Here is a 57,671-nt window from a genome sequence, read left to right on the forward strand (position 1 = left end):
GGAAAAGTGTGCCCCGGTCACGCCGAAAACGAGTCCTCAGGCGGCTCGATACGCCCCCGTGGAGACTCGCCAACCGCTGAGAACGCTCGATCAGCGCGACGCCGTCTCAAACGCCACGTCGCACCGATCCATCGGATTCACTCTGGCTCAAGTCCGACAGCCTCCTAGGCCTGCTTTTCAGCGTGAGACCTCAATTCAGGTTTGTGCAAACTTTCCACATTCTGCGGGATACCTTTGAGTCCCGCTTGTCGGTCTGCATCCTCCGTCCCGCGCCCTATGCATTTCGTACGAGTACGCCGCGGAGGAGCAGGAGCGAAGAATGAACACTGAATCATCTGAGCGCGCCGGAACTGCGGAGTCCTGCAATGTCCTTTTCAGAGAGACCGAGCGACCGGAGGATGACTTCCGCGTGCTCTCCTGGCCGTGTGATGGAGCCTGCAACAGCCGGTGTCAGACTTAGCCTTGGAGCCGGAGCAGGCACGACGGACTCTCCCGATTTCATGAAGGTACCGCGCGCAGCATAGTGAGGGTGGAGCGGCGCCTCATCGAAATCGAGCACTGGGGCGAAGCAAACATCTGTTCCTTCAAGCAGCTGAGTCCATTCGGCTCTCGTTAGTGAGGCAAAGAGCGCGGAAAGTTTCTCGTTTAAAGAGGGCCAAGCAGTGAGGTCCAATTGCGAATCGAATTCTGGGTCCTTGATTCCGCATAACTCCAACAACTGGCGGTAGAACTGTGGCTCGATTGCACCGATCGAGATGAACTTATCGTCTGCACATCGGTAACAGCGGTAGAAATGTGCTCCACCATCAAGGAGATTTGATTCCCGCGTGTTTGACCAACGCCCCATCTGCCGCATGCCGTAATACAGCGTACTAAGCAGTGCTGTTCCATCGCAAATTGCTGCGTCAATTACCTGACCGCGGCCAGATTGCCTCGCATGAAATAGAGCGCACATCATGCCGAACGCTAGCATCATGGCGCCTCCACCGAGGTCTCCGACGAGATGCAGAGGCGGACTCGGCGGTTGGCTCGCCTGGCCCATCGCGTGTAGGGCCCCAGACAAGGCAATGTAATTGAGGTCGTGGCCTGCCGCTTTGGCAAGCGGACCCGTCTGCCCCCAACCAGTCATTCTACCGAAAACGAGGCGCGGATTTCTCGCAAGGCAGACTTCGGGACCTAATCCGAGCCGCTCCATCACCCCCGGTCGAAAGCCTTCAATTAGCCCGTCCGCATCGTCCAGGATTCTCAGCACAATGTCGGTCGCTTCTGGCGACTTAAGATCTAGCGCGATGGACTTTCGTCCACGTTCAATGCACTCCTCGTTGCCACCCGTAGCGGAGGGCGTATCTAGAGGTGGCTTTTCGATGCGAACAACTTCAGCGCCCATGTCAGCGAACATCATGGCGCAAAAAGGCGCCGGACCAAGTCCAGCGAACTCGACAATCTTCAGTCCTGTCAGCGGGCCGCTCATTATTATGCGCCTGAGTAAAGGGGGGAGCACGGCGTTCGGACCCAGGAAAAAAATCGAGTCCATCACGGTGAAACGCACGCGTGGGTTGAAGCGCGGACATGCCAGCTACTCGGCTATACGGCAGGCCCGCTATCGTCGGGCTGCCGGGGGTGTGTCTGTAGCCGTCCTTGATGCTGCGAATTACGTTCCAGTCCAGACCGGCAATCGTTTTTCGGTGAATGCCAACGCGCCTTCTCTTGCATCCTTGGAGTCGAAAATAGGCGACAGAATGTGCTTTTGATTCTCGAACATCTCCTGCCGCTTCCAATCACGGGATTCGATCATCACTCGCTTGCTCGCAGCTACCGAGAGGGGACCGTTCTGTGTGATAGTTGCCGCAAGTGTCAGCGCAACTTCGAGCGCGGCACCGCGACCTGTTACGCGGTTCAGAAGCCCCAGTTCATACGCGCGAGCTGCCGTTAGCATATCGCCGGTAAGTGCATATTCCATGGCCACGTGGTGGGGAATACGGTTGGCGAGCCTAAGGAGGCCACCGGCCGATGCCGCGAGTCCGCGCTTGACTTCAGGAAGACCGAACTTTGCATCGTCAGCCGCCACGAGAAGGTCGCATGCCAAGGCAAGTTCGAACCCCCCAGCGAGTGCATAGCCTTCGATTGCGGCAATCATGACTTTCTTGGGGGGCGTTTCAGTGATACCGCCGAAGCCGCGACCTGGGATGTTGGGTCGCGGGGCACCTTGAGAAAATCCCTTCAAATCCATCCCGGTGCAGAAGGTTCCTGCCGCGCCAGTGATGACACACACACGAAGGTCATCGTCTCTTTCAAACTCATCAATGGTCTCCGACAGCGCAAGTGCAAGTTCGTAGTTCATTGCATTGCGTGCGTGAGGCCGGTTCAGCGTGAGCACGAGAACGTTGCCCCGCTGCTCTTTCAATAGTTCTGACGTCATAGTGATGGATGTAAGTAAGGTCAGCGTCCAACGGGTTAGCGAGGGGTCATCCGAATGGCGCCGTCGAGACGAATCGTTTCACCGTTAAGCATGGGATTCTCGAGAATATGAAGTGCCGTCAGTGCGAATTCGTCGGGTGTCCCGAGTCGCGCGGGATGTGGCACGGAGGCGCCCAGGGAGGCCTTCACGTTTTCCGGCAGCCGCGCAAGCAGAGGGGTGTCGAAGATACCCGGTGCAATGGTGCAGACACGAATCATTCTCTGGGCGAGGTCTCGAGCAGCGACCAAGGTCATCCCAACAACCCCGGCTTTGGCAGATGCATAAGGAATCTGACCGATCTGCCCTTCAAAGGCCGCCACTGAAGCCGTAAGAACGCATGCTCCGCGTTCGCCGTCAATTGGCTCATTCTTGGCCATCCGTGCAGCCGCCAGCCGCAACGAATTGAACGTTCCGATAAGGTTGATCCGCACGATCGACTCGAACTTCTCCAGCGATCCAGGCGTACCATCTTTCTCCACTAGGCGAACCGGTCCTCCCAAACCTGCGCAATGTACGAGGGCTCGGAATTCGCCGCAGGCTACGGCCTCATCAAACACCTTGCTCATATCATCCGGGTCGCAAACATCGGCCTTTACGAACTTGGCTCGAGGCCCGAGCGCATCTAAAGCCGCAGCACCGCGTTCCTCTGAAAGGTCGCAGATTACGACGTGCACACCGCGGTCTATGAGTTGACGTGCGGTTGCGAGTCCAAGCCCGGAGCCGCCGCCGGTCACCACTGCGCTCATGTTTGCAAGTTTCATTCTGATGTCCTCGAAGGGAAGTTAGGTCGTCGATCGGTCCACACTTTTCGTTGGACCGTTAAGTGTGGTTCAAAGTCTCTCAATGATGGTTGCGTTGGCCATACCACCGGCTTCACAGATGGCCTGCATGCCATACCGTCCACCGCCGTCCTCCAATGAGTGGAGCATTGTGGTCATGATTCGTGCGCCAGACGCTCCCAGCGGATGTCCTAGCGCGATTGCGCCGCCGCGTGGGTTGAGCAGGGACGGATCAGCATCCAGGTCGTGTTGCCAGGCTAGCGGCACGGGCGCGAACGCTTCATTGACCTCGTAGTGCGATAGATCTGAAATGCGCAAGCCGGCCTTTTCAAGGGCGCGCTTGGATGCTGGGATTGGTGCCGTAAGCATCAAAAGAGGGTCATCGCCTCTAACGTCAAATGCAGCGAAACGGGCTCGAGGCCGAAGCTGTAGACGCTCCGCGGCGCGCTCACTGACGATCAGCAAGGCCGCTGCACCGTCGGTCATTTGTGAGGAGTTGCCTGCAGTGATGCGCCAATCCAGTTCGGGAAATCGCTCGGCTAGTTCGTCGGTGCGGAAAACTCTTTTCAGCTGCCCCAGAGCTGGGGCTGTGGTCTCAGGACGAATCGTTTCGTCCGAGTCGATGACGCCATGTGGCGTGGTGATCGGTACGATCTCGCGACGAAACGCTCCAGATGCCTGGGCGGAGTGAGCTCGAGCGTGTGACTGAGCGGAATATTCGTCGAGCGTGCTTTGGGTTAGCCCCCACTTCGAGGCGACCAGCTCTGCTGCAACCCCCTGCGACACGAGACCGGGAGAGTATCGTTGCGTTACTAACGGTCCGTATGGATCTTGTCCCATGCGGGCACTTCCCATCGGGATCCGGCTCATCGACTCAACACCGCAAGCGATCACGATGTCATAGGCTCCTGCCATAATGCCCTGTGCAGCGAAATGCACAGCCTGTTGGCTCGAACCGCATTTCCGGTCAATCGTGGTCGCGGGAACATGTTCCGGGAATCCCGCCGCCAGCCAAGCAATTCGACCAGGCGTTGCTGACTGCTCGCCAACTTGACTGACGCAACCCGTAATGACGTCGTCCACCATGCCTGGATCCAAGCGGTTACGTTGGACGAGTGCTGTAAGCAGTTGAGCCAAGAGTTCAGCGGGGTGCATTTCGCAATATGCACCGCCTGGTTTGGCTTTACCCATAGGACTGCGGATGGCATCGACGATGAACGCCTGTTGCATTAGAGTCTCCGGCTGGAATTTATGCAGGAATGATACGGATGTCTCGAAATGGCGACATCACATCTCATTAAACGATAGCGTGTTTTTTATCGGAAGTAAATGAAAGAACAGACTATTGATATCGATTAATGGTCTATTGGATTAAAACGAGATGGTCGTATCTAGTAATGGTCAAATTGAATTGAGTGATCGATGTTAGCTTCACAAAATCTACCGGAAGACCATTCAAATGACGGATGATGTCCACGGTGCTTGACGAGGAGAAGTAAAGGCTATCTAATGTAATTTCTGAGACGGATGTATCAAAATAAAGGAAATGACTCATATGCAGGCAAAGGGCGAGCAGGACACCGATGGGAGACTGGTCAGTGCTCTTGCACGCGGCATCGCGATAGTTCGATGCTTCACGCCGACGCGCCAGGAGCTGAGCGTGCGTGAACTAATAGAACTGACCGGATTGCCGAAGCCAACACTGTTTCGGCTCCTCGAGACATTGTGCGACTTGGGCCTTCTTCATTATTCCGAGCGCTTGTCAAAGTATGTCGGCGGCGTCGGATTATTGAACTTTGCTGCCCCGGTGCTTGCTCGTATGACTGTGAGGCAACTGGCAAGACCGATGATGGAGGAGCTGGCCAATCACATCTGCGGTCAGATGCAGCTTGTCGTCGGCTATCGGGACACTTTGAGTTACGCAGACATCGTTCAAGGCTCCGGCAGTAAGGTATTTCGTCCTGAGGTCGGTATGTCAGTTTCCATATCGAGAACGGCTTCAGGCCGCGCTTACCTATGTTCCTTTGCGGAGAACGACCTGGCCGACTATCTAGAGAAGTTCCGTGAGCGACATCCTGGAAGAGAAGAATGGTTGCTGGAAAGGTTGGAAGACGCACGTCAAGATATCGCTGAACATGGTTTCTGCCGAGGACACCGCGACCTTCACCGGGAGATCGAAGTGATTGCCGTTCCCATGCGATGGCGTCGAGACGAAGAGTCTTGGATTTTCTCAGCATCGGTTCCAGTCTTTAGCCCTCAGAGTAAGGCACTAGTTGAGGACGTCGGCCCCCGATTGGTTTCATTGGTGCGCAACGTGGAGGCGTCGATCGGTGGGGTAAGTTGAGACGGGGGGCTGCGCTGGGCCCAGGCTTCACTTGTCAAGCGCTGTCCCAGATTCCTTGATCATGAGCAACCAGCGTTCACGCTCGCGGTCCTGGAATGCTGAAAATTCTGAGGGTGAACTACCCACAGGCGATACGCCCAATGCCGACATACGCGACTTGACGTCGCTGTCAGAAAGAGCGTGATGCAGTGCGCGATTGAGAAGGTCAATTCGTTCTTTCGCCGTTGCTGCGGGAACGGAAAGCCCAATCCAAATTGGTAGGGCATAGGTCGGAAATCCAGACTCTGCAACGGTAGGAACTTGCGGTAACAGCGCAGACCGCTTATTGCCGACGCTTGCGATAGCGCGAAGCTTGCCTTCTCGAATCAATGGGGTCGTAAAAGGCACCGTCATGATTCCAATATCGACGCGACCGGCGAGAACATCGGGCAATGCCGCAGACTCTCCTTTGTATGGCGCATGTACCAAGCTCACACCCGCCATCTTGCTTAGGTACGCCATTCCCAAATGAAGCGGCCCTTTGTTCCCCGTTGACATGTACGAGACAGAATCCTTTTCCGCCTTAGCCTTTGCGATGACATCAGAGAGTGATTTGAATGGGCTGTCCGCCTTTACGACCAGCACATAGTCGACCGTACATACTTCTCCCACAGCCGCAAAATCCCTTTGTGGATGGTAAGGAGTCTCCGGAATCGTGAGCGAATTCAGAATATTCGTCCCTACACCTCCGAAAAGCACGGTATAGCCGTCTGGGTTCGACTTCGCGACAAATGCGGCACCAATAGCCCCGGCAGCGCCGACGCGATTTTCCACTACAACTGGCCGTTTCAGCATTTCTTGCATTGGCCGTGCCAATAGCCTTGCCAGTACGTCCGTGGAGCCACCTGCTGAGAAGGGTACTACTATTACAATCGGCCTGTCGGGGTACGCCGCAAAAGCCGGAGAGCTGATTCCAGCGGTCATACTAACGAGCGTGGTGGTCAAAGCTGTCTGGAGTAATTTCCGGCGGTGACGGTTGAGCAGAGCGGAAAATTGCAGGATGCGAATCGGCGAAAACATTGTCTCTCCTTGAGTCCTTATTTTTACTGTGGCTCAGATTTTCTAAGTACGCTTCAACGGCAAATCCCGCTATCCACGGGGCGCACCTAGTGCGACTTCCACGTTGTGGACGAGCGTCGAAAGCCGCATGCCCAAGTCGCTAAGCAACGTTGGCTCGCTGCTCAATCTGTACGCGGGAATCGTGCAACCAAAAATAAAACGGCGGTCATTGATAATCGCACGTACAGGTACTGCGACTCCCACAGTGTTGTGATGAAGCTCTCCCTGATTGCGGCAATACCCTAGCTCCGCCAGATCGGTCCGCGTCTGATGCATCTTGTCGTCGAACCAGGAGCGACGTTCTGGGTGTTCAACACGCAAGCGGCTAAGGATTGCGTTGTACTGATCCTCAGGGAGGAGGCTCAAGAATGCTCGTCCCGTAGCCGCTCTGGTAAGAGACACGGTAGTGCCGATTTCCGGCCTAAAAACCGAGTTTTCACGTCCTTGCACGGTCTCTACATATATGAGATCCATGTCGTGAGTGCTTGCAGCGAGGGAAATCTGACCGTCCACAGCGTCGGCAAGCTCCTGCATCAGAGGCCGCGCGATCGATCTAATCGTCATCCCGGACAATAATGGTGCAGAGAGTTGCAGTACGCCTGGTGCCAGAGTGTATCGGTTGCGGCGCTCCGAGTAGTGCAATAGGCCAAGATCACGCAACGTTGCCATTAGGCGGAACGCTGTGGGCTTTGGAAGCATGGATCGCTGTACTATATCCTTGGCGCTTAAGTCATGTTCCTCGGCTGTGAAGCACTGAAGAATTCTTATTCCCCGAGCAAGAGCGTTGCTTGGGACTTCTTCCTTTGAGGCGGAAATGGCCGCCTTCGAGGACGAATGGGGCTGTAGAGGGATGGCGGCCATAATTTGTGATTACAGGTGGACCATGCTGACGGTAAGGCCGCCATCGATGTACAACGTTTGCCCTGTCATGAAGCCGCCGCGCGGGTCGAGCAAAAACGCCACTGCATGAGCAATCTCTTCGGGCTCCCCTACTCGTTGCAGAGGTACTGCCGCGACCAAAGCCTTTGTACGCGGGTCGTCGGGGCGACTTGCAGTCCGGAAGAGCTCAGTAGCAATCGGGCCGGGAGCAATCACATTGACAGTAATGTTGTGCTCCGCGAGTTCCAGAGCGGCAGTCCGGCTCATACCGACGACACCCGCTTTTGAGGCACTGTACGCCGTGCGATTTACTTTTCCGAGCGCCGCGCGAGATGAGAGATTTACAATGCGTCCGCGTTGCGTGGCGCGCATGCCTGGCACGACGGCCTGAGTGCAAATTAAAGTGGCGTGGAGATTTAGCTTTGCTGCCTCGATCATATCTTCGATGGTGCAATCGTCCAGAGAGGTCGTAGGGGCCATCGCGGCGTTGTTGATCAGACCGTAGAACGGCCTCTCAGCCGCAAGCTCCGACACGAGTTTGCGGGTACTCTCAGGGTCCGAAAGATCGACGCAGTGAAATTCCTCATGGGATTGCAAATCGTCAGGACGGTTACGTGCCAGCCCAACAACGCTATAGCCGTCAGCGGCCAGCCTACGCATTACCGCACGTCCGATGCCCCTACTCGCGCCTGTTACCAGCACACGTTCCCCGGCGATCGTTACATTCGTCATTATCTCTCCTCTTTTGTGTAAGCGTGGTTCGGTTCAGTTCAAGCTCATGACAGCATGCGCTTTCCGATGATGAGCTTCTGAATCTCGGAGGCACCCTCGTAGATCCGCATTGGCCTGACGTCACGATAGAGGCGTTCAATAACAGAGCCCACAGTGACCCCTGTACCACCGAAGAGCTGGACCGCGGAGTCCACAACCCTTTGGGCGGCTTCCGTGGCACCGAGCTTGGCTAGCGCTACCTCCCGCGTCACCGGCTTGTCTGTCGTGTCCTTTAGCCAAGCTGCGCGATAGACCAACATGGCGGCAGCCTCCAAGTCGAGCGTCATATCAGCAATCTTCATGCGCACGGTGTCCATGTCGGACATCTGAACGCCAAATATCTTTCTAGAACGCACGCGATCCAGAGTTTCGTTTAATGCCCGACGGGCAATGCCCACGGCGGCTGCCCCGACAGAGGTTCGAAAGATATCAAGCGTCCCCATTGCCAGCTTGAAGCCGGCACCCGGCTCGCCTAGCAATCGTTCGGCAGATACTCTGCATCCATTGAAGCGCAGCGTCGCAAGCGGATGCGGGGAGATGATGTCGATACGAGATTCGATGGAGAGCCCTGGTGTGTCGGCGTCGACGAGCAAGGCTGAAAGGCCTTTACTTCCCGGCACGTCTTCGGTTCGCGCGATAACAATGTACTGGTCCGCAATCCCCCCATTCGATATCCAGGTCTTCACGCCATCAATGACGTAGTGCTCCCCCTCTCGCCGAGCAATCGTGCTCAAAGAGGCGACGTCAGAGCTGCCATCGGGCTCTGACATCGCGAAGGCCGCAATACGGGTTCCTCGTCGGACCCCATCCAGATAGGTCGCCTGCATTGCGCTGCTGCCATGGCGCCAGATGGCGGCGGAGCCAATGCCTTGCATGGCAAAGACAAAATCTACCAAGGCGCTGTCGTAGGCCAGTGCTTCACGAATGGCACTCACCGAACGGACGTCTACGATCTCGCCTTGACCTGTGTCCGGAACGGCGTAAGCCAGAAGCCCGGAGGCACCCAGAGCGCGAGCGATGGCGCGACATTGTTCATCGAGCGTTAGGGACGCGATGTCTGCTTCCAGAGCTGGGAAGTTCTGGCGCCACACTGTCATCCTGGATTCAATCTCCTCATGCCGAGCATCAAAGAAGGGGAGATTCCACAGTTTCCATTGCAGGGCATTCTTCATGATGAGCTCTTTTCCTCCGACATTAGCCTCAGCGCCAGGTCCTTCAATACATTCTTTCGGACTTTTCCTCCGTTTGCGCTTTCCGTGATAGGGAAGGAGTCGACCTCAAATATCCGGATAGGCGTCTTGTATGTTGCTAGCCTGCCGCGGCACAGAGCGATCATCGAAGCCTCATCGTGCGCATACCCTGACTTACCTATGACAAATGCGACAGGACGGACACTTCCCGCGGTATCAACGGCAACGACTTGACAGGCGGCTATATGACCCAGCCCTAGTACAGTCTCCTCAATTTCTAGGGGGTTTACGAGATAGCCGCCGATTCGGAGGATGTCTCCAATGCGTGAGAGAAGGGTTACTCCGCCATCCGGCATCAGGTAGCCCAGGTCACCTGTGCGAAGAAACCCGTCCCGGTGAAAGGCTTTGGAAGTTGCCTCAGGATCATTGAGGTACCCAACAGTGAGATTCGGCGAGTAAATCTCGATTTCGCCTGCCTCCCCCGCGGCTACAAGCTCGCCGCTCTCGAGCGATCGGATGCGAACTTTGCCAAGAGGAGAGGTGGGCCGTCCCCCCGACATTGCGCGTCGATCCAACGGCTCGGCTGCAGGCTGGGACGCAAACAGCGCCATCGATTCGCTCAGCCCATAGCAGCCACGTAGAAAGATCCCTCTCTCCGCCGCTTTTGCCGGGAGGCTCGCCGAAAGGGCGGGAGTAAAGTTTGCGTGTCCATACAGCTTGAGGTCAGGGAATCTTGTGTCGTTCCCTGCGGCATCCAAGAGCTTGTCCAACATGTCGTCGGTACCAAACATATGGGTTACCCGATGCTGCTGCAGCAATTGTGCCGCCTCTCGTGGGTCGAACTGTTCTTGGACGATAAGAGTCGCATGGGCCGACAGCGCAGCCTGGGCGATAGTGAAACCGAATGCGCCACCAAAGGGCACAGAAAGCAGGAGGCGCGAGTCGGGCCCGATTTCGAACGCTGCGTCGACATCCCGGGCATGACGACTAACACTTTGTTGCAGGTGGCAAATGAGTTTAGGCTTACTGGTCGTTCCCGAGGACGCGAAAACAACAAAGGGATCCTGTGCTTGCCCCACCTCTGTCGTCTCGGGATTCACTGATGCTCGGCTCATCAATGTGGCCAGGGTGCGCGATTGCGCGCCAGGAGCTAGTTCTTGACTTTCACTCCCGAGCGATATCGCGACTTTCATCGACTGCAATGCGAGCGGGTCGAGCTTCAGAAGGCAGTCCTCGTGATTGATGCCGCGATACGTTGGCACATAGAACAGCGCCTCCGCATGGCTGCGGGACAGAAAGTCCTCAAGCTCTCGTGGCCCGTAACGCATGTTGAGAGGAAGGATACGAACTCCGATCTTGGCACACGCATAAGCGATCGAGAGCCACTCGGGTACATTCGGAATCCACAGAGCCGCGGTATCGCCCCGTCGGATTCCCGCGTTACGCAGCCCTTCAGCAATCGCTAGCGCCTGGGTTCTCAGTTCTCCATAAGTGACACTGGTCGCTCCAACAATGACGCAGGTGGAGTCGACGGGTGCAGTGTCCAAGGTGTGGAATAAGGTATCTTCAATCATCTCGGATTATTACTCGCTAAGTACTGAATGGCCTTCTATCTTCGGATCAAATTAAGGGCTGAATTGCTGGAGCCTCAGAATCAAGTCTCCGACAACGGGCTGCCGCATTTTCTGCGGCGAGATAACTCCGAATCGCTGTTTTGACGTCCAGAGACATGTCGGGATCCAGACCATCGTCCATGCGAACCATCTGCGTGGCGAACCAAGCCTGGATGCTGAGGCGATTTTTCATGGTCGCTCAGGACTTCTTGAGCAGCGGGCAGCTTCCTTCGCCCATCGGCCTGAACGCAGCGTCGCCGGGCACCGTGCTGACCAGCGAATAGTAGTCCCACGGATACTTCGATTCTGCCGGTGACTTGACCTTGAAGACGTACATGTCATGAACCATGCGACCATCCTCACGAATTCGCCCATTTTTAGCAAAGAAGTCATTGATAGGCAGCGCTCGCATCTGCCTCATTACCACTGTGGTCTCATCGGTACGTGCGGCTTCAATAGACTTGAGATAGTGCGTGACAGATGAGTAGACGCCGGCTTGGCTCATGTTAGGCATCTGCTTCATCCGCTCGAAGTAGCGGCGAGACCATGCACGCGTCTCCGCCGTGAGGTCCCAATAGAATCCCTCAGAAAGAATCATCCCCTGGCTTGCAGCCAAGCCGAGCGCGTTGACGTCGTTGATATACAAAAGCGTAGCCGCCAGTGTCTGACTGTTCTTGCCGGTGCCAACTCCGAAGCTCCGTGCAGCCTTGATGGCATTGATCGTGTCGCCGCCGGCATTCGCAAGACCAATCACACTGGCTTTGCTCGTCTGCGCTTGAAGAATGAAGGATGAGAAATCCGGCGCATTCAACGGGTGCCTCACCGACCCTAAGACCTTCCCGCCTCCGCGTTGAACGGCACTAGCGGCATTCTTCTCCAGGTCATAACCACCTGAGTAGTCAACCGTGAGGAAGTACCAATCCTTCTTTCCGGATGCGACAAGGGTGCGCGCGACTGTGTTGGCTAGTGCATAGGAATCGTAGGCATAGTGAACCGAGACGGTAGAACACAAATCGGTTGTAAAGCGCTCAGTTGCCGGGCCGTTGAGAACTAAGATTCGCTGTTTTTCCTTCGCAATCTGGAGTACCGCAAGTGATGAAGAGGAACCGGTGACGTCGTGGATTGCGTCGACTTTTTCATTGTCGAACCATTGCCTCGCCTTGGCCGAAGCGTTGTCGGCCTTGTTTTGGTGATCATAGACAAGGAGTTCGACTTTTTTTCCGAGCACTTGCCCGCCGAAGTCTTCGATAGCCATCTGGGCTGCCGTCGCCGAGCCGCGGCCTGAGATGTCGGCGTACACACCGCTCATGTCAAGCAGCAATCCGATGCGGACAACGTCATCCGAAATTGCAACTGGGGCGGAGGCACTGACTGTGCCTTGGGCAAACGCCGAGAAGCCGAGGACAGTCAGGGCTGTGCCAAGTAGGTTGCGTAGTGGGCGACCGATATTTGGCAAGACGCTTTGTTGTGCTCCATTGAACACTTTGTAATTGGGCCGATCCTTCTTCATGGCTGTCTCCTTGGTGGCCGCAATGAGTCGGACCTACCGTCTCATTTTCAGTGAGTAAAAGAACCGTTTATGAACTACACGCCATCCTTTTCGAATCTACCGTTTTATCCTAATACAGGTCTCACTCATGTGATAGGATCAAATCGCCAGATAATGGTTTGTACTGGTCGAAAAATGAGACAGACGACTCATAAAAAGCTTCCAGCCACAAGTGCAATATGGGTAACTTCAATGCAAAAAGTTTGAATAGGAGACAAGCATGCAGGAGCGAGTTGTAGACATCGAAACTTCAGACGGCGTCATGAACACCTACATCTATCATCCAGACCGACCGGGGCCGTTCCCCGTGGTCGTCATGTACATGGACTCGATCGGTGTGCGGGAAGAGTTGGCGGACATGTGCCGTAGGATTGCCACTGTCGGCTACTACGTCGTAATGCCGAATCTGTACTATCGACGTTATCGGTCAGTGGATATCGATCCCACCCGCATCACGGATCCAGCGTATGACGAGAAATTTCGGATGCTATGGTCATTGATTGACGGGCTGACGAACTCGATGGTGACCCGGGACACGGAGTCGCTATTTGCTTTCCTCGACCGTGATCCGATTTCCCGACCAGGTGCACTTGCGATCATCGGATACTGCATGAGCGGGCCCTTCGTCTTTCGCTTGGCTGGCGCCTATCCCAACCGCGTCGCGGCTGCTGCTTCTATGTACGGGGTGCACCTTATTACCGACAAGCCAGATTCGCCTCATCTACTCGCGGGAGATATCAAAGGGGAGATGTACTTCGCTTGTGCCGAGCACGATAAGTACATCAGTGCCACCGAAATCAATGCGGTGAAGGCGTTGCTAGCTGAAAACAAGGTACGAGGAGGCGTTGAAGTTTACTCGGAAGCAGAGCATGGATTTGCTTTTCCGGCTAGACGCGCCTATCGAAAGGCTTCCTGTGAGCGCCATTGGGAGCAGCTGTTCGATCTGTTCCAAAGGAATCTATAGAGGAGCAATCCGTGTTGATGATTCAGGGGCGGCAGACGGAGGTTCGTTACTGAAGCGCACAAGGTACCGAAGCGTATCTCATGACGTACCCAACGTCGCCGCACTGAATGGCGAGACTTGAAGCTCAGAGCGCTGCGCCGCCGCTTATCAGCTGCTGACCAGGCTGTCTAACGGCTGGAATGCTTGCTGTATGGCGGCGCGTTCGCTCATTCGCCTGAACCAGGCTTGAATGTTGAGTCGTTCTGGTGGATTGGACCAAGGCGTCACGCTGCCGACGGTCGCCATGAAGCCGTAGAGCAGGATGTCGGCCAACATCACATTGTTGCCGCAGATAAAGTCTCGCCCCGCGAGATCTCTATCGAGTTGGTCTAGTCCCTGCTCAGCGAGCTTGCGCATCGAGGCTTGAGCCTCGGGCATCAGCACCCGGTGACCACGATAGAAGGCGGCTGCATCGTCAGTGCCTCGCCACCAGGTGGTTATCGGCTCTGCAATCTCGAGGTCGACGCGCCGGGTCCACATCCGTGTTAGGGCTCGCTCTTCGGCTGTCTTCCCGAGTAGTGACCGGCCCCCCTTGGCTACCTCGTCAAGGTACTCACAGATGGCAGTGATTTCTGTTAGGACGCGGCCGTCATCGAGGCGCAATGCAGGTACCTCGCCGCGCGCGTTGATCTCATCCTTGTAAGTCTTGCCCCTGTTTTCGAGATTGGCAAGGTCGATAGTTTCTACATCCAAATTAAGGCCACCGCGCTCAAGGACGAAAAGCCTAACGGTTACGGGATTGGGGCCGGGGGCGTTTGCGTCATAAAGAATCATGGTTGTTCTCTGCTGGTTGTTGGCATCTGGGGATGCCGGATTGCACGGATGTATTTAAGGGGGCAGGGGATCAGACGAATTGCCAATCCGGATTGAGCATTTCCTTCAGCTGAGCGTGCCTACTAAGTGTTTTGAGTAAACCAATTTCACGAATGAAAGTCAGATGCCAGTCACATGAAGAACGAGCTGGCATCGCCGATGAAGTGCACCATCGAACTGAACGACGTGGAGAAACGAACCTTGGAAGAGCTTGCGCTGCGGCATCCGTATGAAGACTTCAGGGTCAGAGGACAAGGCTTGTTGCTGCTCGGTGCAGGTCAACGAGTGCACGAGATCGCGACGCAGTTGGATGTGAGCAAGAAGACTGTGTACAACTGGACGAACGCCTGGCGCGAGAAAGGGCTGTGCGGCTTGCTCAATGGTCATAAGGGAGGCCGCCCCCATTCGCTCTGCGAAGACATGGTTGCCACGGCTGTGGCCGCGGCGCGAGCGCAGTCCATGACGCTCAAACAGATTGCGCAGTGCATCGAGGCCGCCAATGGCATGCCGTTGCCCTGCCGCCTTGAAACGTTGGCCGGGGAACTGAAACGGGCAGGCTTTTCGTACAAGCGCGGCCGATACTCGCTCAAAAAAAACGCGACGAACAGGAGTTTGCCGTGAAGGCTGCCACGCTCGAGAAATTGCAGCAAGCTGCTCGGGATGGTGCATGTCGTCTCGTCTATCTTGATGAGGCCGGATTTTCGGCCTCGCCGCCGGTGCAGCGTGGCTGGTCGCCAATTGGCCAACCTCACTGCACGGTTCCCCAACCGCATTGCAGGCGTTCAGTCTTGGGGGCATTGGATTACGGAGCCAACCGGCTTGTCCACCAGACCAGCAAAGGCAGCATCAAGCGTCCCTTCGTTATTGAGTTCCTGGAAGAGATTGCTCAAAGTGCCACGCCCGGTCAGCTCACGGTCGTCGTGCTCGACAACGCGAAGATCCATCACGCCATCGAGCAGGATATCCTGGACCGCTGGCTCTTCGAGCATCGTATGGTTCTCTTTCATCTGCCGCCTTACAGCCCCGAACTCAACCTGATTGAAATCGTCTGGAAACATGCCAAGTACCACTGGCGACGCTTCGTCACATGGACCAAAGAAACCATCGATACCGAGATCGAAAATCTCCTCTCCGGCTACGGCTCAAAGTTTGAAATCCGTTTCTCGTGAATACTTATTTCCAGCTGCCTCCAAGGGCGAGAAATAGGTTAATCTGGTCCAGCGAGATCTGCGCGTCGGTGTCGGCTACCGCTGCCTCGGCTGAGGCTAGAGTGCGATCGGCATCCAGGCTGGTCAAATAGGGCACGCGACCGCCGCGGTAAAGGGCACGATTTTGCGTAGCGGCGATGCGTGCTTCTTCGAGTGCGGCCCGCAACGCGGCCTGATGCTCGAGTCTCTGCGCATAATTGTTTAGTGCGGTTTGGGTGTCGCGCAGCGCATTCAATACGGTCTGATCAAACTGCGCTAGAGCAGCATCGGCGCCTGCTTCAGTGGCACGCAAACGGGCCTGGGCACCGCGGGTGGGGAAAGTCCACGAGATCAGCGGGCCGAACGACCACTCTCGCGTTGGCGCCTTGCCGAAGTCGTCAAGCAGGCCGGCGGCTCCAACCGAGGCGCCCAACTTCACATCGGGATATAGTTCGGCGGTAGCCACGCCAATACGGGCGGTGGCGCCAGCGAGTCTGCGCTCGGCTGCGCGGACGTCGGGTCGTCGTTGCAAGAGGGCCATGCCATCGCCCAGCGGGATCGGTCGCCCAAGCACTGGCGCTTCCTCGCAATGATCGACGCCACTGGGAAGATCGCCCGGCGTATGTCCGAGCAGTGTCGACAGCGCATACTGCGCGTTCTTTTTGCGGGCGCGCAGCAGTGGCAGACGGGCCCTCAGCAGGTCTGCCTGGGCCTTAGCGCGGCTCAGGTCTGTAGGGGCGCCACGGCCCGTGCTGTGTAGGCGTTGCGTTAGATTCGCGACGCGCAGTTGCAGATCCAGCGAGCGCTGAGCAATACTCAGCTCATGGGTTGCGTGGCAGTTGTCCATATAGGTGCGAGCGACTTCGGCAACTACCTGCATACGCGCCAGATCCAGCGCGGCCTCGCTTGCCTGGGTGTCGGCGAGAGCTGCTTCGGCGGAACGTCTAAACTTGCCAAACAGATCGACTTCGTAAGAGGCGCTAAGCGCTGCGTCGGCGAGATTGACTACCGGTAGCTTCTTGGATAATAGAAAAGTCTCGGCCGAGAGCTGCGCACGTTGCACGGCGGCTACGGCGTGATAGCCGAAGCCACCGGCATGTTTGGCTTGGTCATATATGGCATTGGCTCGGCTCAAATTAGCATTGGCTGTGCGCAGGCCGGCGTTCGTGGCCAGCGCCTGGCCAATCAATTGGCTGAGCAATGGGTCGTCATAGAGCTTCCACCAGTCGTCTGGCACTGTATGACCTGCATCGACTCCTTTGGCCCCATCTGTGTCGACGAACGCTGCCTGGGCTTTTGGCAGGTTGATCAAGGCCTTGTCGGGTACGTGGTAGTCTGGACCGACGGTCATGCAGGCGGACAGCGAGCACATTGCCGCACCCAATGAGATTTTGCACAGCCGCTTCAAGGTTTGCTCCGAATCGGCTCGACATGGGTGTCACTCGCCACGGCTGCCGCCGTGGCGAGGATAATGACGCTAGCGGTGCGACCTGCAGTCAGTCGCATTTCCGGTGGAGGCTGATCGATCGCGATACGCACCGGGATGCGCTGAGCCAGCCGTATCCAGTTGAACGTCGGATTGATACTCGGTAGCAGGTTAGGACCGGAGGAACGGTCTCGGTCTTCAATAGCGGCTGCAATGCTGCGCACATGACCGTGTAGAACCTGCTCTTCGCCCATCACGTGGATGCGTACCGGCCGCCCCACTTGCACACTACGTAGCTTGGTCTCCTCGAAATAGCTGTCAACATAGAACGAACCTGAGTCGACCACTGAGAGCACCGGCCTACCCGCCGTGACGTAATCGCCCACGCGCACAGATCGGTCGTTGAGGAAGCCGTCGACTGGACTGTACACGGTAGTGCGTTCCAGGTTGAGCCGGGCAATGCCGACCGCCGACTCGGCGATGGTCAAGGCGGCCTGCGCCTGTTCCACCTTTGACTGGCCTTCCTCCACCACTTCCTGCGCTACCAGCTCCCGCAACTGGTGGTTACGCGCAGCCGCGCGGCGCAGCTGCACTAGGCTGGTACGACGTTCGAGCAACGTCGCCTCCGCCTGCTTCAGGGCTAACATATAGCGGGCCTGGTCGATCACGAACAGCGGCTGGCCGCGTCGCACCAGTTGGTTGTCGTCGACTTTTACCTCAGTGATTGGACCCGTCACATCCGGCGCTACCTGCACCACATCCGCACGGATGCGCGCATCGCGGGTCCATGGGTCGTCGTAATAGTAGCTCCACAGATGCTTGAGCACGACAAGGGAGACCGCTACGGCAAGCAGGGTGAACACGATCGGTCCTTGCGACCTCAAGACATTCTTCACGATTGCATCCAATGCATAAGAGAAATGAGCATGCCGAGCACGGCAATGTACATGGCTAGGTTGAACAGCGCTGGGTGCCAAATCCAGCGATAAAGGCCGGTCCTGGTCAGCCAGGAGCGCAGTGCGCCTTTCAGGGCATAAGCCAGAAGCATGAGGCCGAGTAGGGTGGGAATGAAGACGCCGTAGAGATTAAATTCGCCGTACATCTGCTCAGACCACGCTGGATTGGAGGACGTCAGAAACAGGGACAGTTTTCGCGGCGTCCTCGTCCGCCTGCGGTCCGGGAAACAATGCCAAGTACAGGTTGCTTAGAGCGAGAGCGCAGTCGCGACCAGTCTTCTCACCACGAGATAGAAGCGTAGGTATCACCGCGTCCATCCGCTGCCGTAACGAGACAGGGGGCACTAAGGGCAGTCCTTCCTCGCGGCATTGGCGAAAGTAATCGCCAACGCCCTGAACGATATTGACGAGTTGAGTGGCAGCAGGAGCTTCTGTCCGCAACTGGATTTGCTGTAGTTCGATCAGGGACAAACAGATTCGTATATCTCGCACGGGATCGACCGGTGCGAATTGCTGATTCACTATCAGCCCCAGTCGAGGTAGCAACTGACTGGCGCGATCTAGCGTCAAGGCGGCGATGTCAGACACGGCCTTGGTACTTGATGTGTAAGCCAGCGCTTCCAGGTCGCGCCAATTCGCCCGAGTAAGGCGTCGCGCCGCGAATTCAACCCCGAATGGCTTAGTGACCGAAGTCCAGACCAGCGCAAAGACCACACCAAGCAAATTTCCCAGACTCGCGTTGGCGAAACTCTCGAAGTCGGCTGTATAGGAACTTCGCAGAGTCAGGTTAGTAATTGCTTGGGCGCAGAACAATACGACTGTCATTGTGTGCTGGAGTCGGCCGGTAAAGGCAGCGGCAAAGAGAAGCGGGGGAGCCAGTACCAAGGCCAGACCGACAAATGTATGAATGTCCGGGAGGATGGCAAACAGGTAGACCAGCGAAAAGATGCTGGATGCAATCGCCAGAAAAAGTACGCTGTTCAACAACGGTATAGGCTCATCTGAAGCTGCAAAGAAGCAGCAGACAATTGCGACGGATACGACACCGCCGGCGCCCGGCTCCCAGCCGAGATTCAGCCAGCACAGAATTGCTATCGCAGTTGCTACGGCTGCCGAGATGGCGGAGAACGCCATTAAGCCATAGTCACTATGACGTGCTTCGCTGAGCAGGTTGTGAGTCTTGTAGCGCAAAGTAACGTGACGAACCGGGTCGTTCCCGGCGTATGCGTTCTGCAGCTCCCAGCAGTCTCTCCAAAGATCAACCAGCTCATCAAGTCTGTAGAGCGCGTTGTATATCGACAGTTCAACGACCGAGCGCGGATGGGGTAGTGCGGATCTGAACTGCTCAATTTTTGCGTGCAAATCTTTGTGAGCATGCGCGCTCTCACGGTCGATTTCGTGCATCCATTGCGTTACGCTTGAGACCAGCGAGGCTATGTCTTCAGATGCATCGCTGCCTTTTTGCACGAGATTAAACAGAGGATCGAACAAGGCGGTTAGCTGAGGAATCAACATGGCCATTCGTAGGCGCATTTGACGGGCGTGTTCGGCTTGTACGTTGGTGCCAGGGTCGAAAGATAGGTGGGTGATTAGGACATCAATAGCTGCTACGTCTGCCATCAATCGATGACGCATAGGGGGCAACGTCGTGTGCGCTGGACGAACATCGAGGAATTCTCGCGCCCAGTTTGCCGCATCCTTCAACATGGTTCGCATATGTGAGCCGAGAATGGGAGAGATGCGGGTTGGAAACAGGGATGTATTGACGACTGTGGCGCAAACGATGCCTAGTAGGATTTCCTCTGAGCGAGCCAATGCGATGTCAAAGACTATCTCCGGATGCATGAAAGCGGGGATGCCGATGATCGGAGTCGTATATGCCGCCAACATAAATACATAGCTTCGCGGTGTTCGATCTAACAAAGCCAGGTATAGCAGGCTACCTGTCCAGCAGGCGATAACCACCGTCAGCAACATAGGGACATCCGGGCACGTTTGAATCAACGCCACCGCTGCTACAGCGCCAAGGAGTGTCCCGCAAATTCTATAAGCCGATCTGGAACTGGTGGCGCCAGAAAGAGGGTTGGACACCAGATAGACGGATGCAACTGCCCAATAGGGATTGGGGAGCGAGAGCTCGAGCGCGACATAGAGCGCGAGCATCGCGGCGAAGAATGTTTTGGCTGAGTATAACCACTCGCGCCAATTCGGAGGATTCATGGCCTAGTCCAATGCGTCATTGAAAAAGCACCCCGTTCGTGGTTAGATCAGATGCATGGGAAAAATGAATCTGACTGAGCTCGAGCGTGAACAACTGGTGGCGGCAACTCGTAGCCGAACCATTCGGGCAGCCGACGCGCGCCGAGCCAAGCTGATCCTGATGCTTGAAGACGGCGAGTCGCGCGACGCGATCATTGAGCGGCTGGGGTGCGACTCGCGTTTCATCTCGCGTTGGTCGAATCGGTTTCTGGCCGAGCGGCTGGCGGGCTTGTACGCGCGCCACCCTGGACGAGCACCGCTGCATCCGCCTGAAAAGCTCGAAGCGCGAGTTCTGAACTACACGCTCAAGCGCAAACCTACGGACGGCGCGACGCATTGGAGCAGCTACAAGCTTGCCGAGGAACTGGGGGACGTGTCGGTCTCGACGGTGCAGCGCATCTGGCGCAAACATGGCGTGCGCCCGCACAGGTTGGAGCGGCACATGATCTCCAACGATCCCAACTTCGAGACCAAGGCCGCAGACGTGATCGGGCTGTATCTGAACCCGCCCGCACATGCGGCGGTGTTCTGCGTGGACGAGAAGACGGCGATCCAAGCCCTGGATCGCAAGGACCGGATGTTGCCACTGTCGCCAGGACGTGCCGAGAGTCACGGCTTTGAATACAAGCGCAACGGCACGCTCAGCCTGTTTGCTGCACTCAACACGGCAACCGGCGAGGTGATCGGCAAGACCGCGCCACGCCATACCAGCGAACAGTTCGTGGCCTTCCTCACTGACGTTGTGGCCAGTCAGCGACCTGAGCAAGAAATCCACGTCATCTGCGACAACGTGAGCAGTCACAAGACAGAGCGCGTGCGCGACTTCCTTAGCGAACATCCCAACGTCCACATGCACCACACACCGACCTACACGTCCTGGCTCAATCAGGTCGAGAACTGGTTTGCGCGCATCCAGCGCGATGTGATCGCACGAGGCGTCTTCACCTCCGTGAAGGACCTGGATCGAAAGCTGATGCGCTATATCCGTCAACACAACAAGAATCCCAAGCGAATCAAGTGGAAGTACGACGATCCATCGCGGCGAATTCGCCCGGTGCCAATTCAATGACGCAATGGACTAGCTTACTGTAGTCGTTCAATGGCCCACGAATATGCGAGTTCAATCCTCCGTCAATCACTAACTTGGATCTACCGATATACGCGAATTCGTTGCTTGCAAGAAATACGATGAGATGCGAAATCTATCCTCTGACAACCTGCCAATGACTTTGAAGCAGTCCCTCGCGCGCTACCTGCGGTCGACACCGCCTTGGTTTACAGATGGGAAGATGTATGCGTTGTACTTATTGCTTCCCTCCGCCTCGGCTGGGTTGCGCAAATACAGCATGCATTGCGAGGAGCCGGCGGGATAAGACTCAAGCTATTTTGGGCAGCTACGATAGGCAATGTCGCACCTGCCCGCTTGCGAGAATCTCTTGCTCAGACTTTCACACTACCCTGCGCTGCGCTGGAGACGGTCTCCCATTCGGACCACGTGGCCAGGCGCTCGGCATAGCGTTGACGAGCGATAGGCAACGGCATGCTGCCAAGGAAGAGCCGAAGTGGCGGCTTATCCGCATCAACCAACTTGAGAATGGCATCCCCCGTAGCCTTCGGGTCCCCAAGGGACGCCCCGGCAAACGCAGCCGCAAGTTGCGAGCGGATGCCGTCATATTCCGGCAGGTGCGTCGTATGAATCGAAGAAGAGCCTGCCCAGTCGGTTGCGTAGGAGCCAGGCTCGATCAGCGTAACCTTGATGCCTTGCCCGGCGACTTCCTGTGTCAGGCTTTCGTTCAGGGCTTCGAGCGCCCACTTGGACGCATGGTAAAGCCCGAGGGTGGGGAAGGCGACGATGCCGCCAATACTTGACACCGACAGGATGTGACCGCCCCCTTGTTGGCGCAGCCGAGGCAGCACGGCTTGGATTACCCACAGCGCCCCGAAGACATTCGTTTCAATTTGGGCGCGTGCCTCAGCTTCACTAGTCTCTTCGATGGCACCAAACAGGCCGTAGCCGGCATTGTTGACAACAACGTCCAACCGCCCGAAGTGAGCGTGAGCGCGCTCTACGGCCGCGAACACGCCGGCTCGATCAGTGACATCGAGTTCCAGTGGCAGCACTGCGCTGCCATAGGCCTTGGCAAGACCCGTAAGGCTATCAGCGCTGCGTGCTGTTGCTGCGACCTTGTCGCCACGACTAAGCGCGGCTTCAGCCCACACGCGGCCGAACCCGCGCGAGGCGCCTGTAATGAACCAGACCTTTGGGGCCATGAAATGCTCTCCGGAAACGTCGAAATATGCTGAGTCACAGTGTATGACGGAGTACAGAATACTGTCATACGAACGCACGACGTATAAGGGTTTTCACTTAGGCGCTGGCTGGAGCCCTCAGTCGTAGGCCAAATGCAGGGCACGCTGGCCCGCCTCGCTGCGTCGCGGCGCCGTTGTTGATACGGCGGGCCAAGCAAACAAGAAATGGGGCGCTTTTCCCCCTCCCGACCCGCCGGGCCGACTCAAGCGCCGGGCTTACGCGGTCCGTCCACATGGCTTGCCAGGCGCTTGTCCTCGCTCGAAAGCTGGAAATTTCTGAACCCTGGGGGAATGGTCCTGCTTTTCTCAGTGAAAACCCTTATACGCGGTCAGCTCATCAGACAGTATTCTGCACACCGTCATACAAACTTTTGCGCATGGAGAGATAAGTGGTCTTAGACGCACATGAAATGCGAATCAAGCCAACGGTGCTCGTGCGCGAGAAGGTGGTTGAAGTCCTCCGGCAGGCCATCCGGAATGGGGTGCTGCAGCCGGGTCGCCGGCTTACTGAACGCGAGCTGACAGAGCTGACTGGCGTCAGCCGCACTTCGGTACGGGAAGCCTTGCGTCATCTACAGGCGGAACGGCTAGTCGAGGCTTCATCGAGCCGTGGACTGCGCGTGGTGGTGCCAACAGAGGATGAGGTGCGGCATATCTACGAGGTCCGAGCGGAACTTGAGCCTCTCGTAGTGGCGCTATTCGCTCAGCGGGCGTCACAGAAGGAGATCGACGCACTGCTGGATATTAGAAGGCAGCCAACTGACTCTTGGGATGGCCTCCAGCGATTCGATGAGCTATTGCTGACTGGATCCTCGAATCCGGTCCTGAGAGAAATTCTTAACGGCTTGTACACCCGAATTCACGCTTTACGGCAGATCTCGATCTCAATACCGGGCCGGTGCGCGGTCTCTAAGCAGGAGTTCGACGAGGTCGTGGCAGCTATTGAACGACGCTGCCCGGAGGATGCCGCGAAAGCCGCGCGGCGTCATGTAAAGGCTGCCCAGGCGGCCGCGTTCATCGCGCTAAAAATGCTGCACGACTCGGTCTGATTTCGAGAAGCGCAGTCGCATCAAATAGGGACCTCTTATCGCTACTGAGGCTCTTTATAGCTACGAGCAAAGCACCCAAGGAGAGTGTATGGATACGACCACGATTGACTTGCCAATTCCCGATTTGTCGAACCCGGAAACGTTTGTGCCGGGTGTGCCGCACGAAGCGTTTGACCGAGTCAGGGCAATGCCGGGCCTCTATTGGCAGCCTGCCACGCAGGGTACGCTGACTGGTGGTTTTTGGGCTGTCACCCGTCATGCGGACATCATTGAGATCGAGCGGGACCCGGAGGCATTCACTTCCACGAAAGGATTCTTCTTTCCGGGCGCCGTTGAAAACATCTCGGAAGTTCCAGAGCTTAGATCGAACATCATGCTCAACGATCCGCCGACGCAAACTCGACTGCGCAAGGCCGCAGCCCGCTCATTCGCTCCGCGAGTGGTGGCGCAATTCGATGAGTGGGTTCGCGAGATCGTCGTCGAGGTGATCGAGGATATCGTTGCCAAGGGCGAATTCGACTGGGTGGCCGATGTTGCTGCGATTATCCCGTCGCGCGTCGTGGCGAGAGTCATTGGGGTGCCGTTCGAAGAGCGCCAGAAGATCGTGGACTGGACCAACCGGATCTTCCATGCGTCGACGGTACCCGACAATTTCAAGTCGGTGCTGGAGGCCAGTGAGCCTGTTCACGCCTACATGGAGGAACTCCGACCCAGGAAGCTCCGCGATCCCAAGGAGGACATGGGAACCATTCTTGCCCAGTGCGTTGAGCGAGGTGAGATTTCGGAGGATGAGTGCTGCATTTATCTGTCCCTCCTTTGCGTTGCTGGCTTCGAGACCACGCATACGGCGATCGCGCAATCCATGCGCATGATCGTGGAAAGCCCGGAGATCGCCGAAACCGTGAACCAGACTGTGGCTGCGGGTGGCGTAAATGCGCTTATCGAAGAGTTCCTGCGCTACATCACTCCGGCGATGAACATGGCGCGCACGGCGACGCGGGACCTCGAGTTACGGGGGCAGCAAATTCGCAAGGGCGACATGATGTTGCTCTACTTCACCGCGGCTAACCGCGATCCGGCGATTTTCTCCGAGCCGCATCAATTCAATCCGGCACGAGTCAAGAACGAACACATCACGTTTGGCAGTGGCGCACATCACTGCATCGGTAATGCGCTTGCTCGCCTGGAAATGCGCATCCTCTTCGAGGAACTTCATAAGCGCAATATTTCGTTCAAGTCGAATGGGAATCCCAAGCGCGGCTGGAGCACCTTTATCAATCAGCTTTTCGAACTCCCCCTGGCGGTAGTGCGATAAAAAATCAGGAGGCAGAAATGTCACGAAACCTGAAAGATGCGGTCGTCGTCGTGACCGGTGGTGCGACCGGAATCGGGCGGGCACTCGCTTGCGAGGCTGCAGAGCGCGGTGCCCATCTGATGATTGCTGATCTCGATGACGCAAGCCAGACCCTGGAGTTGCTTCGCGGCAAAGGAGCTACCGCTGAGTGGGTACGGACGGACACGTCAGACTACGCCGACGTGCAGCGCTTGGCGGCCGTGACCATCGAGCGGTTTGGCACGGTCAACGTCCTGTGCAACAACGCGGGCATCGCAGCTCTTGGCGGCCTTCAGGAGGTGGATCCCGCGGCAGCGAAGAAAGTCTTGGACGTCAATGTGCTGGGTCTTTTCAACGGCATCCATGTCTTTGCGCCGTTGCTAAAGAAGGCTGCGGAAGACGGCGGCCCCGCCTATATCCTGAACACCGGGTCGGAACATTCCCTTGGGGTGCCTCCGCATGTGGCGCCGATGAGCATCTACACCGCAAGCAAGTTTGCCGCGCTTGGTCTGACCGAGACCGCACGGCGGGACTTGGAAGGTGCTGGAATCGGCGTCTCGTTGTTCGCGCCTGGCTGGGTTCTCACCGAAAGGGTCCGGGGTCTCATCGCCTCGAACCCCCAGATTGCTGCGGCAGTCGAGCCATTCGCTCAAGAGCCAGGTGAAGTAGCCAGAAAGGCGTTCGATGGTCTTCTCGAGGGAGCCCTGATTATCCCAACCAACCCTGCCAGCCGTGCATTTGCGATGGAACATGCGCGCAGCCTCATGGCAGGCGTACAGGTATTACCCATCCTCGATGATCCTGAAAGTCATGCACACGACGGAACCGGGGATCGATCGAAATGCCCAGTGGCGCATTTCTGATATGCGACGAGAACTAAGGAACTAAAAATGGCAGAACGAAGGCAAGTAGCGGTAGTCGGTGTAGGACAGACCGACTTCGGCGCTCTGTATGCGCAAAAGGACGCTCAGCGGGATCAGTACGCACTTGGTGCCGAGGCGCTGAAGCTAGCGTTGGAAGACGCTGGGTTGCGCAAGGACGAACTTGATGGCCTGCTCACTTCACGCATTGGATACGAGCATGGCGCCGACATGCTGGGTATGCCCAATCTCCGGGTGGTGAACGGCTTGGAAGGGTCCGGCCGCATGAGCGGCGTGTCATTTCAGAACGCGGTTTCTCTGATCGAGACTGGTCAGGCGGATGTAGTTGCTTGTGTCTACGGCAACAACGGGCGCTCGGTCCAGATGACCTATGGCGGTTACACGGTCAACCCCACCAGCAAGTATGACGCGATGTATGGGATGACCTCGCCCGGTGCCTACGTGGGAATGATGTATCGCCGGTATCAGCATCTGTATGGCGTGCCTGATGGCGCCCTGGCTCCAATTGCCATCAACAACCGTCGTAACGCAGTATTGAACCCGGTCGCTGTCATGCGGGAGCAGATTACGGAGGAGCAGTATATCAACTCCCGCTTTATCGCCGACCCGCTGCGTCTATACGATTACTGCATCATTAACGATGGCGGCGTCGCGGTCATCTTGACGACTCTGGAGCGAGCGAAAGACTTGCGCAAGCGTCCAGTGCGGGTTGCCGCCACGGCCGCTATGGGAAGCCTGCGCAATCACTACACCAGTCCCGACTTCTTTTACTCCGCCAGCCAGGATGTCGCGCGGCGCGTGTATGAAGCATCTGGCTACGGCCCGAGCGACATGGACTGCGTTCAGATTTACGACAATTTCACACCGACGGTCCTCTTCAGCCTCGAAGGTTTCAACTACGTGCCGCGCGGCGAAGCGTGGCAGTGGGCGACTCTCGATCGGATCGGTCTCACGGGCGAGACACCGATCAATACCGCAGGTGGCCACACAGCCGAAAGCTACATGCAGGGTTGGGGGCATCATGTGGAGGCGGTGCGGCAAATTCGGGGAGAAGCCGGCCCTCGACAAGTGGCCGACTGCAACATCGCGCAGTACATCTGCGCTTCGCCCATCGTCACGTCACACGTATTGGTTGGGGAATGAGTTGATATGGACAACGCAAAACTTATCCAAATGCTTCCAGCGATCACCGATGCCAATCGGGGCTTCTGGGAGGGCACGCTAGCTGGTCAACTTCGTCTTCAGTATGGAGACTCAGGGATTGCTCAATTTCCCGAGTACCCGGTCGACCGGGTGACGCTCAGCGACAAGCTCGAATGGCGCGCAGCAAGTGGTCGGGCAACCCTGTGGTCTTGGGTTGTGATGCACCAGCGCTACTTCGCGGCCTTTGCCGACGAAGGCCCCTACCTGGTGGCATTTGTCCAACTCGAAGAGGGCCCGTTCATGATGTCGACTATCGTGAATCCGCCGGAGGAGCTCGAGTGTGGTCTTCCACTGGAGGTGGTTTTCGAGAAGCTGAGCGAGGACCGCGCTATCCCGAAATTCAAGGTGGTGAACCAATGACTATGCAGCAGCAAGTGGAGCCGGCGATTCTCGTTGAGCACGCTGATACAGGCATTTCACGTATTACTTTTAATCGACCGAATCAGCGCAATGCGATGAACCGCGCGGCGCGAGTCGGTATCGTGAAGGCGCTTGATGAGTGCCGTGACAAGTCCAAGGTTGTCATCATCACCGGCAATGGCCCGGCCTTCTGCGCGGGCGTCGACCTGAAGGAAGGACAGGTCAGCACGGGAGATCTGGAGCTGGATAAGCGCAGCGACTGGGCCGCGGTCCAGGAGGAAATTCGCAACCACCCCGCAATCGTTATCGCGGCGGTCAATGGCTTTGCGCTGGGCGGCGGGTCGACTTTGATCAACGTTTCGGATCTGGCGATCGCGGCGAACGAGGCCAGCATTGGAATGCCCGAGATTGGTTTCGGGCTTTACCCCACGCTTGCCGGACCTGCAGCCCAACTACGTCTCAGCCCGAAGCGGGCGGCCTGGATGGTACTGACGGCCGACCGAGTTGACGGCGCGACTGCGGCCGAGTGGGGGTTGGTTAATAAGTCCGTGCCGCTGGAGAACCTCGATCAAGCGGTCACGGCGCTCGCCGAGCGCATTGCCCACTTTGATGCCACCGCGCTGGAGCTGTCGAAGAAAGCTCTTTGGAAAATTCCGGGCGAGATTTCTGAATGGACGTCGGCGATCGCCTACGGTACTGACGTTTATGCCCAGATCCAAGCCCGCAGCACGGCTCTCGCTGAAGGGCTAGGCAAATTCCGGGATGGTCAACGCAATCCGGGACAAGGTTGATGTCTACTCTGCAAGAAAAGCCACCTGTTCGGTTTCGGGTCGTTGAGATCGCATCCTCCGTCGCCGGAGCTGCGTGCGGACGGTGGTTCGCCGCTCTTGGCCACGACGTGGTGAAATGCGAGCCTTCATCCGGGGATCCACTTCGCGCCAGGGAGTTCACATTCACGGCGTTAAACGCGGGCAAGAGCAGCGTGGTGCTGCAGCCACAAACAGACTGCGAGCAGCTTGCAGCATTGCTTTCGTCGGCGGACATCCTGATCTTGGATCAGGGGCACGCTGCATCTGCCGACCTTTCTCCCGATAGATTAAGGGAGGGCTTTCCGCATTTGGTGGCGGTGTCGCTCACTGCGTTCGGTCTTGGCAGCGAGTATGAGACGGGCACTGGCGATAGCCTTCTTGCGGAGGCCTATGGCGGATTGGCGACCATGATCGGAGAACCTGATCAGCGACCGCTCAGCCTTGGCGGGGACCAATCCGCTCACGCTGCAGCGTTCGTCGGCTTCTATGGCGCCATGCTCGGGCTACGCCGCCGCGAGGCTACGGGCTGCGGAGATTTCGTCGAAGTTGCCCAGAGCGATGTCGCTGCCTACATCGACTGGAAGAGCGATGTCACGTACAACCATGGTGACAGGGTGCCCGTACGCACGGGCTCCTCGCGAGGTGGGTGGCGCGTTATCCAGGCCAAGAACGGTTGGGTCGGAGTGATCTTCCTAGCCCATCAGTGGTCCTCGTTCGTCGAGGTTATCGGCGATCCGCGTCTGATGGAGCCATGTTTTGCCGACGCCCGTCAGCGGGAAGAACGGACCGAAGAGTGGTGGTCAATCGTCGCGGAAGTGATTGGCCGGCGGGAGGCATCGGAGGTCTATACCTCGGCACAGCGCTTCGGTTTGCCCTTTGGGTACGCTGCCGATGCCGCTGACCTTCTGAGCTCAGAGCAACTGATTCGCCGAGGGTTCGTGCTGCCAACTGAGCGACGCCGCAGGGATGCGCCAGTGGTACGTCTGCCGGTAGAGCTGCCCGGCATGCGCGACCCATATGCTCCGGCCCCGGGCTTGGGAGAACATGGGGAGCTACCGCCCTGCTGGACGACCGCTTCTAATAGCGGCGATGAACCTACACGATCGGTGACCGGCCATTCAGTGGAATCTTTGATCGCTCCGCTGAATGGACTGCTCGTCCTGGATTTCGGCGCAATTACCGCCGGCGCTGCGACGGGGCGACTTCTGGCTGATTACGGCGCGACTGTCATCAAGATCGAATCGCATGACCGTCCAGACCCTTTTCGACGATGGGTCAGCCCGAGCGGAAAGGGCTCTCGCGATGGAGTGGAGTCGCCGGTGTTTTCGTCAAACAACGTTGGCAAGCGCGGTCTGTGCCTGGACCTGAAAACCGAGCGGGGTCGACAGATTGTGCACCGCCTCATTCGCCGTGCCGATGTCCTCGTGGAAAATTTCCGGGTAGGTGTGACCGCACGGATGGGAATCGACTACGAAACCGTGCATCAGTTGAACCCGGATCTGGTCTACCTGTCGCTTTCGAGTCAGGGTCTCAATGGCCCGGAGTCGTCGTACAGCTCCTACGGTTCGACACTCGACTTGCTCTCGGGACTTGCCGCTGCGACCGGTTATGCAGGCGGACCGCCGCTTTGGTCCTCCGGAGACGTCAACTATCCCGATCAAGTTGTGTCCCTGCTAGGCGCGGCCTTGATCACGCATTCTGTAGTGACTGGGCAGCGCGGTGTCCACCTAGACGTGTCGCAACGCGAAGTGGTGGCGTGGACCCTTGCCGACCAGTTGGCGGAATACGCCTGGACCGGCCGTACGGCTCGGCCCGACGGGAACCGCCGGCCTGGGAGTACGCCGCACGATACCTATCCCGCTGCCGGAACAAACGAGTGGCTGGCGATCGCCTGTACGACAGAAGCCCATCGACAGGGTCTTGCGGGCCTGATGCACGGACTTCCATTGGACGCTCCGGAAGAGTGGTGGCGAGAGAACCAGGACACGGTAGATGCGCACATTGCCAACTGGACGAGACTTCGTTTCCGGGATGAGGCGGTGGCGATTCTGCAGCGGGCGGGCGTGCCCGCAGTGCCGGTGTCAACGGCTGCGGACCGCGCTGAGCAGCCCCGCTACCGTGAGCGCCAGCTCGCATTGCGAAGCCCCGATTGGATCAAAGGCTTTCCGATGATCATGCACGGATTCGAGCCCCCAATGCCGGCTGCGGCTCCCGCATTGGGCGAGGATATTCAGAACTGGGACGATGATGCGATCGAGGAATTCCTTGATCAACTCGTATTGCCGGGGCAATCACAGCGCAAAGATGCCGAGTCCGCGCTTTTGTCCATCTAAACGCATTGGCACACAGTTCACGAACCCAGTTCGCCAATGCCAATAATCAGGAGATCAACATGACTCAAATTACTTTCGTACAGCCTGACGGCACCAAAAAAGAGGTCAATGCCACCAACGGACAGTCGGTGATGCAGGCGGCCATCAGCAACCTGGTTCCCGGAGTTTTTGCCGAATGCGGTGGCGAACTCAGCTGCGCGACTTGTCACGTGTACGTCGATGAGCAGTGGGTCGGCAAGATTCCCGAAAGGTCGGGAGATGAAACCGACATGCTGGAGCTCACGTCTGAAGAGCCCACGGACGCAAGTCGTCTGTGTTGCCAGATTCAAGTGGATTCCTCGATGGATGGCCTCATTTTGCATATCCCGAAGACTCAGAAGTTCTAAATAGATATTCCTGAGAGCCTGTTCGGTTCACTTGAATATCTAAATGTGGCGACGAGTTGGTAGTAAATTTGTAAATGGTGAGAATCAATGGCTCAATTTGGTACACACGGTGTTATCTACCGAGGCGGAACAAGTAAGGCTCTGCTGGTGCGGACGAGCGATCTCCCTACTCAGGTTCGCGAGGAGCTGGGCCAGTGGCTGCTTGCAGTCTATGGAAGTCCTGACCCCCGTCAGATCGACGGGATTGGTGGCGCTGATCCCCTGACCAGCAAATTTGGATTTGTGGGCCCGGCATCCCGCCCGGATGCTGATGTGGACTACACCTTCGCACAGGTTGGGATTCACAACTCCATGGTCGACTGGTCGATCATGTGCGGAAACATTCTTTCCGCGATCGGTCCCTACGCGATTGATGAGGGTCTGGTGCAAGCGGTCGAGCCGATCACGACGGTGCGCATCCACAATACCAATACGGGGAAAGTCGTTGTAGCCCGTGTCGAAGTATCCAACGGCAAGCCTAAGACGACAGGTGACACCAGTATCGACGGTGTTCCCGGGACCGGCTCGCCCATCCTGCTGGACTTCAAGTATGCGGCTGGCGCCAAAACAGGCAAGCTGCTTCCGACTGGGAACCGTCGTGACGTCGCCGAGGTGCCCGGTGTTGGACTTGTCGAGTATTCGGTGGTCGACATCGCGGGCATGCAGGTCTTCGTCAAAGCCAGCGCTTTTGGTCTCACCGGCACAGAAGATCCGCTCGCGTACGAGAAGATGACTGAGGTTGGTCGCCAGATCGAATACTTGCGACGCAAGGTTGCGGTGGATCTGGGCTTCGCGTCATCGATAGAGACGGCGAGAGCGGAAAGCCCCATGACGCCATTCAGCATTATCGTCGGGCCGCCCCAGGACTGGCAGCTCTATGGCACGCAAGAGAAGCGGTTGGCACACAACTGCGACGTCGCTGCCCGTTGCGTCTTCGACGGAGGGATGCACAAAGCATTCCCCGGTACAGGGGCCATTCCGACCGCCGTCGCGGCGGCAATCGAGGGGACGGTGGTCCACGACGTTGCGCGCGCAGAAGCTCACGCAGAGGGCGCCTACCGCATTGGACACCCGAGCGGGACGCTCGCTGTCGATGTCGAACTGAATGATTCAGGCGCGGGCGTCGAGGTGCAGCACGCCTCTTTGGTGAGAACTGCGCGGCGGCTCTTCGAAGGTACGGTATTTACTGAGCCGTCAAGGCTGTGGCGCGACTTCGATCCTTCGTTGGTTACAACATCAGGTGAGCACCGTGGGTACTGATAAGAATGGAGTTGTCGTAGTGGGTGCTGGCCAGGCAGGCGCGGAGCTGGTAGCAGCACTGCGTATGTCGGACTATCGTGGCCCTATCACGATGATCGGTGACGAGGCTTTTCCCCCATATTATCGGCCGCCGCTGTCCAAGGCCTACCTCTCCGGGAAGGTCGACTTGGAAGGTCTCTATATTCGACCAGTTGCCATGTATGAGGAGCAGGGGATTGCGATGCGCGTGTCCTCCCGGGCCGTCGCAATCGACAGGGACGCTCATCGAGTCTTGCTAGAGGATGGAAGTAGTCTGGGCTACGAGCGCTTGGTACTTGCTACCGGTGGCCGCGTGCGCAAGCTCCAATATCCCGGGCTAGATGCGGCGCCAAATGTCCACTATCTCAGGACCATCGATGACATCAATGCCATGCGCCATCGATTCCTGCCTGGCGCTAGGCTGGTGATTGTTGGCGGCGGATATGTCGGGCTGGAAGTTGCGTCTGTCGCGCGTAAGCTCGGCTTGTCTGTCACGGTGCTGGAGGCACAGCCTCGAGTGCTGGCCCGCGTAACTGCTCCCGAAGTATCTTCGTTCTACCAGCGCATCCATGCAGAGGAAGGCGTAGATGTACGCGTGGATACTACCGTGGCCGGATTCGGATTCGCCACTGATGGCGCTGTGACGAGTGTTGAGTTAGGGAGCGGGGAGTCGATCAGTGCTGACGTGGTGCTGATCGGCATCGGGCAGGTGCCAAACGTCGAACTGGCGGAGGCAGCGGGACTTCCTGTCGACAATGGCATCGTCGTCGATGAGTACTGCCGTACTGCAGATCCTGACATTCTCGCAATCGGCGACTGCACCAGCCATCCTTGCAGCGAGAACGGTGGCCGCCGGCGCCTTGAGTCCGCACCGAATGCATCTGAGCAGGCTCGTGTGGCAGCGGGTGCGCTTACTGGAGCGCTTCAGCCTTATAACGCCATCCCCTGGTTCTGGTCGGATCAGTACGACACCAAGCTTCAGACCGTCGGACTATCCGCGGGCTACGACGACGTCGTGATTCGAGGTGAAACCGAAAAGGGCCGCTCCTTTGTTGCTTTCTATCTCAAGAACGGCGAGATCCGGGCAGCCGACGTAGTCTCCAGCCCCCGGGATTTCATGTTCGCAAAGAAGTTGGTTGCGCAACGGGCCAAGGTGTCCCGCGCAACGTTGGAAGACCTGTCAATCCCGCTCAAGCAGTCACTCTGAGCAGAAAGGAATTTTATTTTTATGAAACAACAGAGCCAGGATACGCACGTCAATCAAGAGGTGCATCGATTCGCCCCAGAGACGGACCGCGAGTACAAGATGCTGATCGACGGGGAGTGGGTGGCAGCCAGTAGTAACGAGACGTTCTCCTGTCACGACCCTTACGAAGACCGCGCTTGGGGCAAGGTCCCCGCTGCTACCTCGGAGGATGTGGATCGCGCTGTTCAAGCCGCCCGGCGGGCATTCGATCAAGATGGCTGGCCGCAAACTTCCCCTACGGTACGTGCGGGAATGCTGCGCAAGCTAGGTGATCTGATCGAGGAGAATGCGGAGGAGTTGGCGCTCATCCAAATTCACGAGAATGGAAAGCTTCTCTCCGAGATGCTGGCAGGGGCTCGGGCACTTGCTGGCCATGCTCGATACGTGGCGGGGTTGGCGGAGAACATTCACGGCTCCACCATCCACTCCCACCCGGGCTTCACCTCATACACCGTCCGTGAGGCCGTGGGCGTGATCGCAGCGATTACGCCGTGGAACTCACCGCTGACATTGCTGTCATGGAAGCTGTTCCCTGCCCTTGCGGCCGGCTGCACGATCGTAATCAAGCCGTCCGAGGTGACCCCCACGTCGACGCTGCGTCTGGCCGAACTTTGCCAGCAAGCTGGATTTCCCAAGGGGGTGGTGAACGTTGTCACGGGCTTCGGTCTGCCGACCGGAGCGGCTCTGGCAAACCACGTCGGCGTGGATAAGATCGCTTTCACCGGGTCCACCAACGGAGGGAAGGCGATGCTTGCTGCGGCCGCGCCGAGGATTGGTCGCGCGACGCTGGAGCTGGGTGGTAAGTCGCCCAACATCGTGTTCGCCGATGCGGATCTCGATGACGCGGTGCATGGTGTAATGGGTGGCATCTTTGCAGCGACGGGACAGTCCTGCATGGCGGGCTCCCGCGTCCTAGTTGAGGACAGCGTCTACGATGAGTTTGCCAAGCGACTCGCGGAGGCCGCAGCAAAGCTCACCCTCGGTGACCCGCTGGACCCCGGTGTCGATGTGGGCCCAGTTGCTTGTCGTAATCAGTTCGACAAAGTCTTGAGCTACGTCGAAATCGGCAAAGCGGAGGGGGCTCACCTACTCGCAGGCGGGGTGCGTGACACCTCGACTCCCCTGACGGCAGGTGGTCTGTTCGTCCAGCCCACCATTTTCACCGAGGTGTCCAATTCCTCGCGGCTGGCCCAGGAGGAAATCTTCGGCCCGGTGGCCAGCCTCATCAGGTTCAGCAATGAAGACCACGCGGTACAGATAGCCAACGACGCGGACTTCGGTCTGGCTGCGGCCGTGTGGACGCGCGATGTGGGCCTGGCACATCGGATGGTCAAACGCGTGCGGGCTGGCACAGTCTGGGTCAACTCCTACCGGGTGATCCACTACGCCGTCCCATTCGGAGGTTTCAAGCAGAGTGGCATTGGCCGGGAGCTGGGGGCCGAAGCGTTGGACGATTACATGGAAACTAAATCCGTCTGGATCAACGAAAGCAATCGACAGCAGTTTGGTCGACGCTAACAAGATTGCCGATGTCTTTTCAGTAGACGCTGGTCAGCGAACGTCGGCGTTGTAAAGGCAAACGAGGCATCTTCCGGGGAACTGTTGAACAGTTCTCCGGCTGTTGGGATGTGACCATCGGCAAGGTCAAATTTTCGTGGTCCCGTCGTGTTTCTCGGATCCATTTCGCCGGCGCCGCTTCGCGGTCCAATGGAAGCAATGCAAGCCAGGATTGCATTGCCTGGGCATTGTCATGGGATTATTTTGCAACATCGGTCGTTACCCGCCGATGCTTTGCATTTAGTCTCAGAATTGTGCGGTCAGAGACATTTATAAGTCACTAAAAACTAGAATTTTCCGGTTTGGTATGAATCGGGAAGTAACGATGTTGGCTTGCGGGTAAATAGCCGCGGATACGTGCAATTAAAAAAGGCGATTGAAAGCGCTAGCGATATCTGGTTGGCGCTGTGTTTCCCATCAAGTGTCAGAAGGCACTATTAAAAAGAAGGAACTAAGGTTGAGACAACGTAAGCATAAGATGCTTGCTACGGCAGCGATTTGTCTAACGATGCTTGCCCATTGCGGCGCAAGTCGGGCCTATGATGTTTTGCCCGGGGACATACTCCCGCTGCCGGACGGCACAACTGCAGTGGGGCTATATTATCTGTATGGCCACAATGATGAATTCAATTTGAATGGTAATACCTTCAAGAAGGATACTGGGCTTGACACTCACGTCGGTGTCTTCCGGGCGCTACATAGTTTCACTATTGCTGGAGTTCCGGTGCAGCAAAATATTGTGCTGCCCTATGAAACGCTCAGAAATGGCGAGATTGGCGGGGCAAAGCTAGGTACTACGTCAGGGTATGGTGATCTCAGTTTTGTTACCCAAGTATGGCCCGTTAGCGACGCCGAGCGCGGCTCCTACGTCGGAGTGGCCGCTGTGCTTACGGCTCCAACAGGCACGTACCGACCCGGCAACGCCCTGAATACTAGCGATAATCGTTGGGACGGTACTTTAATGCTTGCAGGGGGCCAGCGCTTCGCGTCTGTTTGGCGCGCAGAAGCATATATCGACTGGCACACCTATGGTAATAACAACAAGGCAGGATTGACCGGAAGTCAGACACTGAAGAAACGGGATTCTTACGAAGCGCAGTTCTACCTTAATCGCGACTTTGCCCCAGGAACTTCGGGAGCGATTGGTTATTCAGTCTACTCGGGAGGGGCTGTCAGCATTGATGGAGTGGAGACCGGCGAGCGGAGTCAGAAACAACAACTCCGCGTCGCGGTCACCCAATTCCTCAGTCCGAATTCGGTAGTGACATTGCAATTGACTCATGATTTTGCGGTGCGCGGCGGGTATCGGCAGAACGTGGGGATGACTCTGCGTGCTGGTCTTCTATTCTAGTCAGACCGCTTAGCGATCCATGCGGGTCTGCAGAGCTCGAGAAGCCATTCAGATTGCGGTGCGGAGGTGAGCGATGCGCCGTCGTCTAACTTGTTGTTCGCTGCACTGCGTTGGATGCTCCTTCTCAGTTCGATAGCGATGCCGCCGATAGAACTCTGTTACACGCCACCGTCCGGCACAAGGACGGTGGCGGCCTGCGCCCGACCGGACGCGCAAATGCTCATGCCCAATTAGTTTGCAATTTGCATATTGATGGGAACGAGATTTTAGTTTAAGGGAATAATGTCATGACAAACAATCTGAAGTTCTATATTGATGGCAAATGGGTTGTGCCGGAGCAGCCGCGTCTATTTGATGTGGTAAATCCCGCAACAGAGGTGGCTTTCGCCCAGATTGCACTCGGCTCGGCCGCCGATGTGGATCTCGCGGTCGCCGCGGCGCGTCGTGCATTCCCATCCTATGCAGCCACCAGTCGTACTGAACGCCTCGAACTGCTCGGAGCAGTAGCGGCTGTCTATGAGCGGCGGAAGGAGGAGATCGCAGATGCCGTTTCCAATGAGATGGGTGCGCCACTCACCCTGGCACGCCAATTCCAGTCGCCTATCGGATCCCGGCACTTCGCTCAGGCCATCAAGACTCTGCAAGATTACGAGTTTGAGGAGCGCATCGGCCAAACGCTTGTCGTAAGGGAGCCCATCGGTGTTTGTGGCTTCATTACACCGTGGAATTGGCCAATGAATCAAGTGGCGTGCAAGGTTGCACTAGCGCTGGCGGCTGGTTGTACTATGGTTCTCAAGCCTAGCGAGATGTCACCGATTTCAGCGCTTCTTTTCGCGGAAATCTTGGATGAGGCTGGCGTGCCTGCAGGGGTCTTCAACCTGATCAATGGCGATGGCCCGACTGTTGGTCATGCCATTTCGGCACATCCGGGAATCGACATGGTCTCGTTCACGGGTTCGACCCGTGCGGGCATTCTCGTGGCGAAGACAGCTGCGGACACGGTCAAGCGTGTTAGCCAAGAACTGGGCGGGAAATCGCCAAATATCCTGATTGATGACGACTCATTTAGGAGTGCAGTCATTCACGGTGCGCGCGTGTGCTTTAACAATTCAGGGCAATCGTGCAACGCACCGACCCGGCTTCTCGTTCCGGCGCATAGGCTTGATGAGGCGGCGGAGCTTGCGCGCGCGGTCGCGGAAGAGACGATTGTGGGTGATCCGCGAGCAGAGACGACGGTAATTGGTCCCGTTGCGAACGCTGCCCAATTCGAGAGAGTTCAGGCAATGATCGAAAAGGGTATCGAGGAAGGGGCGCGTCTCGTGGCAGGCGGCTCTGGGAGGCCGAGCGGTCTGGACAAGGGCTACTATGTTCGGCCGACCGTATTTGCCGGCGTTACCAATGACATGACGATCGGAAGGGAGGAAATCTTCGGTCCGGTTCTTTCGATCGTTCCGTACGCCACGGAGGAGCAGGCAGTCGCTATCGCCAATGACACCGTATACGGATTGTCATCGTATGTGACGGCTGCGGATGTCGGGAAGGCCCGCGACATCGCTCGCCAAATTAGGGCAGGGATGGTTCACATCAACGGTGCGCCAGGCAGCTTCGACGCGCCGTTCGGCGGGTACAAGCAATCGGGCAACGGGCGCGAATGGGGCCGATTCGGATTCGAGGAGTTCCTCGAGACGAAGTCGATGTTCGGCTATGAGGGTGCTTGAAGTGGGTTGAACGACGTCAGTGCACCATGATTCCGTCGGGCGTTCATATGCATCTGGAATCATGGTGCTGATGTCTTGGAATCACTTGTTTGTGAGCAGTCACTATCGATTCTTTGGATATATAAATTCGAAAGCGCTACGAGTGATTCCTTCTTTGGGTCTGGTCTACCGCTCTTGACATCAAATTTGTAAGACTGCATTCTGCATACCGTCTTAAGCTCGCCTTGTTCCGGCCGAAAAAGGAGGTTGTAAGTGACTGATGCAGCTCTTAGCATGCGCGTCGCACCGAGCATGCTACTGCGCGACAAAGTGGTGGGGACCCTGCGTCAAGCAATCCTGGATGGAGCGCTTGAGCCCGGTCGCCGACTCACTGAACGAGAGTTGACTGAACTGACCGGCGTAAGTCGCACCTCGGTGCGCGAGGCCTTACGCCACCTCCAGGCCGAACGGCTGGTCGAAGCTTCGCCCAGCCGCGGGCTCCGTGTGGCGATACCGACGGAGGAAGAAGTAAAAAATATTTACGAGGTTCGAGCCGAGCTTGAACCTCTCGTCGTGAGGCTCTTCACCCAGAGGGCGTCACAAAAAGAGATTGATGCGCTTATCGAAGCGCGCCAGCAGAAGACTGACGTTTGGGACGGCCTACAACGATTTAACGAGTTGCTGCTGGCTGGAACGCTGAATCCCGTCCTGACGGAGATCCTGACTGGCTTGCACACCCGGATTCACGTTCTACGCCGGCTCTCGTTTTCTACCCCGGGTCGCAGCGCGGTCTCAAAGCAGGAATTCGACGAGATCGTATCTGCTATCGAGCGCCGATCTCCGGAGGAGGCGGCAGAGGCGGCTCGGCGCCACGTGAATGCTGCCAAGGAAGCCGCGCTGCGAGCGCTAAAATCGCTACGCGAAACAAGTTAGGCCATTGGATCAATGAAATTGCACCGATCCCGGGATGCTTGGGAAAAGTGAATTGGAGTTGAAGCCGAGGGCGAGGAACTGATGCCGATGCCCCCAATCAGCCAACCTTAATGCTCGGCGTACGCCATGCGATCTTTGGACGATTAGGTCGCCAAGTACATCCCGGTCTTGAGGAAACCCCGTCGGCGATGCAAGCCTTTAGCCACGCCTCCGGGTGAATCCCCATATGGTGGTTGTCGTAGCTTAGCTCTTCATCACAAGCACTGGTTTAACGACCTCGCCGCTTGCGATGGCGTGCATCGCCTCATTGATCTGGTCGAAGCGGAAAGTCTGGACAATTTTCTCCAGAGGTAACAGGCCAGCGCGGTAAAACGCCACCATCTGAGGAATGAGAGACGACGGCACGGCATCGCCTTCGACCACGCCACGGACCTGAAGTCCGCGGCCAACGAAGATGTTGGGGGCGAGCTTGTAGCCATCCTTGCTGGATGACAAGGCGACTTGCGCCGTACTGCCACGCTTGCGCAAGCAAGCGATCGATTGCGCAACAACGTCAGGGACGCCGGTGGTGTCGACCGAGAAATGTGCGCCTGTCCCTGTGATCGACATAATCTGTGCCACAGCGTCGAGCTGGCCACCTTGGATCACATGGGTAGCGCCCAGTTCCAGAGCTTTCTGCAGCCGACCCTCTTTAATGTCCACGGCGATGACTGTGGTGCAGCCAGCGAGCTTGGCTGCCATCACGGCACCCAGCCCCACGGCGCCGGCGCCAAAGACGACCAGTGACGTACCCGCAGATGGCTTTAGGACGCGTAGGACGGTGCCAACGCCCGTGAGAACGCCGCAGCCCAGAGGGGCCATCAGATGCAGCGGCAGATCTTTATCGATCCGGATCGCGTTACGTTCACTGGCGAGGGCAAAGGTCGCAAATGCCGATTGGGCGAAGAAGCCCGCTCCTATAGTCGCGCCCTCGCGTCGGATCGCCTCTCCGGCATCGCGTTTTCCGCCAAAATTGATCGCTGTGAAATCATCGCAGTAGCTAGGGTGACCGTCGTTGCAATGCTCACACACGCCGCAGGATCCAAATGTCATGACGACGTGGTCGCCCGGAGCCAGAGTGGTTACACCGGGGCCAACACGCTCGACCACGCCGGCGCCCTCATGGCCAAGGACCTTCGGGAGCGGGACAGGAATGTGCCGGAGCTTGGCAGCGATGTCGGTATGGCAGATGCCGCAGGCGTGCACCGCCACCAGAACCTCTCCTGGGCCGGGCTCGGCAAGTTCACATTCTTCAATGGTGAACGGTGTTTCAGGCGAAGTGGCAATTGCGGCTAAAATTTGCATGCGAATTCTCCTGTGAACTCTCGATTACGCCGTCACGGAAAGCAAGCAAGAATGACGGACTGTTGGTTAAATGTTCCGCGCTCTCGTGTGGAGGCCTGATTCGCGTTCCTTGACACTGGCAAAGAGCATCCCCACGGAGTGGGAGCCGGCACACTTTGCTACCAAGGGTGTTCGGCAGCCCGCCGCATCGGAATGGCGGCGACGGGCCACTTCGCAATAGCAGTTGCTCTTGGCATCAAGAGCGGATCCGGACGCTATTCACCTCTCTCTCACTGAAAGCGACGTCCTTGATCGCATCGTAGCGCATCACCGCAGAAGTCCTGTAGGAAATGAATGCCACTGCTATGGCGCCAATTGCGGCGAAGAAAGCAATGGATAGAAAATTCTCCACCAGCGGCAACTTCATGGAGACTAGAAAGCCGATCAAAATGGGAGCCACTAATGCCCCAATCCGACCGATCCCGGAGGCAAAGCCAAGACCGGTAGAACGGATCGCCGTCGGGTAAAACTGTCCACCAAATGCGTAAAGGAGGCCCTGCGTACCCAACGTCGCAGCACCGACAACAGCCGCGACTAGAAGCAAAGGCTGCATACCATAGCCCAGTAGTGTGAGAGAGATTGCGGCGACTGCGAAGAAAGCGCAGGTTACCCACTTGATGTTCAGCCTATCCGCAAGCCATCCGCCATCGACGGTCCCGACGAGGGCGCCGGCGTTGTAGGCGAGAAAGAAATTCAGCGAGGAACCCAGATTGTAGCCAGCCATGGTCATCAACTTGACCAACCACGAACTGAGCGCGTAAATCATAAATAAGCACGTAATGCAGGCAACCCAGATCATTACCGTGCTGAAAGCGCGGCCCTCTTGAAACAGGCCCCGAACGCTGGGCGCTTCGGTCTTGTCCTGGCTTGGCACTACGAACTCATTGAGCGACTCTAGCCGGATGTCGGGCCGCATTTTACGGACGATCTGGCGTAGACGCGCGTCATCGCGCTGACTAATCAGAAACTGCAAGGACTCAGGCAGGTATGTCAGAATTACAGGAATCAGCAGAGCTGGGACGCCGGCGGCAAAAAAGACTGCTTGCCATCCGTGCGTTTCGATGAACTGCTTCGCGAGAAGCGCCGCGATAATGCTACCGACCGCGTACCCGCAGCACATCACCATCACCATCAGGCCACGCACCTTCGTCGGCGCATATTCGCTCATATGCGCAGTCACATTTGGGATGGCGCCGCCAATACCAACTCCAGCCAGAAAACGCATCACGCTGAATAGGTAGGGGTCATTGGTAAATCCGGCCGCAGCAGTGAAAATACTGAAGAAGGAAACACAGATCGCGAGAACCCACCTGCGGCCAATCTTGTCGGCAAGCGTGCCTAGGATGATCCCGCCGAACATCATTCCGAACAGCGCGGAACTGGCCATGAAACCTGCAGTCGTGGCTTCGACTCTCATTTCCTTCATGATAGCTGGCAGCGCAGTTCCCGCAACCGCCAGGTCGTATCCGTGAACACCAGTATCACGAAGCAGAGTGCCAGCACTGTCCAGTGGAATCTGCTTAAAAGGGCTTCGTCGGCCAACTTCCTTAGGTGAAGTTGTGCATTGTGTCTCCTTGTTTGGGACGCCGGACGTACAAGGCGTGCCGGCGTGGTGCGCGGCTAGTAGGGAAAGTGGATTAGTGACCTACACGCGGGGAATCGGAAGCGCGATAGCTCATTGACTATTCCCTTCAGTACCGGCGATTTACTGCGGACTCGCTTCGCGTGTCTGCGGAAAATCTCTTATGTTTTGGCTGCGATAGTACGCTGATCCGTCAAGCCGGCAATGTGAGATCAACTCACGCAGTATGACGTCTCAATGCTTATCGTCTCGCTACGTGGAGAAGCACTTCTGAGCTTTTGAGCCACGCTTGTCCGAGACATTGTGCTTCAGCACCTGACCAGGGGACACGTAATGCCACGGAAAGCAAAGACGAGCGTGCTTGCCATCTTCTGTGAAGGCGCTGGTGACTGCGAGGCAGCCCCGGTCAACGCGAGCCAAAACCGGAGATGTGTGACTATTCCAGCTGTGAGATCCTGGAGACCGTGGATGCGGCGACCGAGTGCGCCAATATCTGGATGGAGATGTTTGACGAGCTCAAGACTTAATCAATCCGCCCGGTCTTTCCAACTCAGCGTAAAAAAAACCACGCTACCAGCCCGCTGGTAGCGTGGTTATTAATTCGCTTGCTCGTTTCCCACCCTGGGGAGGACATGACGTGAACTGCCCCGGAGCAGGACACCGGAATTATCTCGCAACCTCGATCGACGCCAGCGAAAGTTTTTCTCACGAAGCGTGATATATCGACGATTGTTACAAGGGTATTTCGATTGCAGAATCCTCCAACCTATCGCTCGGCAGCATCATCGTCTGCATCCCGGCAGCGCTCAAAGACTTTCGAACGAGACAGCGTTTCACACTTGGCTCGTGCTTGCAGGAGTAGTGCGCTGCTCAGAGGCGGCGCCGCATCTCATTGGCGTTGAAGTTCGCAGAGGTTGGAAAGCGCTCGGATGAGTGCATCCAGGAATGCATGGCTGAGCATCGCTCGGGAGTCCAGAGCTCTCGCGGCTGGGCGAGTGAAAGGTGTTGCTTCGGCTTTTGGTCAATCAAGTAGTAAGAACGGTGTTCCCTGGTAAGACGGTACGCGCCGGCAGATTGATGGGGGTGGAAGTTCTGCTGGTGAGATGAAAAATATACTTTGGAGATAACTTAGCATGAAGAAGCTGCTCATGGCGCTGGTCGCGACAGGGATGATCGGGGGCGCCGCAAACGCCCAGTCTAGCGTCACGTTGTACGGCGTAGTCGACGCCAACGTCGAGTACGTGAATAGCATGCGCTCAGCACTGCCGACCGCGGCAAATCCGAATCCCGCAAGTGGCAGCGTGCTACGCCTGAGCAGCGGCGGCTTTGCTAGTAACCGTTGGGGCATTCGCGGCGTGGAAGACCTCGGTGGCGGCCTCGCTGGCATCTTCGTCATCGAAGCCGGCTTCAACACCGACAATGGCGCCTCAGCCAACGCCACCCGCACTTACGACCGCGCGACCTATGTCGGCCTGCGTAGCAACGCCTGGGGCCAGCTTACCTTCGGGCGCCAGTACACTTCGATGTTTCTGATGCTCGGTAATTACTCGCCGACCGTCTACGCGCCGCAATACGAACCGATCACGTTCATGGCCGGGCTGAACTTGCGCGAGGACAACATGGTGCACTACACGGCCAAGCTCGGCGCGGTGACTGGCCGCGCGCACCTTTCGTTCGGCACTGGCGTGTTCTGCACAGGAGGCGTGAGCCCCTGCGCAGGCTCCGGCGAAACTCCGGGTAGCTTCCGCGCCAACATGGGCTACGGCGGCACGATCGAATACAACGACGGCAAGCTGGGCGTGGGCATCGGCTACGACGAGTATGACCCGACTGCCTCGGTGCTTGGCGACAGTGGCATCGGGCGCTTCCGCAAGGCCACCGTCGCGGCGGGGTACAACATCATGCCGACCTTGCGCGTGCAAGGTGGCTACCGCTGGGGCCGCAATGCGTTCTCGAATGGTGCCGTGGCGCTGCGCGACAATCTCTACTGGGTCGGTGTTAACTACACCCCTATTGCTAACGTTGACCTGACGCTAGCCTACTACTACGACGACCTGAAAGGCGTTCAGCCGACCGCGACGGGTGCTACCGCCGTGTCGACCAACCCAGCCAACCCGTACCAAATCAGCTTCATGGCGGCCTACAACCTGTCAAAGCGCACCAACGTGTATCTGAGCACGGCTTGGTCTAAGCACGCCGCACTGGCGTTTGGAGGTCTGGCAGCCACCGGGGGAACGAACACTTATCTGCTGGGTGCCGGCAAGGACAGCCAGTTCGGTGCCGCACTGGGCATCCGCCACATCTTCTGATCTGCTCACGTCCCTGGCACGGTCTTCAGGCACCTTCGGTGCCTTTTTTTTATCCACGAGACATTTTTACTAGCACGGTTTCAACGATACCTACTCCAGACACAGTCCGTTTCGCTGACTCGCGACAAGTAGCAGCGGCGTACGGTTTGTCGTCGTTGAACTTCAATCCTCTGTCAATGTTGTGGCCCGCGCCCAGTCGACGGTATCGAAGCCTTCGGTAAGAGTCCCTTTGATCTCGGTCAGTCTCCGCATTGCAGCCGCCACTTTTCCTTGAAGTTGCCATATCCGCGCCAGCCCAAGAGTTGCACGTAATTCCAGCCATTTCGCATTCTGCTGGCGTGCTATGGCAATTGCCTTGTTGAAGCAAGAAAGTGCTACGTCAAGATCCCACGCTTCTCTGGAGCGTGCCATCGACTCGCGGAGTATTAGTTCCCCCTTGAGGCGCTGCAATTCGGCCTCGTAGTAGCGTTCTCCGGTCTTCTCTGCCCATGTGAACGCGTTTTCAAGAACACGTAGGGCTGCCCTCGGCCGACCCGTGTTTGCGTGCGTGTCCGCCAGTATCGCAAGAAAGTGCGGTTGACCAAGGTTAGCACCGGTGGCGTGATAGGCGGTGAGGCCCGCACGCACTTGGCTGACTCCTTCCTCTACGCTTCCTTTAATTGCCAGCGCCCAGCCGTTAAGGATGGATGCCCAGGCTAACCAAAGAGGGAACCCCATCTCGCGTGAGAGCGCGATGGCTGAGTCAGCGAACTTCTGCGTGGATTCGGCGTCGCGGTGAAACTGGTGTAGCTGAGCCAGAGATACCAGCGCATGAGCTAGGGTAAAAGGGTGCTCCAATTTCTGGGCCAGATCTAATGCCTCTTTTGCTCTCCCGCGGGCTTGATCGGGATAGCCAAGGCACCACAAGACCTGAGCCAACATCACGTATGCACGGACTTCTGGATCGGCACCCTGGGAAGTGAAGTGAGCGTGGCGCGGTTCTGATGTATAGAGAAGACGTGCCTGATTTAAATGGGCATGGGCGGTGCTGAACTCTCCTTGGAAAAATAGAGTTGACCCCAGCGACACATTGGCCTCTCCAAGCAGCTCAGGGTCGTGCGCATTCTCGGCAATACCGAGCATTCGCTTGCCAACTTCCAGTGCCTTAGCATGGTCAGCGTGCAATGAGAAATAGGTCCGCAAACCCACCAGCGTCTCAAATAGCTGAGGTGTTTCGCCGACCTGCTCGCACAAGTCTAGGGCACGGCTATACGTCGCTTCCACCTCAGACGAGGCGAAGCCTTTCGCGGCAATCAAGGCGGGTCCAATGACTAGATGCAAGGAGAGTTCCTGCCGCGCGCGTTCGGTTGTTTCTGGGAAATTCTTCACGAAGTCCAAGGCAGTACTCACGTGACGAATGGCTTCGGTGTAGGCGGATCGCTGTAGGGCCTGCTGTGCAGTGCGATGAAGGTATTCCACAGCCTTCAGATGGTTACGGCTAAGACTATAGTGACGTGCCAGCTCTGCCCAGTAGTCATTCAGCCGGCCATGGAATAAGGCCTCAATTGCGAGCGCCGTCCGCTCGTGCAGCGCGGTTCGCTGTTCAATGAGTAGAGAGCTGCTGGCTACTTCTTGGGTGAGGGCATGCTTGAATGAAAATCCGATGTCGGGGAAAGATGGCCGCTCGTAGATGAACTCTCGAGTCTGCAAGCGCGCTAGGAGATGGCGGAGTTTCGCGTCTGGCTCTTCGACGATCTGCTGTATCAGACTGAGAGGGAATTCTTTGCCAATTACCGCAAGGGTCTGCAGCAACTTCTTCTCGGCGTACGGAAGCCGATCGATACGAGCCGTAAGCACCCCTTGGACGGTGGTTGGGATATGCAATACGTTTGGCGTTCTCTCTGTATAGAAATGTCCGGGCTGGCCACGCAGCACCTTTTCTTCAGCTAGGGTCTGGACGACCTCTTCCATGAAGAAGGGATTACCTTCTGTCTTTTCCAGAATGAGTTCCTTGAGGGATATGATTTGGGGTTCATCCCGCAGCAGGGCGGTAAGCAACCGTTGCGCCTCCGCCGGGCCCAGCGGTTCCAGCCGGAGTGGGGTGTAGTAGGGCTTGTGACCCCAGCCATGCTGATACTCTGGCCGGTAGTTCAGCAGGAGAAGAATTCTTGCGCTCGGCAGCCGCTCAATGAGAACATTAAGGAAAGCCTCAGTCTCGCTGTCCAGCCATTGCAGATCCTCGAACAAGATTTCAACGGGTTGATTGGTACTCTCCCGCAAGAGCACTTCTGTGATGGCGTCAAAAATGCGTTGACGCCTGATTTCGGGGTCCATGTTCGGTAATGCCGAGCCGGGTTCAATGAACCCCAGCAGATATAGCAGGTACGGCAATTGTTCCTCGAGGCTGCGCGCAAGGCTGAGAAGTCTGCCAGCGATCTTTTCTCGGCAAATGCGCTCGTCGTCATGGTCGCTAATCTGGAAATAGTTTTTCACGAGCTCGATTAACGGCAAGTAGGCGAAAGACTTTCCATGCGAGACCGAGAATGTCTCCAGGATCAGGGAGCATCCCCGCGTCTGCTCCTTGAATTCGTGGAACAGCCGAGACTTCCCGACCCCTGCGTCGCCGATAACGCCGACAACTTGCCCTTGTCCGGTCTCGGCTCGATCCAAGGCCTGACGCAACTGCTTGAGTTCGTCTTGGCGGCCGACGAACCGGGCCAAGCCCCGCCGTTCTGATACCTGAAGGCGGGTGCGCGACGCCCCAAGGCCGAGCACTTCATAAACCATGAGTGGCTGCGGGATGCCTTTTACCTGCGTGGCGCCCAATGCTTTGAAATCAAGGTAACCTTCAGTAAGCCGATAGGTCGATTCGCTCACGAGAATGGCTGATGGTGCAGCGATGTTCTCCATGCGAGAAGCGATGTGGATTGTGTGCCCGACCGGGTCGTAATCCGTGCGCAAGTCGTCTCTACAGATGGAGCGCACCACCACCTCGCCAGTGTGAATCCCGACACGAATTTGAAGCGGTGTGCCTACGTTTAGATGGATTTGGTCACTGTGGCGCCGCATAGCGTCCTGCATTCGCAGTGCCGCATATACCGCTCGCTGGGCGTGATCCTCATGCGCAAGGGGCGCCCCAAAAAGGGCTAAAATCCCGTCGCCTAACGACTTGGCTACGTAGCCATCATAGTGGTGAACCGCCTCCATCATCAGTTCCACGACAGGGTCGATGAGCCGGCGTGCGTCTTCTGGATCCATACTGTGGATCAGAGCGGTCGAGCCGGCCATGTCCGCAAAGAGTGCGGTAATAGTCTTACGTTCGCCTGCCTTTGTTCCCCTTGCTTCCATAGCTTCCTGCTCGGCGAGAATGCGCTCGGCCAAGTGTGGCGGGGTAAAAAAAATAGGGGGCAGCGTGGCGGGGTTGGTCCGAGGTCCTGATATCCCGGTAGGCTGGGGCAGCGGTGAGCCGCATTCGGCGCAAAACCTAGCCGCGGGGCTCGATTCGTGACCGCAATGTGAGCAACGCTGCGCAAGCTTGGCTCCGCAGGCTTCGCAGAACTTGGCGTCTGCGGGATTGTCGCATCCGCAAAATGTGCAGCGCATATGACGCCTTGACTTCTCTGGCCATCCCGCACCACATTACACGCTTTCATCAAGGCCTTATCAAGTTTGCTCAGACTTGAACGGTCGTTGATAGACGTTAGGGAGAGCGCTGCGTGGAAGTTGCAGGCGTTTGGGGACAAGACAGCGCTCATACAAGGCGCTTTTTTTGCGCGACAGCTTCCGATTTTGCCCGACCACTAGCAGCTCAACTATCTTGCCCCTGTGTATGCAACGACGCCGGTGGCCAGCCCGCGGAGTGAGCCCACTCCTCCATCATTCGCTCGGTATCAAGCCCTTCGCGCACTAGCCACTCGAAGAATTCTTCCACGGCTGGTACGCGTTGCAGAGCACTAGCGTAGTAGCGGCGAGTCTTTGCCCCAAGTGGGCCGAATGGCGTGCACAGGCGGCCGGCTATGATGTCGTCGATTGCCAAGAAAAGAGGTACGAGGACAACCCCTAATCCTTCGGTGGCTGCCTGTAGAGAGAAATACATCTGCTCGAAGTGTAACGTTCCAGATGGTTTCAGATCCGGATGTCCGACTGCAGTAAGCCAAGCCGACCAGGAGTAGGGCTCAGTCGCATATCCGATCAAGGTGTGCGCGCGAAGATCGGCGGGTTCACGGAGCTTCCCTCCCTCGAGAAGGTCGACGTGGCAGACCGGCAAAATCAACTCCGTCATAAATGGCTCGGAAATACACCCCGGTGTCTCCGCATTGGCCCCGCGAATCACAACGTCATAGCCGTGCTCCTGAAAGTTGATAGGAGCAACTGATGTTCTAAGCTTGATCTCGACATCCGGCCGTTTGCGCTGAAAGCTCGACATGCGCGCGATCAACCAGCGCATGGTGAACGTTGGTGGCGCGTTCACGTGCAGAACAACAGGCGCCGCGTGATCGGATACCTGCATGGATGCGAGTGCCAAGCGATCCAGAGCTGCCGTCACCTCGGAAAGATAGCTTCTGCCAGTCTCGGTAAGAGAGACTTGCGATGCGCTCCTGTGGAACAGCGCAGTGCCTAGATACTCCTCAAGGAGTGCTACTTGTCGGCTTACGGCGCCATGGGTTACGTTAAGCTCGGTCGCAGCCTTGGTAAAGCTGACATAGCGGCCGGCCGCCTCAAAAGCACGTAGTGCGTTAAGCGGGGGAAGTTTTCTTGACATCGTAAGGCCATTTTCTGGAGTGTGTAGCGCTCGTGAATATTAGCCTCAGTTTTTCTCGCACAGCAATAGCTGGCGAACTGAGGCCCGGCACTCTGATTGGGTTCGAGGCATGCTTCCCGGCACATCCGTCCCGTGGGCCCAGATGCCGACCCATACAGACATTGGCTGCGGGCGCAAAGGGCTCGGGCCGCCCGACCTTGAATGCGAATGGCTCGTCGGTCACGGACATGGGGTCGCCGTGCAGGCAACATCACTCCCATTCAGCATTGCTTACCGCGATGGGCATTTACTAGGGCTTGCGTGGCATGTTTGGTGCACTTCCTGGTATTGAGCCTCTTGAACTTTTGGGCAGCGGCGGTCGGCTGCTCACCACCATGATCATATCCTCCATCGTGAGCCCAGATCGTGCTGAGTGAGCACAGCTCACGCTGAAGAGAATCCTATTTGCACGATCGTGCGACAAGAACCAGAATGGGCCTAGTCGATTTCCGGCGTAATACTGTGCCGCGGCAAGGCGCAGGTGTAAATAAAAGGATTATCGTGGAAGACATTCTTGTTGAACGCCAGCCGCAATGGCTGGAAATCACCATCAATCGCCCCGACAAGCTCAATGCAATTCGGGAACAGACTGCCGTCGAGATTCTCGAGCAGTTGAGCGAGGCAGAGGCGGACCGTAGCTGCCGCGCTGTCCTGATCACTGGCCTGCCGAAAGCCTTCTGCACTGGTGTGGACACCAGTGAGCAAAAGCTCGAGCCGGACGAGATCTTTGAACTGTGGCGGCGCCGCAAGCGCAGCCGCAAGGTCAATCAAATGTTCCGTGCTTTGCCGGAGATGACGAAGCCGGTAATCGCTGCCGTCGAAGGTTACGCGCTGGGCGGAGGTTTCGAGCTGGCGCTCCTGTGCGACCTGGTCGTCGCCGGTGATGGCGCGCAATTCGGCCTGCCCGAGGCCAAGCTCGGCCTGATGCCCGGCGGCGCCGGCACCCAGACATTGCCACGCCTTGTGGGTAAGCCATTGGCCAAGGAACTCATGTGGACCGGTCGGCGCCTCAACGCGCAGGAAGCTTTGGCTAATCGCATCGTGAACCATGTGGCCGCGAAGGGCGAGGCGATGGCCAAGGCGCGCGAAGTTGCGACTCAAATCGCGGCGCAGGCTCCGCTGTCGGTAATGTTCAGCAAGCAGGCAGTGGAGCGCGGCTTCGATGCCACGCTGTCGGAAGGCATGAACATCGAGGCAGACGCCTTCTTCACGTTGGCTTTCTCCACCGACAAGGAAGAAGGCTTGGCTGCGCTCAAGGAAAAGCGCCCCGCAAATTTCATCGGTCGCTGAGGAGTTAGCATGACTGTGAGTTTGAAGAAAAAGGATATCGCCATCGTTGGCTACGGAGAGACGCCGGTAGTCATGCGAGGCGGTCGCAGTTCGTACGACCTGGCTTCCGAAGTTCTCGAGCAGGTACTGAACCAGACTGGCATCGACAAGAACGAGATCGACGGTATCGCGGTATCGGAAACGATGAGTGAGACCAGTAATCCCTTCTGGGCGCCGTTCCTGGCCGAGCATCTGGGGCTACAGACGAACTGGACTCAAATCAACGGCTTGGGTGGTGCATCGACGATCGCTGGTGTTGCCCGAGCCGCCGCCGCCATCCGCGACGGACAAGCGCGCACGGTGTTCGTGGTCGCGTCCGATGCGCAATCGAGCTACCCGCCGACAGAACAAGGTGGCCCGCGCTGGGAGTTCCAATACCCCGTGGGTCTGCGCGGGCCGACTGGTGTGTTTGGTATGCTGATGCAGCGCTACGAGCACCAGTATGGCCTGAAGTACGAGGCGCTGGCCAAGCTTGCTGTCACGCAGCGCCGCCACGCGCTGCTTAATCCGAATGCCACTGCCAAGCTAAAGGTGCCGCTGACTGAGCAGGAGTACCTGAGCTCCAAGTTTGTCTCGACGCCGCTGCGTGTGCTGGACAGCGTGATGGTGTGTGACGGTGCCAACGGGGTGCTGGTTACGTCGGCCGACAACGCGAAGCGGCTCGGATTGACCAAGGCCATCTACCCTGTCGGGTATGGCGAGGTGACCAACTTCAAGGTCGATGATCCTACAGCCGACATCACTGAGAGCGGATTCACAGTGGCTGGACCGCGCGCTATGGCTCAGGCGGGGGTAACCCCGAGTGACATCCGCATGTTCCACCCCTACGACGATTTCGTTATCGCGATCCTGCTGCAGCTTGAGCAGCTGGGTTTCTGCGAGCGCGGCGGCGGCTCGGACTTCATTTTGCGCACGGACTTCGGCTTCGATGGTCAGCTGCCGCTCAATACCGGCGGCGGGCAGATCTCGGCGGGGCAGCCGGGCCTTGCAGGTGGCGGCCTGAACCTCGTGGAAGCGGTGCGACAAATGTTCGGCGAAGCTGGTGAGCGCCAGGTGAAGGATCCGCGCAATGCGCTGGTTACCGGTATCGGCTCGATTCCCTACGCCAAGAACTGGAGCGTATCCAACGTCATGGTCCTGGAGCAATGAAAATGACAGATACCAAGAAACCCGTGCGCCCCTTGCCGCGCCCAGACATCTATACCAAGACGACGCCGTTTTGGGAAGCTGCTAATGAAGGCAAGTTGATTCTGCAGTACTGCAAGGACACCAACAAAGCCCAATGGTTTCCGCGCTCGGGCTCGGTCTATACCGGTAAGCGAAACATCGAGTGGCGGGAGTCGGCCGGACGCGGCACGGTGTACTCATACACGGTGTCCGTGGCACCGTGGCCAGGCCACGAAGACCGCGTCCCTTACTTGTGTGCCTACGTTGAACTCGAGGAGGGTGTTCGCATTCTGGCCAACCTCTTCAACGTCAAGTCCGAGGAAGTCAAAATCGGCATGCCGGTCAAGCTGATGTGGGAGCGTCTGTCAGAGAAGTTCAACTATCCCGCATTCGAGCCGGTGTAGGTCGGCCCCGACGGGATGCTTGCTCCTTAACGAAGCTGCCTCGGTCGAACCAGCCCGGGGCGGCTTCGTCTTATGGAGCGTTGGGTTTGTAGGGATTTGCACGGCAGGCCACGGGGGGTAGACACCGATGAAGTTCGCATCATTTTTGGCGGCGCACGCAAAGATGCATGGCCACAAGGAGGCCATCATCTGCGAGGGGAGGCGGTTGAGCTTCCGCGAATTGGAGGCATCCACCAACCGCATCGCCCGAGGACTACGGTCTGCGGGAGTTCAAGTAGGTGACCGCGTCGTGGTGTACCTGCCGAACGGCGTCGAGTTCGTTCAGGCCTTCATCGCGGCCATTAAGGCAGGCGCACTAGCGGTGCCGGTGAATCTGCCGCTATCGGCGCCCGAGATTGCGCACATCCTTGGGGATGCAACGCCAAAGGCTGCCTTTATCTGCGGCACCACACAGACCACCTTTGCGCGTGCGGCGTCCGGGCTCCCTGCCGTGGTCCGCATCGGAACTGATCAGCATTGCGACGCGGATCTGCGAATGGACGAGCTGGCCGCGGAAGGCGATGACTCGCCGTTGGATGTGCCTCATGACGCAATAGACTGCATGGTGGGCTACACCTCCGGTACGACCGGGCGAGCAAAAGGGGTGGTCCTGACGCAGTCGAACTATCTCTATGTCAATGGCTACTTGAACGGGTGGCACTGGGGGCTGACCGGGGACGACAGGCACCTGTGCACGACGCCACTGGCGCATCGTACCGGCATGGCTCGGCTGATGAATGTTATTTTCCATGGCAGCACGCTAGTGATTATGCCGCGCTTCGATGCGGCCGAAGCCACACGACTGATGCGCCAGGAGCGCATCACCGTTCTCGGCATGGTCCCGACTGTGGGGCGCATGCTACTCGACGAAGTCGAGTCCAGTCCTGAGAGCTTTTCTAGCGTGCGCGTTGCTTTGGTCACGGGTGAAGCGTTCCCGCTTGACGTCAAGAAGCGCTTGTACGCTGCGCTGCCCAACGTCCGCTTTTACTCGTTCTATGCAATGACGGAGGCGGGTGCCATCGCTGGACTGGACAGTTCAGAGCAACTCACCTATCCATCGTCTGTCGGGCGAATCTGGCCCGGCGTGGAAGTCAAGCTCGTGGACAACCGTGGCTTCGAAGTCGCCACAGGAGAAGGCGGCGAGATTTGGGTACGCAGTGGTCCACCGGGACTTTACTCCACCATGCGAGAGTACTTCCGTCGGCCCGAGGACACAGCAAAAACCCTGCACGACGGCTGGGTGGCGACCGGAGACATGGGGCGCTTCGATGCAGAGGGTTATCTGTACCTAATGGATCGAAAGAAAGACATGATCTTGTCCGGCGGATACAACATCTACTCCAAAGAGGTGGAGTCAGCGATCCAGGAGTACCCGGGTATTCGCGATGTGGCCGTCATTGGTGTGCCTGATTCCATGTTCGGTGAGGCGGTCGCAGCTTACGTCGAAGCGGAAGAGGGAGTTGAGATGTCAGCGCAGGCGGTCATTGACCATTGCCGCGAGCTCATTGCGGGCTATAAGAAGCCCAAATACGTGTTCTTCGTGAAGACACTTCCGCGCAACAGCACGGGCAAGGTGTTGAAGACCGCGCTGCGCGAGCAGTACAGGGTAGAGCACCCTGGCCATTGAAAGAGGATAACCCTATGCAATACGTTTCGCCGTGGATGGATTCTGAGTTGGAGATGCTGAAGGAAGCAGCACGGCGCTTCTTCGAAGAACGCTTTGTGCCCCGTGAACCGCAGTGGGCGGCGGACCTGCTGATGGAGCGAGAAGCCTGGAACGAGGCCGGTGCTGTTGGCCTTCTGTGCGCGAGTATTCCAGAGGAATACGGCGGTGGGGGCGGCACGCTCGCGCATGACATCGTGATCTTCAGCGAGCAAGCGCGGGCGCTCATCGGGAGCTTCTCCAATACCGTGCACAGTGGCATCGTAGCGCACTACCTGCTTCACTACGGCAGCGAAGCGCAGAAGAAGCGCTGGTTGCCGAAGATGGCGACGGGGGAAATGGTTGCGGCGATCGCGATGTCGGAGCCGGATGCCGGGTCTGATCTTCAGGCAATCAGGACGCGTGCAGTGCGTGAGGGTGATGAGTACGTGATCAACGGGGCCAAGACCTTCATCACCAACGGTTATCACGCCGACCTGGTGTTTGTGGTTGCGAAGACTGACCTGTCAGCTAAGGGCTCGCGAGGAACCTCCATCATTGTGGTAGAGACACGCGATTTGCCGGGGTTCCGCCGCGGCAAGGTGCTGGAGAAGCTGGGCAACAAGGGCTCCGATACGGCAGAGCTGTTTTTTGATGACGTACGGGTGCCGGTGGAGAACTTGCTTGGATCAGAGGAAGGGCAGGGCTTTCCGCAACTGATGGCTCAATTGCCAGCCGAACGCTTGTACATTGCGATGAACGCGGTCGCCCAAATGGAGAGGGCCGTTGCGATGACTGTCGATTACGTCAAGCAGCGCAAAGTCTTCGGTCAGCAGCTTTCAGAGATGCAGAACACACGCTTCAAGCTGGCAGAGTGTCAGACCCAAGCGCAGTTGGCACGCGTGTACGTCGACAACTGCATAGTGCGCTGCATGCAAGGACAGCTATCTAACGAGGATGCCGCCATGGCCAAGTGGTGGGCCACGGAACGATGCAACCGGGTCGTCTATGAGTGCCTGCAATTGCATGGAGGCAATGGATTCATCATGGAGTACCCGATCGCCAGGTTGTATGCGAACGCGCGCGTGGGTCCAATCTACGGCGGCTCCAATGAAATCATGAAAGAGATCATCGCCCGCAGCCTGCTGCGCTGACGCGTCGAAACCACGCTGAGCTGCTGCCGACCTTTGGCGGCGCTCACGCGTCCGATCTGCGACTTACGTCGCACATCACCGCCAACCGCTCCTTCGTCGCGCTCTCGCTCTCGCTCTCGCTGGCCCACATCCGGCTGTCCCGAAGTTCATTGAAAGCACACGTTCGCCGATAAGGAACTCAATCTGGGGGAGCGTCCCCTCCGCCGGAGCGCATCAAGCCCTCATTGAGGCAAGGTGCGACATCAATAGGTCTTGCGCGATGTCGCGGCTTCCTTCCTCCGGTGCGGCCAACTGGCGAACCAGGAGGCCGTGAGCAAGTATGAGCAACTCTTCCGCTTTGCGCTGCGGATCGACGTCCTTGCGAAACTCACCAACCGCCATGCCATCGGCAATCAGCCGAGCCCAGAAGCGCTGCTGTCGCCTGTATCGGTCGGACTGATGAGACAGCAACTCAAGGTCACGCGTGCTAGTGGCCAGGTAGTTGATCCAGAAGCGCCAGAAGCGATCCCTTGGTGAGCGACAAATGTAGCCGCTGAGCAGCCTGTGCAGCTGCTTGATGGGCGAGCCGGAATAGACCTCCCAGTCCTCGGGCAACTCATATGCCGACTCCAGAGCTGCGATCAGTAGGCGTTGCTTGTTGCCGAAGTGGTAGTTGATCGTCCCGGTGCTCATGCCCGCAGCCTGTGCGACCTTTCGCATGCTGAGGTTCTCAATGCCGTCGACCGAGATGAGTTCATAGACGATGCCAAGCACGTACTTGCGGGTGCGCTCCTGGCCCATGCGTACGCCGTCGCGCTGTGGTTGGATTCCCGCTCCCCGGGGAGAAGCTTTTTGCGGCTTGGGATTTGCGGCTCTTTCGGGGGCGCCTGCCGAAACAGGAGTGGTTCGACTGCGAAAAGGTCTGGGCGGCATGGTCCCGTCAGGAGTCGGGCAGTGGCAATACCTACATTGTGACGGGGGTCGATATAAGACGGCCACCGACTTCGGTAGTGGGTGTGACCTGATGTGATACAGCGTGAAGAATCATCACTTGTTCGCACGATCGTGCAATATAGAATCGGTTCACGATTAGTCAAAGGTACCCGGTGTAAGGAGCCCAGTTTGGAGATGGAAGCGAGCAAAATTATTTCAGCACCGTGGGATCGCCTGCGCGACACGACCTTGCTGCGTACCCGCAATCTTATCGGGGGCGAGTGGTGTTCGGCATCTGACGGCGGCGAACATGCGGTCCTGAATCCTTCCAGTCAGCAGGTTCTGGCGAAAGTGCCGGCCTCTTCGGAGGAGGATGCCCGTCGCGCCGTGCAGGCAGCGCACGACGCGGGCAAGGAATGGGCTGAACTGACGTCCAAGGCGCGCGCAAGTGTGCTTCGCCGTTGGCACGACCTGATCTTGCAGCACCGCGACGACCTGGGGCTCATCCTGGCCGCTGAGCAAGGAAAGCCTCTCGCGGAAAGTGTGGGCGAAGTGGTCTACGGTGCCGGTTTCGTCGAGTGGTTCGCCGAGGAGGGAAAGCGGGTCTACGGCGACGTAATCCCGCCGCACGCTAAGGACAAGCGCATTGTGGTTGTCAAGCAACCCGTTGGGGTGGCGGCGTTGATCACGCCTTGGAACTTCCCCAGCGCAATGATCACGCGCAAGGTGGGCCCCGCTCTGGCGGCAGGCTGCACCGTGGTGCTCAAGCCTGCGGAAGACACGCCGCTGTCGGCATTGGCACTGGGCGAGTTGGCGCTGCGTGCAGGGGTGCCGCCAGGGGTGTTCAATATCGTGACTACTGCTCAGCCGGCATCCGTAGGCGGCGTTTTCACGTCCGATCCGCTTGTACGTAAGCTTTCGTTCACCGGCTCGACCCGCGTAGGCAAGATGCTGATGGCGCAATGCGCAGGTACCGTGAAGCGCGTATCGCTCGAATTGGGTGGGAACGCGGCGTTCATTGTGTTTGACGATGCCGATCTCGACGCAGCAATTGCCGGCCTGATGGCCTGCAAGTTCCGCAACACCGGCCAGACCTGCATTAGTGCGAACCGAATCCTGATCCAGGACGGCATCTTCGATGCGTTCAGTAAGCGGCTCGTCGAGGCAGTACGCTCACTCGCAGTCGGCGATCCATTGGCGGACGGGAGCCAACAGGGTCCTCTCATCAACGAGGCCGCATTCCTCAAGGTCAATCGCTTGGTCAACGACGCCCTGGCGCGAGGTGCCGATGCACTCGAGGGCGCCTCGGTGCACGACCGTGGCGGATGGTTCTACCAGCCGACAGTACTGGCCAACGTGCCGAGCGACGCGACGATCTGCTCGGAAGAGATCTTCGGCCCCGTGGCGGTATTGGAGCGCTTCAGTACTGAGGCAGACGTAGTGGCGCGTGCAAACAATTCGCCCTATGGCCTGGCCGGCTACTTCTACAGCCGGGATGTCGGGCGCTGCTGGCGTGTGGCGGAGGCGCTGGAGGTGGGGATCGTCGGCGTCAATGAAGGCTCCATCTCGACCGAACTAGCCCCCTTCGGTGGAGTCAAGGAATCGGGGATCGGCCGAGAAGGGTCGAAGTACGGCATCGATGACTACCTTGAGACCAAGTACATGTGTTTCGGTGGTGTCGCATGATGACCTAACCAAAAAAATAAAACAAAGAGAGGAGACCTACCATGAAACGCAGGTACTTGATGGCTGCCGCGGCCCTTTGGGCGTGCGCCCCATTTGCATTAGCTGCTTATCCGTATCCGGTACGGCCGATCAAGATCATCGCGCCACAGCCGCCAGGTGGCGCCGTCGACATGATGGCTCGCACCGCGGCAGAG

The 57,671-nt window shown here is 57.6% G+C and carries 49 protein-coding genes (1 of these 49 running past the window's edge); 27 read left to right on the forward strand and 22 right to left on the reverse strand.

Annotation, left to right across the window (positions count from 1 at the left end; translation table 11 throughout):
- Positions 1-331: 331 nt before the first annotated feature.
- The 4 genes from KHO41_RS22550 to KHO41_RS22565 form a co-directional block, all read right to left on the reverse strand.
- A complete protein-coding gene (locus tag KHO41_RS22550) occupies positions 332-1,471 on the reverse strand; it encodes a CaiB/BaiF CoA transferase family protein (protein WP_209761560.1) in 1,140 nt (379 codons plus the stop codon).
- Positions 1,472-1,651: 180 nt separating this feature from the next.
- On the reverse strand, positions 1,652-2,419 hold the full coding sequence (locus tag KHO41_RS22555; RefSeq protein ID WP_211955517.1) for a crotonase/enoyl-CoA hydratase family protein: 768 nt from the start codon (positions 2,417-2,419) through the stop codon (positions 1,652-1,654).
- Positions 2,420-2,454: 35 nt separating this feature from the next.
- Positions 2,455-3,219, reverse strand: a complete 765-nt coding sequence (locus tag KHO41_RS22560) for an SDR family NAD(P)-dependent oxidoreductase (RefSeq protein WP_211955518.1) — start codon at positions 3,217-3,219, stop codon at positions 2,455-2,457.
- Positions 3,220-3,288: 69 nt separating this feature from the next.
- Positions 3,289-4,467 carry a thiolase family protein gene (locus KHO41_RS22565; RefSeq protein WP_211955519.1) on the reverse strand — a complete coding sequence of 393 codons (1,179 nt, stop codon included), beginning with the start codon at positions 4,465-4,467 and terminating at the stop codon, positions 3,289-3,291.
- A gap of 325 nt (positions 4,468-4,792) precedes the next feature.
- Here KHO41_RS22565 and KHO41_RS22570 point away from each other — a divergent pair, with 325 nt between their 5' ends.
- Positions 4,793-5,581, forward strand: a complete 789-nt coding sequence (locus tag KHO41_RS22570; protein WP_244873967.1) for an IclR family transcriptional regulator — start codon at positions 4,793-4,795, stop codon at positions 5,579-5,581.
- A 27-nt stretch (positions 5,582-5,608) separates the two neighbouring features.
- Here the strand turns inward: KHO41_RS22570 and KHO41_RS22575 are convergent, their stop codons facing one another.
- The 7 genes from KHO41_RS22575 to KHO41_RS22605 all read right to left on the reverse strand — a co-directional run bounded on the left by KHO41_RS22575 (position 5,609) and on the right by KHO41_RS22605 (position 12,642).
- Positions 5,609-6,640: a Bug family tripartite tricarboxylate transporter substrate binding protein gene (locus KHO41_RS22575; protein ID WP_211955521.1), complete on the reverse strand. Its 1,032-nt coding sequence runs from the start codon at positions 6,638-6,640 to the stop codon at positions 5,609-5,611.
- 69 nt (positions 6,641-6,709) lie between these two features.
- A complete protein-coding gene (locus KHO41_RS41920) occupies positions 6,710-7,540 on the reverse strand; it encodes an IclR family transcriptional regulator (RefSeq protein WP_211955522.1) in 831 nt (276 codons plus the stop codon).
- A 9-nt stretch (positions 7,541-7,549) separates the two neighbouring features.
- Complete coding sequence (locus tag KHO41_RS22585) at positions 7,550-8,290, reverse strand: SDR family NAD(P)-dependent oxidoreductase (protein ID WP_244873968.1); 741 nt, start codon at positions 8,288-8,290, stop codon at positions 7,550-7,552.
- A 44-nt stretch (positions 8,291-8,334) separates the two neighbouring features.
- On the reverse strand, positions 8,335-9,501 hold the full coding sequence (locus KHO41_RS22590) for an acyl-CoA dehydrogenase family protein (RefSeq protein ID WP_211955523.1): 1,167 nt from the start codon (positions 9,499-9,501) through the stop codon (positions 8,335-8,337).
- A complete protein-coding gene (locus KHO41_RS22595; protein WP_211955524.1) occupies positions 9,498-11,093 on the reverse strand; it encodes an AMP-binding protein in 1,596 nt (531 codons plus the stop codon). Before KHO41_RS22595 ends, KHO41_RS22590 begins: the two co-directional genes overlap by 4 nt.
- Positions 11,094-11,139: 46 nt before the next feature.
- Positions 11,140-11,325, reverse strand: a complete 186-nt coding sequence (locus KHO41_RS22600; protein WP_211955525.1) for a hypothetical protein — start codon at positions 11,323-11,325, stop codon at positions 11,140-11,142.
- Between the two features lie 6 nt (positions 11,326-11,331).
- On the reverse strand, positions 11,332-12,642 hold the full coding sequence (locus KHO41_RS22605) for an ABC transporter substrate-binding protein (protein WP_211955526.1): 1,311 nt from the start codon (positions 12,640-12,642) through the stop codon (positions 11,332-11,334).
- Between the two features lie 259 nt (positions 12,643-12,901).
- Between KHO41_RS22605 and KHO41_RS22610 the strand changes: the two genes are divergently transcribed.
- A complete protein-coding gene (locus KHO41_RS22610) occupies positions 12,902-13,645 on the forward strand; it encodes a dienelactone hydrolase family protein (protein ID WP_211955527.1) in 744 nt (247 codons plus the stop codon).
- A 147-nt stretch (positions 13,646-13,792) separates the two neighbouring features.
- On the opposite strand, the gene KHO41_RS22615 is transcribed toward KHO41_RS22610, so the two are convergent.
- Positions 13,793-14,458, reverse strand: a complete 666-nt coding sequence (locus KHO41_RS22615; protein WP_211955528.1) for a glutathione S-transferase family protein — start codon at positions 14,456-14,458, stop codon at positions 13,793-13,795.
- A 174-nt stretch (positions 14,459-14,632) separates the two neighbouring features.
- On the opposite strand from KHO41_RS22615, the gene KHO41_RS22620 reads away from it, so the two are divergent.
- Both KHO41_RS22620 and KHO41_RS22625 read left to right on the forward strand, forming a co-directional pair.
- Positions 14,633-15,118, forward strand: a complete 486-nt coding sequence (locus KHO41_RS22620; RefSeq protein WP_244873969.1) for a helix-turn-helix domain-containing protein — start codon at positions 14,633-14,635, stop codon at positions 15,116-15,118.
- Complete coding sequence (locus KHO41_RS22625) at positions 15,115-15,666, forward strand: IS630 family transposase (RefSeq protein ID WP_211955529.1); 552 nt, start codon at positions 15,115-15,117, stop codon at positions 15,664-15,666. Before KHO41_RS22620 ends, KHO41_RS22625 begins: the two co-directional genes overlap by 4 nt.
- Positions 15,667-15,670: 4 nt before the next feature.
- On the opposite strand, the gene KHO41_RS22630 is transcribed toward KHO41_RS22625, so the two are convergent.
- The 4 genes from KHO41_RS22630 to KHO41_RS22645 are packed head-to-tail and all read right to left on the reverse strand — an operon-like array spanning position 15,671 to position 20,286.
- Positions 15,671-17,092, reverse strand: a complete 1,422-nt coding sequence (locus KHO41_RS22630; RefSeq protein ID WP_244873970.1) for an efflux transporter outer membrane subunit — start codon at positions 17,090-17,092, stop codon at positions 15,671-15,673.
- Positions 17,089-17,973 (reverse strand): efflux RND transporter periplasmic adaptor subunit, encoded by an 885-nt coding sequence (locus KHO41_RS22635; protein ID WP_376989721.1) that lies wholly within the window; start codon positions 17,971-17,973, stop codon positions 17,089-17,091. The genes KHO41_RS22630 and KHO41_RS22635 overlap by 4 nt, the downstream gene beginning before the upstream one ends.
- Positions 17,974-18,002: 29 nt before the next feature.
- Positions 18,003-18,212, reverse strand: coding sequence for a DUF1656 domain-containing protein (locus KHO41_RS22640; protein WP_209761546.1), 210 nt, complete (start codon positions 18,210-18,212; stop codon positions 18,003-18,005).
- A 4-nt stretch (positions 18,213-18,216) separates the two neighbouring features.
- Positions 18,217-20,286: an FUSC family protein gene (locus KHO41_RS22645; protein WP_211955531.1), complete on the reverse strand. Its 2,070-nt coding sequence runs from the start codon at positions 20,284-20,286 to the stop codon at positions 18,217-18,219.
- A gap of 55 nt (positions 20,287-20,341) precedes the next feature.
- Between KHO41_RS22645 and KHO41_RS22650 the strand changes: the two genes are divergently transcribed.
- Positions 20,342-21,394, forward strand: a complete 1,053-nt coding sequence (locus KHO41_RS22650; protein ID WP_244873971.1) for an IS630 family transposase — start codon at positions 20,342-20,344, stop codon at positions 21,392-21,394.
- Positions 21,395-21,765: 371 nt separating this feature from the next.
- Here the strand turns inward: KHO41_RS22650 and KHO41_RS22655 are convergent, their stop codons facing one another.
- Positions 21,766-22,596, reverse strand: coding sequence for an SDR family oxidoreductase (locus KHO41_RS22655; protein ID WP_211955532.1), 831 nt, complete (start codon positions 22,594-22,596; stop codon positions 21,766-21,768).
- Positions 22,597-23,045: 449 nt separating this feature from the next.
- Between KHO41_RS22655 and KHO41_RS22660 the strand changes: the two genes are divergently transcribed.
- The 14 genes from KHO41_RS22660 to KHO41_RS22725 all read left to right on the forward strand — a co-directional run bounded on the left by KHO41_RS22660 (position 23,046) and on the right by KHO41_RS22725 (position 39,090).
- Positions 23,046-23,684 (forward strand): GntR family transcriptional regulator, encoded by a 639-nt coding sequence (locus KHO41_RS22660; RefSeq protein WP_211955533.1) that lies wholly within the window; start codon positions 23,046-23,048, stop codon positions 23,682-23,684.
- An 88-nt stretch (positions 23,685-23,772) separates the two neighbouring features.
- The gene (locus KHO41_RS22665; protein WP_211955534.1) at positions 23,773-24,999 is read left to right on the forward strand and encodes a cytochrome P450; all 1,227 of its coding nucleotides are present in this window, start codon (positions 23,773-23,775) and stop codon (positions 24,997-24,999) included.
- A gap of 17 nt (positions 25,000-25,016) precedes the next feature.
- Positions 25,017-25,880 (forward strand): SDR family NAD(P)-dependent oxidoreductase, encoded by an 864-nt coding sequence (locus KHO41_RS22670; protein WP_211955535.1) that lies wholly within the window; start codon positions 25,017-25,019, stop codon positions 25,878-25,880.
- A 27-nt stretch (positions 25,881-25,907) separates the two neighbouring features.
- On the forward strand, positions 25,908-27,041 hold the full coding sequence (locus tag KHO41_RS22675; protein ID WP_209761540.1) for a thiolase family protein: 1,134 nt from the start codon (positions 25,908-25,910) through the stop codon (positions 27,039-27,041).
- A 6-nt stretch (positions 27,042-27,047) separates the two neighbouring features.
- The gene (locus KHO41_RS22680) at positions 27,048-27,461 is read left to right on the forward strand and encodes a Zn-ribbon domain-containing OB-fold protein (protein ID WP_211955536.1); all 414 of its coding nucleotides are present in this window, start codon (positions 27,048-27,050) and stop codon (positions 27,459-27,461) included.
- Positions 27,458-28,252 carry an enoyl-CoA hydratase/isomerase family protein gene (locus KHO41_RS22685; protein ID WP_209761538.1) on the forward strand — a complete coding sequence of 265 codons (795 nt, stop codon included), beginning with the start codon at positions 27,458-27,460 and terminating at the stop codon, positions 28,250-28,252. Before KHO41_RS22680 ends, KHO41_RS22685 begins: the two co-directional genes overlap by 4 nt.
- A complete protein-coding gene (locus KHO41_RS22690) occupies positions 28,252-30,603 on the forward strand; it encodes a CaiB/BaiF CoA-transferase family protein (protein ID WP_211955537.1) in 2,352 nt (783 codons plus the stop codon). The genes KHO41_RS22685 and KHO41_RS22690 overlap by 1 nt, the downstream gene beginning before the upstream one ends.
- Before the next feature lie 59 nt (positions 30,604-30,662).
- Positions 30,663-30,989 (forward strand): 2Fe-2S iron-sulfur cluster-binding protein, encoded by a 327-nt coding sequence (locus tag KHO41_RS22695; RefSeq protein ID WP_211955538.1) that lies wholly within the window; start codon positions 30,663-30,665, stop codon positions 30,987-30,989.
- An 87-nt stretch (positions 30,990-31,076) separates the two neighbouring features.
- On the forward strand, positions 31,077-32,288 hold the full coding sequence (locus KHO41_RS22700) for a 2-methylaconitate cis-trans isomerase PrpF family protein (protein WP_211955539.1): 1,212 nt from the start codon (positions 31,077-31,079) through the stop codon (positions 32,286-32,288).
- Positions 32,278-33,513 carry an NAD(P)/FAD-dependent oxidoreductase gene (locus tag KHO41_RS22705; RefSeq protein WP_211955540.1) on the forward strand — a complete coding sequence of 412 codons (1,236 nt, stop codon included), beginning with the start codon at positions 32,278-32,280 and terminating at the stop codon, positions 33,511-33,513. The genes KHO41_RS22700 and KHO41_RS22705 overlap by 11 nt, the downstream gene beginning before the upstream one ends.
- A gap of 21 nt (positions 33,514-33,534) precedes the next feature.
- A complete protein-coding gene (locus tag KHO41_RS22710) occupies positions 33,535-35,070 on the forward strand; it encodes an aldehyde dehydrogenase (protein WP_211955541.1) in 1,536 nt (511 codons plus the stop codon).
- A 496-nt stretch (positions 35,071-35,566) separates the two neighbouring features.
- Positions 35,567-36,460 (forward strand): transporter, encoded by an 894-nt coding sequence (locus tag KHO41_RS22715; protein WP_211955542.1) that lies wholly within the window; start codon positions 35,567-35,569, stop codon positions 36,458-36,460.
- 287 nt (positions 36,461-36,747) lie between these two features.
- Positions 36,748-38,178 carry an aldehyde dehydrogenase family protein gene (locus KHO41_RS22720; protein WP_211955543.1) on the forward strand — a complete coding sequence of 477 codons (1,431 nt, stop codon included), beginning with the start codon at positions 36,748-36,750 and terminating at the stop codon, positions 38,176-38,178.
- A 252-nt stretch (positions 38,179-38,430) separates the two neighbouring features.
- Positions 38,431-39,090: a GntR family transcriptional regulator gene (locus KHO41_RS22725; RefSeq protein WP_211955544.1), complete on the forward strand. Its 660-nt coding sequence runs from the start codon at positions 38,431-38,433 to the stop codon at positions 39,088-39,090.
- Positions 39,091-39,333: 243 nt separating this feature from the next.
- Here the strand turns inward: KHO41_RS22725 and KHO41_RS22730 are convergent, their stop codons facing one another.
- Together KHO41_RS22730 and KHO41_RS22735 are read right to left on the reverse strand one after the other, a co-directional pair.
- Positions 39,334-40,434 (reverse strand): NAD(P)-dependent alcohol dehydrogenase, encoded by a 1,101-nt coding sequence (locus KHO41_RS22730; RefSeq protein WP_211955545.1) that lies wholly within the window; start codon positions 40,432-40,434, stop codon positions 39,334-39,336.
- A 235-nt stretch (positions 40,435-40,669) separates the two neighbouring features.
- Positions 40,670-41,899, reverse strand: coding sequence for an MFS transporter (locus KHO41_RS22735; protein ID WP_342344476.1), 1,230 nt, complete (start codon positions 41,897-41,899; stop codon positions 40,670-40,672).
- Between the two features lie 1,289 nt (positions 41,900-43,188).
- On the opposite strand from KHO41_RS22735, the gene KHO41_RS22740 reads away from it, so the two are divergent.
- Entirely contained in the window at positions 43,189-44,364 is a 1,176-nt protein-coding gene (locus KHO41_RS22740) for a porin (protein ID WP_211955546.1), read from the forward strand.
- A 162-nt stretch (positions 44,365-44,526) separates the two neighbouring features.
- On the opposite strand, the gene KHO41_RS22745 is transcribed toward KHO41_RS22740, so the two are convergent.
- Together KHO41_RS22745 and KHO41_RS22750 are read right to left on the reverse strand one after the other, a co-directional pair.
- The gene (locus KHO41_RS22745; RefSeq protein ID WP_211955547.1) at positions 44,527-47,946 is read right to left on the reverse strand and encodes an adenylate/guanylate cyclase domain-containing protein; all 3,420 of its coding nucleotides are present in this window, start codon (positions 47,944-47,946) and stop codon (positions 44,527-44,529) included.
- Positions 47,947-48,151: 205 nt separating this feature from the next.
- Complete coding sequence (locus KHO41_RS22750) at positions 48,152-49,105, reverse strand: LysR substrate-binding domain-containing protein (RefSeq protein WP_211955548.1); 954 nt, start codon at positions 49,103-49,105, stop codon at positions 48,152-48,154.
- A gap of 540 nt (positions 49,106-49,645) precedes the next feature.
- Between KHO41_RS22750 and KHO41_RS22755 the strand changes: the two genes are divergently transcribed.
- From KHO41_RS22755 to KHO41_RS22775, 5 genes are all read left to right on the forward strand, one after another.
- The gene (locus tag KHO41_RS22755; protein WP_211955549.1) at positions 49,646-50,434 is read left to right on the forward strand and encodes an enoyl-CoA hydratase/isomerase family protein; all 789 of its coding nucleotides are present in this window, start codon (positions 49,646-49,648) and stop codon (positions 50,432-50,434) included.
- A gap of 9 nt (positions 50,435-50,443) precedes the next feature.
- Positions 50,444-51,622, forward strand: a complete 1,179-nt coding sequence (locus KHO41_RS22760; protein ID WP_244873972.1) for a thiolase family protein — start codon at positions 50,444-50,446, stop codon at positions 51,620-51,622.
- Positions 51,623-51,624: 2 nt separating this feature from the next.
- Positions 51,625-52,044, forward strand: a complete 420-nt coding sequence (locus KHO41_RS41705; protein WP_280519712.1) for a Zn-ribbon domain-containing OB-fold protein — start codon at positions 51,625-51,627, stop codon at positions 52,042-52,044.
- Positions 52,045-52,171: 127 nt separating this feature from the next.
- The gene (locus KHO41_RS22770) at positions 52,172-53,710 is read left to right on the forward strand and encodes a class I adenylate-forming enzyme family protein (protein WP_211955550.1); all 1,539 of its coding nucleotides are present in this window, start codon (positions 52,172-52,174) and stop codon (positions 53,708-53,710) included.
- 14 nt (positions 53,711-53,724) lie between these two features.
- A complete protein-coding gene (locus KHO41_RS22775; RefSeq protein ID WP_211955551.1) occupies positions 53,725-54,879 on the forward strand; it encodes an acyl-CoA dehydrogenase family protein in 1,155 nt (384 codons plus the stop codon).
- Positions 54,880-55,092: 213 nt separating this feature from the next.
- On the opposite strand, the gene KHO41_RS22780 is transcribed toward KHO41_RS22775, so the two are convergent.
- Positions 55,093-55,659, reverse strand: coding sequence for a TetR/AcrR family transcriptional regulator (locus tag KHO41_RS22780; protein WP_211955552.1), 567 nt, complete (start codon positions 55,657-55,659; stop codon positions 55,093-55,095).
- A 327-nt stretch (positions 55,660-55,986) separates the two neighbouring features.
- On the opposite strand from KHO41_RS22780, the gene KHO41_RS22785 reads away from it, so the two are divergent.
- Positions 55,987-57,477, forward strand: a complete 1,491-nt coding sequence (locus tag KHO41_RS22785; RefSeq protein WP_211955553.1) for an NAD-dependent succinate-semialdehyde dehydrogenase — start codon at positions 55,987-55,989, stop codon at positions 57,475-57,477.
- A gap of 41 nt (positions 57,478-57,518) precedes the next feature.
- On the forward strand, positions 57,519-57,671 hold the 5' portion of the coding sequence (locus tag KHO41_RS22790; RefSeq protein WP_211955554.1) for a Bug family tripartite tricarboxylate transporter substrate binding protein. Its footprint extends 816 nt past the window's final position; the window shows 153 of its 969 coding nt (coding positions 1-153); its start codon is at positions 57,519-57,521; its stop codon lies off the right edge, out of view.

The organism is Cupriavidus numazuensis (genome assembly GCF_905397435.1).
Taxonomy (GTDB): Bacteria; Pseudomonadota; Gammaproteobacteria; order Burkholderiales; family Burkholderiaceae; genus Cupriavidus; species Cupriavidus numazuensis.

What these genes read in the sequence shown, in the direction of transcription:
- KHO41_RS22550 (WP_209761560.1), bottom strand. Translation starts at nt 1,471, where the DNA reads ATGAGCGGCCCGCTGACAGGACTGAAGATTGTCGAGTTCGCTGGACTT.
- KHO41_RS22555 (WP_211955517.1), bottom strand. Translation starts at nt 2,419, where the DNA reads ATGACGTCAGAACTATTGAAAGAGCAGCGGGGCAACGTTCTCGTGCTC.
- KHO41_RS22560 (WP_211955518.1), bottom strand. Translation starts at nt 3,219, where the DNA reads ATGAAACTTGCAAACATGAGCGCAGTGGTGACCGGCGGCGGCTCCGGG.
- KHO41_RS22565 (WP_211955519.1), bottom strand. Translation starts at nt 4,467, where the DNA reads ATGCAACAGGCGTTCATCGTCGATGCCATCCGCAGTCCTATGGGTAAA.
- KHO41_RS22570 (WP_244873967.1), top strand. Translation starts at nt 4,793, where the DNA reads ATGCAGGCAAAGGGCGAGCAGGACACCGATGGGAGACTGGTCAGTGCT.
- KHO41_RS22575 (WP_211955521.1), bottom strand. Translation starts at nt 6,640, where the DNA reads ATGTTTTCGCCGATTCGCATCCTGCAATTTTCCGCTCTGCTCAACCGT.
- KHO41_RS41920 (WP_211955522.1), bottom strand. Translation starts at nt 7,540, where the DNA reads ATGGCCGCCATCCCTCTACAGCCCCATTCGTCCTCGAAGGCGGCCATT.
- KHO41_RS22585 (WP_244873968.1), bottom strand. Translation starts at nt 8,290, where the DNA reads ATGACGAATGTAACGATCGCCGGGGAACGTGTGCTGGTAACAGGCGCG.
- KHO41_RS22590 (WP_211955523.1), bottom strand. Translation starts at nt 9,501, where the DNA reads ATGAAGAATGCCCTGCAATGGAAACTGTGGAATCTCCCCTTCTTTGAT.
- KHO41_RS22595 (WP_211955524.1), bottom strand. Translation starts at nt 11,093, where the DNA reads ATGATTGAAGATACCTTATTCCACACCTTGGACACTGCACCCGTCGAC.
- KHO41_RS22600 (WP_211955525.1), bottom strand. Translation starts at nt 11,325, where the DNA reads ATGAAAAATCGCCTCAGCATCCAGGCTTGGTTCGCCACGCAGATGGTT.
- KHO41_RS22605 (WP_211955526.1), bottom strand. Translation starts at nt 12,642, where the DNA reads ATGAAGAAGGATCGGCCCAATTACAAAGTGTTCAATGGAGCACAACAA.
- KHO41_RS22610 (WP_211955527.1), top strand. Translation starts at nt 12,902, where the DNA reads ATGCAGGAGCGAGTTGTAGACATCGAAACTTCAGACGGCGTCATGAAC.
- KHO41_RS22615 (WP_211955528.1), bottom strand. Translation starts at nt 14,458, where the DNA reads ATGATTCTTTATGACGCAAACGCCCCCGGCCCCAATCCCGTAACCGTT.
- KHO41_RS22620 (WP_244873969.1), top strand. Translation starts at nt 14,633, where the DNA reads ATGAAGAACGAGCTGGCATCGCCGATGAAGTGCACCATCGAACTGAAC.
- KHO41_RS22640 (WP_209761546.1), bottom strand. Translation starts at nt 18,212, where the DNA reads ATGTACGGCGAATTTAATCTCTACGGCGTCTTCATTCCCACCCTACTC.
- KHO41_RS22645 (WP_211955531.1), bottom strand. Translation starts at nt 20,286, where the DNA reads ATGAATCCTCCGAATTGGCGCGAGTGGTTATACTCAGCCAAAACATTC.
- KHO41_RS22650 (WP_244873971.1), top strand. Translation starts at nt 20,342, where the DNA reads ATGGGAAAAATGAATCTGACTGAGCTCGAGCGTGAACAACTGGTGGCG.
- KHO41_RS22655 (WP_211955532.1), bottom strand. Translation starts at nt 22,596, where the DNA reads ATGGCCCCAAAGGTCTGGTTCATTACAGGCGCCTCGCGCGGGTTCGGC.
- KHO41_RS22660 (WP_211955533.1), top strand. Translation starts at nt 23,046, where the DNA reads ATGCGAATCAAGCCAACGGTGCTCGTGCGCGAGAAGGTGGTTGAAGTC.
- KHO41_RS22665 (WP_211955534.1), top strand. Translation starts at nt 23,773, where the DNA reads ATGGATACGACCACGATTGACTTGCCAATTCCCGATTTGTCGAACCCG.
- KHO41_RS22670 (WP_211955535.1), top strand. Translation starts at nt 25,017, where the DNA reads ATGTCACGAAACCTGAAAGATGCGGTCGTCGTCGTGACCGGTGGTGCG.
- KHO41_RS22675 (WP_209761540.1), top strand. Translation starts at nt 25,908, where the DNA reads ATGGCAGAACGAAGGCAAGTAGCGGTAGTCGGTGTAGGACAGACCGAC.
- KHO41_RS22680 (WP_211955536.1), top strand. Translation starts at nt 27,048, where the DNA reads ATGGACAACGCAAAACTTATCCAAATGCTTCCAGCGATCACCGATGCC.
- KHO41_RS22685 (WP_209761538.1), top strand. Translation starts at nt 27,458, where the DNA reads ATGACTATGCAGCAGCAAGTGGAGCCGGCGATTCTCGTTGAGCACGCT.
- KHO41_RS22690 (WP_211955537.1), top strand. Translation starts at nt 28,252, where the DNA reads ATGTCTACTCTGCAAGAAAAGCCACCTGTTCGGTTTCGGGTCGTTGAG.
- KHO41_RS22695 (WP_211955538.1), top strand. Translation starts at nt 30,663, where the DNA reads ATGACTCAAATTACTTTCGTACAGCCTGACGGCACCAAAAAAGAGGTC.
- KHO41_RS22700 (WP_211955539.1), top strand. Translation starts at nt 31,077, where the DNA reads ATGGCTCAATTTGGTACACACGGTGTTATCTACCGAGGCGGAACAAGT.
- KHO41_RS22710 (WP_211955541.1), top strand. Translation starts at nt 33,535, where the DNA reads ATGAAACAACAGAGCCAGGATACGCACGTCAATCAAGAGGTGCATCGA.
- KHO41_RS22720 (WP_211955543.1), top strand. Translation starts at nt 36,748, where the DNA reads ATGACAAACAATCTGAAGTTCTATATTGATGGCAAATGGGTTGTGCCG.
- KHO41_RS22730 (WP_211955545.1), bottom strand. Translation starts at nt 40,434, where the DNA reads ATGCAAATTTTAGCCGCAATTGCCACTTCGCCTGAAACACCGTTCACC.
- KHO41_RS22735 (WP_342344476.1), bottom strand. Translation starts at nt 41,899, where the DNA reads ATGAAGGAAATGAGAGTCGAAGCCACGACTGCAGGTTTCATGGCCAGT.
- KHO41_RS22740 (WP_211955546.1), top strand. Translation starts at nt 43,189, where the DNA reads ATGAAGAAGCTGCTCATGGCGCTGGTCGCGACAGGGATGATCGGGGGC.
- KHO41_RS22745 (WP_211955547.1), bottom strand. Translation starts at nt 47,946, where the DNA reads ATGCGCTGCACATTTTGCGGATGCGACAATCCCGCAGACGCCAAGTTC.
- KHO41_RS22750 (WP_211955548.1), bottom strand. Translation starts at nt 49,105, where the DNA reads ATGTCAAGAAAACTTCCCCCGCTTAACGCACTACGTGCTTTTGAGGCG.
- KHO41_RS22760 (WP_244873972.1), top strand. Translation starts at nt 50,444, where the DNA reads ATGACTGTGAGTTTGAAGAAAAAGGATATCGCCATCGTTGGCTACGGA.
- KHO41_RS41705 (WP_280519712.1), top strand. Translation starts at nt 51,625, where the DNA reads ATGACAGATACCAAGAAACCCGTGCGCCCCTTGCCGCGCCCAGACATC.
- KHO41_RS22770 (WP_211955550.1), top strand. Translation starts at nt 52,172, where the DNA reads ATGAAGTTCGCATCATTTTTGGCGGCGCACGCAAAGATGCATGGCCAC.
- KHO41_RS22775 (WP_211955551.1), top strand. Translation starts at nt 53,725, where the DNA reads ATGCAATACGTTTCGCCGTGGATGGATTCTGAGTTGGAGATGCTGAAG.
- KHO41_RS22780 (WP_211955552.1), bottom strand. Translation starts at nt 55,659, where the DNA reads ATGGGCCAGGAGCGCACCCGCAAGTACGTGCTTGGCATCGTCTATGAA.
- KHO41_RS22785 (WP_211955553.1), top strand. Translation starts at nt 55,987, where the DNA reads ATGGAAGCGAGCAAAATTATTTCAGCACCGTGGGATCGCCTGCGCGAC.